This window comes from Shewanella sp. SM95, from assembly GCF_025653595.1.
In the GTDB taxonomy this organism is placed as follows: Bacteria; Pseudomonadota; Gammaproteobacteria; order Enterobacterales; family Shewanellaceae; genus Shewanella; species Shewanella oncorhynchi.
In genome coordinates, this window is record NZ_JAKKSE010000003.1 from 1 (window position 1) to 57,671 (window position 57,671).

At 45.9% G+C, this 57,671-nt stretch carries 46 protein-coding genes, 1 pseudogene and 1 riboswitch (1 of these 48 running past the window's edge); of the genes and pseudogenes, 17 read left to right on the forward strand and 30 right to left on the reverse strand.

What is annotated here, in order from left to right:
* Positions 1-176 (reverse strand): transposase (locus L5M29_RS05290; RefSeq protein WP_263148818.1); only part of this gene is annotated, 176 nt, incomplete at its 3' end.
* A 63-nt stretch (positions 177-239) separates the two neighbouring features.
* Here L5M29_RS05290 and L5M29_RS05295 point away from each other — a divergent pair.
* The 5 genes and pseudogenes from L5M29_RS05295 (at position 240) to L5M29_RS05315 (ending at position 4,806) form a co-directional block, all read left to right on the forward strand.
* Complete coding sequence (locus tag L5M29_RS05295) at positions 240-1,343, forward strand: DUF3369 domain-containing protein (protein WP_263166588.1); 1,104 nt, start codon at positions 240-242, stop codon at positions 1,341-1,343.
* Positions 1,340-2,710 (forward strand): GAF domain-containing sensor histidine kinase, encoded by a 1,371-nt coding sequence (locus L5M29_RS05300; RefSeq protein ID WP_263166591.1) that lies wholly within the window; start codon positions 1,340-1,342, stop codon positions 2,708-2,710. Before L5M29_RS05295 ends, L5M29_RS05300 begins: the two co-directional genes overlap by 4 nt.
* 216 nt (positions 2,711-2,926) lie before the next feature.
* Positions 2,927-3,094, forward strand: a pseudogene (locus L5M29_RS05305) (sugar phosphate nucleotidyltransferase); the annotation flags it as partial.
* Between the two features lie 44 nt (positions 3,095-3,138).
* A complete protein-coding gene (gene rfbC / locus L5M29_RS05310) occupies positions 3,139-3,678 on the forward strand; it encodes a dTDP-4-dehydrorhamnose 3,5-epimerase (protein ID WP_263166594.1) in 540 nt (179 codons plus the stop codon).
* A 33-nt stretch (positions 3,679-3,711) separates the two neighbouring features.
* On the forward strand, positions 3,712-4,806 hold the full coding sequence (locus L5M29_RS05315; protein WP_219250907.1) for an NADH:flavin oxidoreductase/NADH oxidase: 1,095 nt from the start codon (positions 3,712-3,714) through the stop codon (positions 4,804-4,806).
* Positions 4,807-4,914: 108 nt separating this feature from the next.
* On the opposite strand, the gene L5M29_RS05320 is transcribed toward L5M29_RS05315, so the two are convergent.
* The 6 genes from L5M29_RS05320 to panB form a co-directional block, all read right to left on the reverse strand.
* Positions 4,915-7,260, reverse strand: coding sequence for a YjbH domain-containing protein (locus L5M29_RS05320; protein WP_263166597.1), 2,346 nt, complete (start codon positions 7,258-7,260; stop codon positions 4,915-4,917).
* Complete coding sequence (locus tag L5M29_RS05325) at positions 7,260-8,045, reverse strand: capsule biosynthesis GfcC family protein (protein ID WP_263166600.1); 786 nt, start codon at positions 8,043-8,045, stop codon at positions 7,260-7,262. Before L5M29_RS05325 ends, L5M29_RS05320 begins: the two co-directional genes overlap by 1 nt.
* Before the next feature lie 10 nt (positions 8,046-8,055).
* Positions 8,056-8,766: a YjbF family lipoprotein gene (locus tag L5M29_RS05330; protein ID WP_263166603.1), complete on the reverse strand. Its 711-nt coding sequence runs from the start codon at positions 8,764-8,766 to the stop codon at positions 8,056-8,058.
* A gap of 146 nt (positions 8,767-8,912) precedes the next feature.
* On the reverse strand, positions 8,913-9,152 hold the full coding sequence (locus L5M29_RS05335) for a hypothetical protein (RefSeq protein WP_263166606.1): 240 nt from the start codon (positions 9,150-9,152) through the stop codon (positions 8,913-8,915).
* A gap of 194 nt (positions 9,153-9,346) precedes the next feature.
* Positions 9,347-10,471, reverse strand: coding sequence for a patatin-like phospholipase family protein (locus L5M29_RS05340; RefSeq protein WP_131523125.1), 1,125 nt, complete (start codon positions 10,469-10,471; stop codon positions 9,347-9,349).
* A gap of 136 nt (positions 10,472-10,607) precedes the next feature.
* Positions 10,608-11,450, reverse strand: a complete 843-nt coding sequence (gene panB / locus L5M29_RS05345) for a 3-methyl-2-oxobutanoate hydroxymethyltransferase (protein ID WP_219234005.1) — start codon at positions 11,448-11,450, stop codon at positions 10,608-10,610.
* Between the two features lie 185 nt (positions 11,451-11,635).
* On the opposite strand from panB, the gene L5M29_RS05350 reads away from it, so the two are divergent.
* On the forward strand, positions 11,636-12,550 hold the full coding sequence (locus L5M29_RS05350; RefSeq protein ID WP_411569034.1) for an AraC family transcriptional regulator: 915 nt from the start codon (positions 11,636-11,638) through the stop codon (positions 12,548-12,550).
* A 100-nt stretch (positions 12,551-12,650) separates the two neighbouring features.
* Here the strand turns inward: L5M29_RS05350 and L5M29_RS05355 are convergent, their stop codons facing one another.
* The 7 genes from L5M29_RS05355 to L5M29_RS05385 form a co-directional block, all read right to left on the reverse strand.
* On the reverse strand, positions 12,651-14,366 hold the full coding sequence (locus tag L5M29_RS05355; RefSeq protein WP_113940975.1) for a proline--tRNA ligase: 1,716 nt from the start codon (positions 14,364-14,366) through the stop codon (positions 12,651-12,653).
* A gap of 248 nt (positions 14,367-14,614) precedes the next feature.
* Positions 14,615-15,244 carry an acyltransferase gene (locus tag L5M29_RS05360; RefSeq protein WP_263166610.1) on the reverse strand — a complete coding sequence of 210 codons (630 nt, stop codon included), beginning with the start codon at positions 15,242-15,244 and terminating at the stop codon, positions 14,615-14,617.
* The gene (gene tsaA / locus L5M29_RS05365) at positions 15,245-15,979 is read right to left on the reverse strand and encodes a tRNA (N6-threonylcarbamoyladenosine(37)-N6)-methyltransferase TrmO (RefSeq protein ID WP_263166611.1); all 735 of its coding nucleotides are present in this window, start codon (positions 15,977-15,979) and stop codon (positions 15,245-15,247) included.
* Positions 15,980-16,171: 192 nt separating this feature from the next.
* Complete coding sequence (gene rcsF, locus L5M29_RS05370; RefSeq protein ID WP_105252035.1) at positions 16,172-16,552, reverse strand: Rcs stress response system protein RcsF; 381 nt, start codon at positions 16,550-16,552, stop codon at positions 16,172-16,174.
* A gap of 78 nt (positions 16,553-16,630) precedes the next feature.
* Positions 16,631-17,977: an amidohydrolase family protein gene (locus L5M29_RS05375; RefSeq protein WP_263166613.1), complete on the reverse strand. Its 1,347-nt coding sequence runs from the start codon at positions 17,975-17,977 to the stop codon at positions 16,631-16,633.
* Positions 17,977-21,066, reverse strand: a complete 3,090-nt coding sequence (locus L5M29_RS05380) for an amidohydrolase family protein (RefSeq protein WP_263166616.1) — start codon at positions 21,064-21,066, stop codon at positions 17,977-17,979. Before L5M29_RS05380 ends, L5M29_RS05375 begins: the two co-directional genes overlap by 1 nt.
* A 215-nt stretch (positions 21,067-21,281) precedes the next feature.
* Entirely contained in the window at positions 21,282-21,674 is a 393-nt protein-coding gene (locus tag L5M29_RS05385; RefSeq protein ID WP_028761125.1) for an H-NS family nucleoid-associated regulatory protein, read from the reverse strand.
* Positions 21,675-21,984: 310 nt separating this feature from the next.
* Between L5M29_RS05385 and L5M29_RS05390 the strand changes: the two genes are divergently transcribed.
* From L5M29_RS05390 to L5M29_RS05400, 3 genes are all read left to right on the forward strand, one after another.
* Entirely contained in the window at positions 21,985-22,734 is a 750-nt protein-coding gene (locus L5M29_RS05390; RefSeq protein ID WP_028761124.1) for an electron transfer flavoprotein subunit beta/FixA family protein, read from the forward strand.
* A complete protein-coding gene (locus L5M29_RS05395) occupies positions 22,735-23,661 on the forward strand; it encodes an electron transfer flavoprotein subunit alpha/FixB family protein (protein ID WP_028761123.1) in 927 nt (308 codons plus the stop codon).
* Between the two features lie 95 nt (positions 23,662-23,756).
* Positions 23,757-23,953: riboswitch (Lysine riboswitch) on the forward strand.
* Positions 23,954-24,032: 79 nt separating this feature from the next.
* Complete coding sequence (locus L5M29_RS05400) at positions 24,033-25,601, forward strand: Na+/H+ antiporter NhaC family protein (protein ID WP_113940981.1); 1,569 nt, start codon at positions 24,033-24,035, stop codon at positions 25,599-25,601.
* A 143-nt stretch (positions 25,602-25,744) separates the two neighbouring features.
* Here the strand turns inward: L5M29_RS05400 and L5M29_RS05405 are convergent, their stop codons facing one another.
* Both L5M29_RS05405 and L5M29_RS05410 read right to left on the reverse strand, forming a co-directional pair.
* Positions 25,745-27,895, reverse strand: a complete 2,151-nt coding sequence (locus L5M29_RS05405) for a M3 family metallopeptidase (RefSeq protein ID WP_263166619.1) — start codon at positions 27,893-27,895, stop codon at positions 25,745-25,747.
* Positions 27,896-28,099: 204 nt separating this feature from the next.
* The gene (locus tag L5M29_RS05410; protein ID WP_168824357.1) at positions 28,100-30,199 is read right to left on the reverse strand and encodes a multiheme c-type cytochrome; all 2,100 of its coding nucleotides are present in this window, start codon (positions 30,197-30,199) and stop codon (positions 28,100-28,102) included.
* A 542-nt stretch (positions 30,200-30,741) separates the two neighbouring features.
* Here L5M29_RS05410 and L5M29_RS05415 point away from each other — a divergent pair.
* Together L5M29_RS05415 and L5M29_RS05420 are read left to right on the forward strand one after the other, a co-directional pair.
* Positions 30,742-31,338, forward strand: a complete 597-nt coding sequence (locus tag L5M29_RS05415; protein WP_028761119.1) for a thymidine kinase — start codon at positions 30,742-30,744, stop codon at positions 31,336-31,338.
* Between the two features lie 369 nt (positions 31,339-31,707).
* Complete coding sequence (locus L5M29_RS05420) at positions 31,708-34,785, forward strand: transglycosylase domain-containing protein (RefSeq protein ID WP_105252041.1); 3,078 nt, start codon at positions 31,708-31,710, stop codon at positions 34,783-34,785.
* A gap of 151 nt (positions 34,786-34,936) precedes the next feature.
* On the opposite strand, the gene L5M29_RS05425 is transcribed toward L5M29_RS05420, so the two are convergent.
* The 13 genes from L5M29_RS05425 to L5M29_RS05485 form a co-directional block, all read right to left on the reverse strand.
* The gene (locus tag L5M29_RS05425) at positions 34,937-36,148 is read right to left on the reverse strand and encodes a PQQ-dependent sugar dehydrogenase (protein ID WP_263166622.1); all 1,212 of its coding nucleotides are present in this window, start codon (positions 36,146-36,148) and stop codon (positions 34,937-34,939) included.
* A 156-nt stretch (positions 36,149-36,304) separates the two neighbouring features.
* Positions 36,305-37,063, reverse strand: a complete 759-nt coding sequence (locus L5M29_RS05430) for a sulfite exporter TauE/SafE family protein (RefSeq protein WP_263166624.1) — start codon at positions 37,061-37,063, stop codon at positions 36,305-36,307.
* A 191-nt stretch (positions 37,064-37,254) separates the two neighbouring features.
* On the reverse strand, positions 37,255-37,572 hold the full coding sequence (locus L5M29_RS05435) for a cytoplasmic protein (protein WP_263166626.1): 318 nt from the start codon (positions 37,570-37,572) through the stop codon (positions 37,255-37,257).
* A gap of 38 nt (positions 37,573-37,610) precedes the next feature.
* Positions 37,611-38,213 (reverse strand): DJ-1/PfpI family protein, encoded by a 603-nt coding sequence (locus tag L5M29_RS05440; RefSeq protein ID WP_263166627.1) that lies wholly within the window; start codon positions 38,211-38,213, stop codon positions 37,611-37,613.
* 88 nt (positions 38,214-38,301) lie between these two features.
* Positions 38,302-38,703: a hypothetical protein gene (locus L5M29_RS05445; protein ID WP_263166629.1), complete on the reverse strand. Its 402-nt coding sequence runs from the start codon at positions 38,701-38,703 to the stop codon at positions 38,302-38,304.
* 332 nt (positions 38,704-39,035) lie between these two features.
* A complete protein-coding gene (locus tag L5M29_RS05450) occupies positions 39,036-39,692 on the reverse strand; it encodes a 3-oxoacid CoA-transferase subunit B (RefSeq protein WP_006082325.1) in 657 nt (218 codons plus the stop codon).
* Between the two features lie 128 nt (positions 39,693-39,820).
* The gene (locus L5M29_RS05455; RefSeq protein ID WP_263166631.1) at positions 39,821-40,525 is read right to left on the reverse strand and encodes a CoA transferase subunit A; all 705 of its coding nucleotides are present in this window, start codon (positions 40,523-40,525) and stop codon (positions 39,821-39,823) included.
* An 87-nt stretch (positions 40,526-40,612) separates the two neighbouring features.
* Positions 40,613-41,536: a hydroxymethylglutaryl-CoA lyase gene (locus L5M29_RS05460; protein WP_263166632.1), complete on the reverse strand. Its 924-nt coding sequence runs from the start codon at positions 41,534-41,536 to the stop codon at positions 40,613-40,615.
* Between the two features lies 1 nt (position 41,537).
* Entirely contained in the window at positions 41,538-43,580 is a 2,043-nt protein-coding gene (locus tag L5M29_RS05465) for an acetyl/propionyl/methylcrotonyl-CoA carboxylase subunit alpha (protein ID WP_263166633.1), read from the reverse strand.
* Complete coding sequence (locus L5M29_RS05470) at positions 43,580-44,449, reverse strand: enoyl-CoA hydratase-related protein (protein WP_198573823.1); 870 nt, start codon at positions 44,447-44,449, stop codon at positions 43,580-43,582. Before L5M29_RS05470 ends, L5M29_RS05465 begins: the two co-directional genes overlap by 1 nt.
* A 43-nt stretch (positions 44,450-44,492) precedes the next feature.
* Positions 44,493-46,100, reverse strand: a complete 1,608-nt coding sequence (locus tag L5M29_RS05475) for a carboxyl transferase domain-containing protein (protein WP_011847235.1) — start codon at positions 46,098-46,100, stop codon at positions 44,493-44,495.
* Positions 46,101-46,216: 116 nt separating this feature from the next.
* Positions 46,217-47,386 carry an isovaleryl-CoA dehydrogenase gene (locus L5M29_RS05480; RefSeq protein ID WP_012089637.1) on the reverse strand — a complete coding sequence of 390 codons (1,170 nt, stop codon included), beginning with the start codon at positions 47,384-47,386 and terminating at the stop codon, positions 46,217-46,219.
* 153 nt (positions 47,387-47,539) lie between these two features.
* Positions 47,540-47,947 (reverse strand): MerR family transcriptional regulator, encoded by a 408-nt coding sequence (locus tag L5M29_RS05485; RefSeq protein WP_006082318.1) that lies wholly within the window; start codon positions 47,945-47,947, stop codon positions 47,540-47,542.
* A gap of 291 nt (positions 47,948-48,238) precedes the next feature.
* On the opposite strand from L5M29_RS05485, the gene L5M29_RS05490 reads away from it, so the two are divergent.
* The 5 genes from L5M29_RS05490 (at position 48,239) to L5M29_RS05510 (ending at position 56,130) form a co-directional block, all read left to right on the forward strand.
* Positions 48,239-50,197 (forward strand): propionyl-CoA synthetase, encoded by a 1,959-nt coding sequence (locus L5M29_RS05490; protein ID WP_263166638.1) that lies wholly within the window; start codon positions 48,239-48,241, stop codon positions 50,195-50,197.
* 323 nt (positions 50,198-50,520) lie between these two features.
* Entirely contained in the window at positions 50,521-50,835 is a 315-nt protein-coding gene (gene sugE / locus L5M29_RS05495; RefSeq protein WP_028761104.1) for a quaternary ammonium compound efflux SMR transporter SugE, read from the forward strand.
* A 425-nt stretch (positions 50,836-51,260) separates the two neighbouring features.
* Positions 51,261-52,787 (forward strand): NADP-dependent phosphogluconate dehydrogenase, encoded by a 1,527-nt coding sequence (gene gndA / locus L5M29_RS05500; protein ID WP_212600846.1) that lies wholly within the window; start codon positions 51,261-51,263, stop codon positions 52,785-52,787.
* Between the two features lie 753 nt (positions 52,788-53,540).
* Positions 53,541-55,655, forward strand: coding sequence for a S8 family serine peptidase (locus tag L5M29_RS05505; RefSeq protein WP_263166640.1), 2,115 nt, complete (start codon positions 53,541-53,543; stop codon positions 55,653-55,655).
* 10 nt (positions 55,656-55,665) lie between these two features.
* Positions 55,666-56,130, forward strand: a complete 465-nt coding sequence (locus L5M29_RS05510; protein WP_006085523.1) for a hypothetical protein — start codon at positions 55,666-55,668, stop codon at positions 56,128-56,130.
* A 46-nt stretch (positions 56,131-56,176) separates the two neighbouring features.
* Here the strand turns inward: L5M29_RS05510 and L5M29_RS05515 are convergent, their stop codons facing one another.
* Positions 56,177-57,079, reverse strand: a complete 903-nt coding sequence (locus L5M29_RS05515) for a LysR family transcriptional regulator (RefSeq protein ID WP_126491613.1) — start codon at positions 57,077-57,079, stop codon at positions 56,177-56,179.
* A gap of 162 nt (positions 57,080-57,241) precedes the next feature.
* On the opposite strand from L5M29_RS05515, the gene L5M29_RS05520 reads away from it, so the two are divergent.
* Positions 57,242-57,671, forward strand: partial view of a DoxX family protein gene (locus L5M29_RS05520; protein ID WP_263166641.1) — the 5' portion only. The gene runs 53 nt beyond the window's last position; the window shows 430 of its 483 coding nt (coding positions 1-430); it begins with the start codon at positions 57,242-57,244; the stop codon falls past the right edge of the window.

Genomic DNA, 57,671 nt, shown 5'->3' on the forward strand with positions numbered 1-57,671 from the left:
TTTGGTGTGCCACCCTGGCGTTCTAGTTTTAACTGTCTCACCCATTTATCCATAGTGGACTTACCTACGTTCATCGCCTTTGCAGCTTCGATGATGCTATGGTTTTTATCGAGGACTAATTGGGCTGCTTCAAGTTTGAATTCAGCACTAAATGTTTTTCTGGTTGTCGATCTCATGTGTTCACCTAAAGTCATCTACGAGGTAATAATATCACCTCTATTTAGGTGGCCAAAATTAGTGTGCCACTACACTCCTATCGCGATATAAAAATTATCGAGCAAAGCCAAAAGGGGATGGAGAAAGTGATTGCTGCTTCCACCTCTGTACTTAAGAGCCATACATTGCATAACTTTGGTAGTGCAGTGCTCGAACAGACCTTGCAGCTGCTCAATCTTGAAAGCTCGGCTCTTTATCTCACGAGTTATCATCAAGACCTTTACCTCGATACTCAAATGAATCTGCTGGCCGCCACGGGAGATATGATCAGTTACTTTGAAGGTGGAAGCGTTGAGACTCTGCCAGGGGATGTGCGGGAACATATTATTGAAGCGATAGCGCTAAAAACCTCGCTGATCCGTGACAATATTTATGTTGGATTTTATGAGCTTAGTGGCCATGTCACCAGTATTCTCTATTTACAACACAACACTAAGTTAACGGATTTTCAAGTCAGCATTCTTGAGCTATTTGCGGCAAATGTGAGCTTAACCTTTGAGAACTTATCGGGCCGCGAAAATGTGCAGCAGACACAAAGGGAGCTAATTTTAATCATTGGAGATGCAATTGAGCAGCGCAGTAAGGAGACTGGAGCCCATGTGCGCCGCGTAGCGCGCATGACTGAAATGCTCGCGATTGCCATTGGTATGAAGGCAGACTTTATCGAAACTATTCGTTATGCGGCGCCTCTTCATGATGTAGGCAAAATCGGTATCCCTGAGAGTATTTTACATAAGCCCGGTAAACTCGATGCCGAGGAATGGGCGATTATGCAAACCCACGCTGAGAAGGGTTATAACCTGTTGGTTGGCTCAAATCGTATTATTGCCAAAATGGGCGCTAGAATTGCTTATACTCACCATGAACGTTGGGATGGGCAAGGTTATCCCCGTGGGCTATCGCAGGAAGACATTCCTATTGAAGGCCGCCTGATGGCGATTGTTGATGTGATTGATGCTTTGCTTTCCAAGCGAAGTTACAAAGAGGCTTGGTCTGTTGAGGCGGTGCGCGAGTACATCTTAGCGCAATCGGGTAAACAGTTTGATCCCGTCTTATGTGAAGCCAGCCTTGATTTGTTAGATGTGTTTGCCTCCCTACATATTCATATTCCGGACGAGCCGCTATGACCCGAATGCTTGATCGAATTTTATTTGATGTCAGTAAGTCTCAGGTTATTGATGAGGGGGATCTCATTCAAGCATCACAACTTATCGTGAGCTCAATTTGTAAGGGATTACAGATCTCTCGGGCGGGTATTTGGTTGTTGAGTCCGGATAATCAGAGCATCACTTGTTATTATTCACTCGACAATCAGCAGCCACAAGAAGTGTTAGTGCTCACTCGCGCGCAGTTTCCCCATTACTTTAGCTTGCTCGACAATGAGCGCACAATTGTCGCCAATAAGGCGCAAACGGATCCCGCCACTAAAGAATTTGTCGAAACCTATCTGAAACCGAATCAGATCAGCTCTTTGTTGGATAGTCCTATTCGTCACCACGGCAAAATGGTGGGGATTATTTGTTCTGAACATCAGGGCGAGGCGAGGGAATGGACTCGGGATGAGAAGGCCTTTGCCTCGGCACTGGCCGACCTTTTTGGTCGAGCCATGAGTGCTAAAGAGATCATTGAATATCAACAACAGCTCAAGCTCATTAATACCGATCTTGAGCATCAAGTTGAGCTGCGCACCGCAGAGCTTGAAACGGCATTATCGACTTTAAAATCAACCCAAAAGCACTTAATTGAAAATGAAAAAATGGCGGCCTTAGGCAGCTTAGTTGCTGGTGTTGCCCATGAAGTGAACACCCCCCTTGGCATAGCTGTCACATCCGTGACCCATTGTTTGGATGAGTTATCCCTATTGAAAGGACTCTTTGAGAAAAACGAGCTCGATGAGGATAAATTTGTCAGCTTTATCAATACTATGCAGGATGGTTTATGCTTAATTGAGCGTAATCTTTCCCGCGCTGCAGAACTGGTGCATAACTTCAAGCGTACTGCTGCAGATCAATCGATACTGGAACGCGAGCACTTTAATCTGAAGAATTACATTTTTCAAATATTTAGTTCATTAAAACCCTTGATGCGTAAGAAAAATATTACTTTAAAAGTTGAACTTGACGATAATATTTTTATTGATTCTTACCCCGGTGCGATTGCACAAATTTTCACTAACTTAGTCGCGAACAGTTTTCGCCATGCTTTTCCCGATGATTTTGTCGGTGATAAGCAAATTGTGATAGTAGTTGAAAAAATGGCTTCGCAGATCAAGATGATTTATGAAGATAATGGTGTAGGCATGTCCGATGAAGTGAAAGCCAAAGCATTCGAGCCCTTTTTTACCACCGCAAGGCAGAGTGGTGGAACAGGTTTGGGGATGTCGATTATTTATAATCTGATCACACAAAAATTGAATGGTAATGTGTCACTCTTCTCAGCGCCTAATCAGGGGTTACGTATTGAGATGCTGATCCCTGAAAGTAGTAAGGGTTGAGATAGGTTAGCGTCTTCTTATATATTTATTAAGTAAAAGACGAATTGAAATCTTACTGAGCCAACATGGTATTTAGCTTTTGCGGTTTAATATTCTGTTGCGTTGTTTTTCCTGCATTAACAGCCAACAGCCCTGTTATCCGTTCTTCCTGCTCGCGACATTTTGTATGCTACAATCTTGGCACTTCAACATGGCTTATCAATTCTAAATATTTCAATGAGAAAAGGCATTTTACTGGCGGGCGGTACTGGCTCGCGTCTTTATCCTATGACGCAGGTTGTCTGTAAGCAATTACTGCCCATTTATGATAAACCAATGATTTATTACCCTTTGGCCACTCTTATGCAAGCTGAGATTCGGGATATATTGATCCTTTTTATACCCTACTATTTCGCTGTTTCGTGCATGACTCTATAAGCAGGTATTGGATGAAATATAGCGAAACAGAATTAGCCGAAGTATTGGTGTTTGAACCCCAAGTATTTGGTGATGAGCGTGGTTTTTTTAAGGAAACGTTCAGGCAATCTTATTTTGATGCTTGTTTTACAGCAAGAGGACTTGAGCCTCCCGTATTTGTGCAGGAAAATCAGAGTCGTTCGCAACACAATGTACTACGTGGATTGCATTTTCAACAGCGTAAACCGCAGGGGAAATTAGTGCGGGTCTGTGCAGGGAGCATTTTTGATGTGGCCGTCGATATAAGGCCCGACTCGGCCACCTATGGGAAATGGGTTGGTCGAGTGCTATCGGCAGAGAATCATCTGCAAATGTGGATCCCACCGGGCTTTGCGCACGGTTTTTATGTTCTTAGTGATTATGCTGATGTTATTTATCAATGTACCCAATATTATGATCCTGAAGATGAAAGCGTTTTAGCTTGGAACTGTGCTGAGTTTGCCATTGATTGGCCATTAATTGCCGCACCGATTTTATCCACCAGAGATAGCATCGCCAGTACACCCTCATAAAGCCAATCACTGCTTGTATTAAAAGGAATGACAATGAGTTTATTATTTTCGCCTTTAACCTTAGGTCAACTCGAGTTAGCTAACCGCATTATCATCGCGCCTATGTGTCAGTATTCGGCAGAAAACGGCCAAGCAACCGATTGGCATACGATTCATTTAGGGAGCATGGCGTTATCGGGTGCGGGAATGCTCATTTTAGAGGCTACCGCTGTTCTGCCCAATGGCCGAATTTCCTATGCAGATTTAGGCCTATGGGATGACAAAACGGAGGCTGCTTTAGATAAAACCCTCAAATCTATTCGCAAGTATTCAAGTATGCCAATGGCGATACAACTCGCCCATGCGGGGCGTAAAGCATCAACTCGAAAACCTTGGGAAGGTGGCGGCACTATTGCACCCGATGAACATAATGGTTGGCAGACGATAGCGCCTTCCGCGCAGGCTTTCAACGAAGGCACAGCATTACCGAGTGCGATGACATTGGATGAAATTGATGAGCTTATATTGGCATTTGTCAGTTCGGCGCAACGTGCCGAACGATTAGGGCTTGATGCGATTGAACTCCATGCTGCTCACGGTTATTTACTTCATCAATTTTTATCCCCATTATCGAATCAACGCATTGACCAATATGGTGGCAGTTTAGAAAATCGTTTGAGCTTATTGTTGGCCGTGTTCGATGCAATTAAAGCAGTGATATCGCCTAAGATGGCACTCGGTGTGCGGATATCAGCGACTGATTGGGTTGATGGCGGTTGGGATTTAACCCAAAGCCTAGTATTGGCAAAAGCATTAGAGGCCCGAGGCTGTGATTTTATCCATGTCAGTACTGGTGGGTTAAGTCCATTACAACAAATTCCTGTTGCAGAACACTTTCAAGTGCCTTTTGCCGAAGCCATTAAAGCTGAGGTAAACACACCTGTGATTGCCGTGGGATTAATTACGGATGCCAATAAAGCAGAAACGATTCTGGCACACGGGCAGGCTGATGCTATTGCACTTGCTCGCACTATGCTCTATGACCCACATTGGCCTTGGCATGCGGCAGCAATATTAGGTGCAACTGTGAAAGCGCCGCCACAGTACTTACGTTCATCGCCACATGGGATTAAATCGCCAATAAAGTAGTGAGCTAATTTGGCAGTGCTGATTTTACTATTGTAAGTTAGTCCTAATGGCAGAAAACAAAACGGGCAAGAATTATCTTGCCCGTTTTGAGGTTTTACTGCGTACTAATTATTTAATGGGGTCAACACTGGGTCTGGTATACCAAGGCGCACGTGCATCAGTTACATCGAACAAGTTGTACTTACGGCCAAGCATTTGACCGCCGTCGCGGGTCAACGGCATCCATGATAGGAAAGCACGACTATGGGTAGACTTAACCGTCATTAGATCGAATGGGATCGAAATATAGAATCCTTTGGTAAAGCTACCTTCACCGTATTCCTCTGCTGACAAGTTAGTCTTAGTCGCAAATGCGCCGACGATAACACCACTATCAAACTGTTTTGAGAAATCGACAGTTATGCCTTTGTCCTCGGTGAGATATTGTCCAGCACTGACTCTGAGTAAGGTGTTAGGAAACCACTCAGGTTGGTAATAAGCCGTTGCATGTCCAGTCACTACGCCAGTCTGAACTCGATAGGCACGATTGGTGAGAGGGTCAAATTGATTTTCATCCTTAAAGAACCCAAACATGCTATCGGGATCTCGCTGCTTAGCATAGTTAACATCGAACCCAAAGGCCCATTGACTATTAAGTGGGCGATATAGAAACTCAGTACCAACACCGCCATACATCATCTCTAAATAGCCACCATAGGCTTGATAGGAAATATTATCGCTAAGATTGTCCATCCAAGTGAGTTGCAGGTTATTAACTCTCACTGGGTTATCGTGAACATATTGACGGATTAAGGTTCTTACGCGTTTTAAGTCGGTGCCGTCTGGTGGCACGTCATATAAAAACTTATCGTAGTTATCGTATAAATTAAGGTAGAGAGAACCGCCAAATTCGAAGTTATCGGTAAATCGATAGTTGGCACTACCTGTAACACCGATATTAAACATGTAAAAGCTTTCTGAACCACCGAAGGATTGCACCATAGTCGGTGAAATATCAAAGCCAAGCTTGTCTAACCAATTTTTGTCTGAGTGTGTGACTAGTTGGCCTTGAGGTAATGAAGGGACACTGATTTGACTTGCGTCTGTAATCTTCGCATTCAGATAGCCAAAACTCGCTACTTGCGCAAATTTTTCCGCATTAATACGAGTTTCGGTAATTGGCTGGCTATAGTGAGTTTCAATCAAGCGATACTCTTTGATTCGAGTTAGATCGCTACTGTTGGCGAGTATGGTTGCCGCCCTTTGATGGGCTTCATTTCTATCTCGAAACTTAGTTTGCTCACCAATGACAGTGATGCTGTCAGAGTCGAGGTAAATTTTAGGATTGTTATAGCCCGCAATGGATTGTAGATCCTGTGCTACTTTCGACCAGTTAATTGCTGTTTCTAACATGCCCTCTTGTGGCTGTATTAAATGAACGTCAGCGATTTCTTTTGTGGTATCTAAGGTGGCGCTGGCTATTGCAGGCGTTTGTTCAGAAGAATTAACACTATCTAATGGCGTATTGGTTGTTTGCACATGTGTTAACGGTGCCGCAGGAATTGGCTTATATTTCGCTGCAGCAGGATCGCGTTTAATCTGTGTTAACTCATTAAAATTCGTTTGTAGGCTAAAACCAAGCGTCCAAGTGTTTCCGCGCTCATAGCTTAAGTGCAGATCTCCCCAGTCTCCGAACCGATATAATAGGCCATAGTTAAATTTGCTGTCCTGTGGCATAGCAATACCGCCGCGAACAACTGGAAAGTCGGATTGGTAGTCGTTACCATCGTATTCGACTTTGACGCGTAGTGGGTCCCAAGGCGTTTGATATTCGACACCGCCGAAGAGGGCCGCACAACCTTTAAACCAACGTTGATAATCAACTGTGCCACCTTTACCACCATAGGACGTATCTCGATCGCAGTTATAGTTGAGATCTTTTTTATCCGATGTCAGGTTGCCGCTATTACCGATATATCCCCAGCCAATACCTAAGGTGAAATCTAACGGCCCAACTCGTTTAGTCGCCGCAATAAACTCAGCATCGAATAATCCGGTGCCACCAAAGTCGCGGACACCAATCGAGGTTTCTGGTAGCCAGTTGCTTTCTTCAAGTAGACGGACTTTAAAGTCTATGCCCTTATCCGTGTATTTTGTGTTTCCACTAAAACTGGGGTCGCTACTATAGAGTAAGTCTTGTACTTGGGTATAACGAACTGTGGTTTCAAACCAAGGGAAAAGTTGTACAGAGGCCGTAAAGTGTTGGTATTCGTCGTTATAGCTAGTGGCAAAATTAAACTCGCCTTCAGGTGCCATACGCCCCGTTGGCATCTGCATTAAACCAACACCGCCAAAATCTGATTGCGAGGCTAAGAGTGTGGGATAGCTAAATTCATCGGCAGTCGCATGTAATAGTGGCAAAAGTGCCAAAGATAGTGCGGATAGACGACCTAAAGAATGGAGAGAGTTTTTCATTACAGAGCCCGATTCCTGAGTAATTCAATCATGTTTTCATTCAAACTCGTGTCGTCACCAAAGCCGCTTGAAAACTCAACGTAAAGTGTTGCCCCAGGTGCAATATCCTGAGTCTGATGGTTCCAATAGGCGATAGGTTGTTTTATTGCCTGTCCATCGGGTTGAATTATCCATATAAAACTAGTTTCAGCATTATCGAGTATGCCTGCTTGCTTGAGGTAATCTTTGCTACTTAGTTGATTCTGCCATGTAAAACTCCCCGTTTGAGCCACTGCACCAAGTACCGTGACGGTTGTTGGACGAGGCGGTAAAACTAATAGAAAACGACCATTAATCAGCGCATTATACGAATCATTAATTCGAATAACATCAACATCCAGTGGTTGTATTACACGTTGTCCAAGTTTTAAGTTGCGAATGAATTGTGCAAGTTTAGCTAGCTTGGCGATGTAAGCACTGTCGTCTTTAGCTTCGCCCATTTTGGATAGCAGGGTTAAGACTTGCTGGCGTTTAGTCTCTAATACGGCGGTATTCTCAATATCGAGTAATGCTGCACCTAACCAATAAATAGGCACGACTTCATTTTGATTGGTCTTATTATATTTTGGAAGTTGGACTAATCCATCTTGCACTATTTGCTCAATACGCACTGCTGCAGGATAGTTCAGTTGAACCTGAGCATCTTGATTTATTGATGTGCTGATGAATAGCTGAGTTTCAGCCTGAACAGTTGTCGTTAATACCGAACTAAGTACAAGTGCCAATGGCGCTATGTAATATCTCATAATGGTTCCACTAGGATGCAAATGGCTTAAGTAAAGTGATATCAATAAAAGGTAGATTTGGTGCTATCTTCTGGCGACTTTTAATGACGTGTCCATTATCTGGCTTTAACCAAAATTCATTTTGATACTGGATATTCAGGCCTTCCACTGATACTAGCTCACTGTAATGCAGTGCTTGAGTTGGCGTATCGTTGATGAGTATCTCTTCCTCGGCAATAAAAGCAAACTGCGACTTAATCTTATATCCATAGTGGTATCCTGGCTGCCAATCAATAGTTCGAGTCCAAGTTTTAGGAGTACTGCTTAAATGCAAGCCCAAGAGAATAGGATCGGGTTCAGAGCTTTCTATTGCGGCTAAATTGCCAGTAAGTAGACTTTGAGTTTTTACTAAACGTCCGTTCACTGTCACTAACATAGCGTTATCCGCGGAGAGCCATTTTAGCTCAATTACTTCCGGTACGGGTCTGACTGGGGTGAGAGTTTGTTTCGGTTCCGCAAAGGCTAAAACAACAAATGCTTGGGGGGTGTCATCAATCTTGACATAAATGCTGGCATAGGGATTAGCTTTCACTTGCTCGGTTGTGAGCTTAACATCGCTATCTCCAACGAAAGCCAATTTCATCGTATCGTTGAGGGCGCTAATTCGTTGACTACAGCCAGAAATTCCCATTAATGCAATGGAGGCTGTGAGTAGTGATAGTAGTTTTTTATTTATACGCATCCGAGTTGCTTATTCTCAATAGTCATAAATATCAAATGTAGAGAGAGGTGAGTCTTATTTCAAGAAATGGAGCAATTCCTACTCTCTAGGAGAAACAAAAAAAACAACCGCCAGTAGGCGGTTGTTTGATAGCTATATCAGACTGATTAGTTGCCAGTACCAGTGGTAGTGTTAGTACCTGTACTCGTGATTGGGTTGCCATCAGAGCTGTTAGAGATTGCAACAGCACCGGCAATTGCAGCACCAGCAGCAACAGAACCAGCAACGATTAAACCAGTGCTGTTAGCTGCAGCGTTAGCGCCTGCTGCTTGGCCTTCAACTGCATTTGCAGCCATAGAGCTGAATGCCGTGATTGCAACGATAAGTGCTAGTGAAGTTTTTTTCATCGTGATTCCCTTTTTGAAAAAATGTGCATGATTTTTTGATAATCTAGTACAGCATAGTAAGCGATGCAAACAAAATTATCAATGTTAAATCCATCTTCTTGCTCATGCGAAAGTTTGAATTTCGGCACTAATATTCAAGCTATATCTATCCATTTGGCATGATTTTTAGTGAAGAAACTGATTAAGTCGTTAGCTTATTTTAAACAAAAGAAATCTTTAAGTTCATCGATTTGTTCCATGGCATCTTTATAGCCTAAGTCGATTAAAGCGCTGGTATACGTTTTTTCGAAGAGTAGGTAGGACACAATACTTGAGTCTGATTGCCTGTCTATACCGATGAAGCCGAGTAAGGTTTTAACGGCCCATGGCATGTCATCATAGAAGCGGGCAGCAATTTTGCTGAGATCTTCGCTAGGTTTGATGACTAGGGCTTTAATCGGATGCAAGGCGAGTTTGTTACGGCTTGACTCAGGAATCAGGCTTAAAGTGTTATTGATCCTTTCTAGTCTCTCAAGGTCGCTATTTAAGGTATCTGAAAAGATGGTATCGAGCAGATGACCCGCTATTGTCGCTGTTTTTGGGTGATATTCGAGTTCCATCGGAAAGTGCTTGTGTGGGCTCTCTAAGTTAATGACTAAGAGTTTTTCTGCGCCTAAATGAATAGGGCTTGAGAGCGGTGCTAGCTGATGGACTGAACCATCACCATAATAGGCTTGGTTGAGTTTAATGGATGGAAATACCATAGGGATTGCCGAACTGGCAAGTAGGTGCTCGGTATTGAGCATGATACGTTCCCCACTGCGACGGGCACGTGTCCAGTTTTCGATTTCTTTCGCGGCTTGAAAAAAGGTCACTGAGCGAGAGTTATTATAACAAGAGGCATCAACACTTAGCGCGGTCAGTGAGCCATTACGGATATTACGGTCGATACGTTTAAAGTCGATGAGCTCATTGAGTAAGCCTCTTAGCGGATCATTATCGAGCAGACTGCCTGCATCGGTATTGACCTTATCATCTTGCATGCCTTTGAGGGCCATTTTTGTTAGATGGCTGAGAACACCTGTGATCGATGCTCGGTAGACTTTTCGAGTTTCAAAATGACGCCAAACCCATTCGAGTTTTCTGACACCAAGGTGAAAGCAAGAGGCATGGGTAGCGATAGCGGTGCCATTGATGGCACCCGCAGAGGTTCCGCAAATAATTTTAAAGGGAATACCATGATTGCGTGGATAAAGCTGGACCAGTGCTTTTAGCACGCCGACTTGGTAGGCGGCCCTAGCGCCGCCACCGCCTAAGACTAATGCAGTTGATGTAGGCAATCTTCAGACTCAATTTATTGTTTTAATAGTTTTATTAAAGCAACGCCCCCCTATAAAAAGCAAGTCGGTAGACTCAATTAGTTGCAAATTTCGATTTATCGTTTATTCGATTGCTGGATCATTTAACTTTAGACAATTAATCCGCTGTAACTTTGGTCGTTTTGCTGAGGCCAAAGCAATGCTCCGATGTTGGAAACTCACCCGTTCTCACTTCTTGGGCATATTGGGCGCAGGCCTTAGTGATCAATGGTCCTAAGTCGATATAGCGTTTAGCAAATTTAGGCGTGTAGTCAGAAAATAAGCCTAAGATATCCTCAGTCACGAGCACTTGACCATCGCAGGCGGGTGAGGCGCCAATGCCTATGACTGGGATTGAGACTTCTGCCGTCACTGTGCGCGCCGCGAGCTCGGATGTGCCTTCAATCAGTATGCTAAAAGCGCCTGCTTGCTCAAAGTCTTTCGCTAAACTAACGAGGGCTTCGATGGCGGCAGCATCCCTTGCTTGGGTTTTAAATCCACCCAATTGATTCACGTGTTGCGGCATTAATCCTATGTGTGGCATTACAGGGATCCCTCGCTGGGTTAAAAAACGAGTGGTGTCGAGCATCTCTGCGCCACCCTCGAGTTTTACCGCCTGCGCGCCTGTGCGTATTAATACTTGGCTGGCATGTCTGAAGGCTTGCTGAGGCGATTCTTGATAACTCCCAAAGGGCATATCGATAATAACGCAGGCATGTGCTGCGCCGCGAGTGACAGCAAGACCATGATTAATCATCATTTCTAAGGTGACCCCGAGTGTAGAGTCTTGCCCATAAACCACCATGCCGACGGAGTCGCCGACGATAATCATATCCACATGGGGATCGATAATTTCTGCCATCGGCTTTTCATAGGCGGTTAGAGCAACTATGGGGGTTTTACCTTTCATTTTTTGTAATGTAACGGGCGTTACGCGATTTTTATCCATGTGGATACTCATGTCATCTCCAATTTATTCAGTCTGATATGACATGTTAGCGTTTGCAGCTTTGGCTTTAGCTCGATAGATTGACTTAATGTCTAGATAAAAAGACACTTATTTACAAAAGGTGCTTCTAAACAAAGAGGTTCTCTATACGGAAGAGGCTCGATAATACGAAAAGAAGCTTCGATATAAAAATCACCTTGGGCGATAACACCTTGAATCAAGTCACTGACACGCATTTATCCCAGCAGCATATTACTCAGCACACACAGGTTGCACCTTCACGTTTAGCCGCCGCAGGGCTAAGTGCCTCCATCATGTTGCTTAAGCGAACACTCAAGCCGTTTGAACATGTACAGCGCCATAGTCATTCTTGGGGACAGGTTATTTATGCCAGTCAAGGCGTGTTGAGTGTGATCACGCCTGCGGGGCGTTACATTGTGCCGCCTGAGCAAGCGGTGTGGGTGCCTCCCTTTGTCGATCATGAGGTTATCGCGCTAGGTCAGGTGCAATTGAGTAGTCTGTATTTGGATGAAACCCGGATAGGCGGGTTTCCACCTAACTGTACTTGTTTGAGTGTGAAGCCTGTTTTGCAGTTATTACTGCAAGAGGCTAATGCCTTAGTGAAGAGTGAGGCTGGGCTGATTAAGCCCGATGATAAGGATAGCGTCATGCGGCTCTTGCAAGTGATCCGTGACTTTATGGTGCTCGCCCCTAAGGTCGCCTTGGATTTACCTTATCCTAAGGATAAAAAATTACTGCGCATTACCGAGGCTTTGCTTGCCGATCCAAGCGAACAGCGCACTTTGGTGGATTGGCAGCGGGAGGTCGGTGCCTCTGCCCGCACGTTAGCGAGATTATTTAAACAGCAAACTGGGCTGAGTTATAGCCAATGGTTGCAAAGGCTTAGATTGCAGGTGGCGATTCAAATGCTCAGCCGAGGTGAATCTGTGCTCACTACAGCGTTATCCTTAGGTTATGCCTCGGGTTCAGCCTTTGGTTATATGTTTAGGCAGTTGATGGGCGTCGCTCCGAGTCAGTACCTGTTAGCGCAAAATACCTTGCCAAAAATACATCGGCAAACAGCCACATATAAAAAGTCGTGTCGCGAGTGAGCGACGACAGTCAATAAAAGTCCAATAAAAAACGCACTTAAGCTGGGCTTAAGTGCGTTTCGTTTTTGATCTTCAGCTTGTCTACATTTCGCGTTGAGGCTTAGCCTTTGACTGCGTTTTTCAGGAAGTCGAGCAGTTGATCGAATGGAATATCTTGTTTTTCACCGGTGCGGCGGTTTTTGTATTCAAATACGCCGGCATCGATATTGCGATCGCCAATCACCACAGTGTGTGGGATACCAATCAGTTCCATATCGGCGAACATCACGCCTGGACGCTCTTTACGGTCATCCAATAACACTTCGATACCCGCTTCGTTTAAGTCTTTGTATAACTGCTCGGCGATATCGGTGACGCGGTGCGACTTGTGCATGTTCATTGGCAGAATACCCACGCTAAATGGCGCAATCGCTTCTGGCCAAATGATGCCACGGTCATCGAAGTTTTGTTCGATGGCTGCTGCTACGATACGGCTCACGCCGACACCGTAACAACCCATCAGTAGCACCTGTGACTTGCCATTTTCGTCAAGTACAGTCGCGTTCATCGATTTAGAGTAGTTAGTGCCCAGTTGGAAAATATGGCCCACTTCGATACCGCGTGCCATAGCATAAGTGCCTGAACCATCAGGTGTTGGCTCGCCTTCGACTACGTTACGGATATCGGCAACTTGCGCTGTCGGCAGATCGCGTTCCCAGTTGATACCAAAATAGTGTTGGTCATCAACGTTAGCACCGGCGGCAAAATCGCTCATGACGCTAACGCTGTGATCGATAACGATAGGGATTTTAAGACCGATAGGGCCAAGTGAACCAGGACCTGCGCCAATGGCGTCACGGATCAGCGCTTCTGGCGCCATTTCCAATGGTGATGCGACTAAGTCTAACTTGTCGGCTTTGACTTCGTTGAGTTCATGGTCACCACGAACAATCAGTGCCACTAAAGGCGTCGCTTCTGTCGCACCCATTACGATCAAGGTTTTGACTGTTTTAGTGATATCCAAACCAAACTGCTCAACTAATTCCGCAATGGTCTTCGCATTTGGGGTATCGACTAAACGCAATGCTTCAGTGGCTGCGCCGCGGGGTTCAGTTGGCATAGGTGATTCAGCTTTCTCAATGTTAGCGGCATAATCGCTGCCCGTTGAGTAAGCAATTAAATCTTCACCGCTTTGTGCCAGAACATGGAACTCGTGTGACATGCTGCCTCCGATTGAACCCGTATCAGCTAAAACTGGGCGGAAAGCTAAGCCCATGCGCGATAGAATGTTGCTATAGGCTGTGTACATAGCCTCATAGGTTTCATTCATGGTATCGACGTCAAGGTGGAAAGAGTAGGCGTCTTTCATCAAGAATTCGCGTGAGCGCATCATGCCAAAACGTGGGCGAACTTCGTCACGGAATTTGGTTTGAATTTGGTAAAGGTTCAGCGGTAATTGCTTATATGAGCTGACTTCTTTACGAATGAGATCTGTGATCACTTCTTCGTGGGTTGGCCCCAATACGAAGTCGCGATTGTGACGATCTTTAAAGCGCAGCAGCTCGGGACCAAACTTTTCCCAACGACCTGTTTCTACCCACAAGTCTGCCGGTTGCACCATAGGCATTAGAATTTCAATTGCACCGGCTTTGTTCATTTCTTCACGAACTATGGCTTCGACTTTACGCAGTACACGTAAGCCCGTGGGGAGGTAGCTATAAAGGCCCGACGCATTACGACGGATCATGCCCGCACGTAACATTAATTGATGACTAATGACCTCTGCGTTGGCAGGAGTTTCTTTCTGTGTTGATAGCAGGTACTTGCTGACGCGCATTACCGATGTCCAAATTTGAGTTGAATGGTCGCCATTTTATCACCTGCTTTGGTGATGTCACCTAGGGATTTAGGTTAAATTCAACTAGCTGGGAGATAAATAGCATTTTTTGATGCTGGATAACGGATAACGGATAACGGATAACGGATAACGGATAACGGATAACGGATAACGGATAACGCAAGGAAGAGCGCTGCGCTGTTAGAGAGTGACTTCGTCACTGCTAGTATTAAGATAATCCTTACTGCTTACTTATCCCGTCTATCACCAATCACTTTGGCGGGGTTGCCAGCCACTATCGCCCAGTCGGGTACATCTTTCGTCACTATGCTGCCCATGCCGACCACGGCGTGATCGCCAATGGTCACACCATCGACTATGCCTGCCTGAGCGCCAATCCACACATCTTGGCCAATAACAATGCCTTTGGAGTTAGCAGCTTGTTGATAGATGGGGGTATCTGGCGCCATGCCATGGTTGAAGGCGTAAAGGGTGACATTATTGGCGATGCGGGTCTGGCTACCAATTTGAATACCCACTCTACCGCCATCGAAGGAGCAGCCATGATTAATCGCCACTTCGTCCCCTAGCGTGATAGGCCCATGCAAAAAACACTCGGCGGCGATCATGCAGCGATTACCCATGCGGATATCACGATTGGGTTCGGCAAATAACTGCGCCTCGGGGGCGATAAAGCATTGCTCGCCGATAGTTACCGTTTCGAGGGCGCAAAGTCTTGCTTGAATATCATCTTGCCAAGGTTTAGCCCAGATTAAATGTTTCTCTTTTAAGGAAAAATACAGCCACGGCATCCAAGAGAGCCGCTTTTTATGCTGGCTTTGATAATCAGGTTTTGATGTAGGCGTTGGCGCAGACATTTAGCCACATTTCCCCGGTTTGAGTTCCAGTACCAAGATGTATTCTTGGTCATTGTCATCGACTGCCATGTGCCAGAACACATCTAAATCATAGAGGGCGACTTGGTATAACTTAGGATCGTCCTTGGCTTTTTTGTAGGCGGGACGTGGATCTTGGCCGAGCACACCGCGGATAAGTACGGCTAAATCTGTGTAGGTTTCCTGCTCGGCGTAACGCTCAATCTGTGCCTTGGCATTATCGGAATACACCACTGAAATCAGTTTTGGGGCGTCTTGAGCAATGCCGCCGACTGCATCGGTAATAGAATCTGAGAAAGGAATGTATGGCTTAATATCAATTATCGGTGTGCCATCGAGCAGATCCATACCGGAAATTTCGAGGCATACTTTGCCCTTGCGCTGCACTACGCCGTGCAATTTCACTACAGACTGACCTATACCATTGGGGCGAAAAGTGGAGCGAGTGGCGAACACGCCGAGTTTTTCATTGCCGCCTAAACGCGGCGGCCGCACTGTGGTTTTCCAACCTTGGGCAAGATTCTCATGGAAACAAAACAACAACCAGAGATGGGAATATTGCTCTATGCCACGCACCGCATCGATATGATTCACATGGGGCTCTAGTTCGACATAGCCGCGCGCTTCAACAAGTCCGGGTTGTCTTGGAATGCCAAATTTTTGTTTATAGGGCGTGCGGCATGTTGCCACTGCGATAATTTGGTTGGTAAATGTCATGCAAAAAATTACCTAAAGGGTAAGTATAACAACCGCCTAAGCTCATTATTCTAAGCTCATCATTAAGGCCCATCTTTGTGTGCTAATAATGCAGCGTTGGTCATGAAGCGTTAGCCATTAAGCGGTTGATAGGGGCAATCTTAGAACACTATAGGATCACGCCGCGAGCAGTATGCTTAATATGCGTGAGGCTTACTCTGTTGTAGCCGTTTTTACTGCTTGACCAACGCATAATGCGCGGCTGATACAACCTTGGGCAGCTTCTTCAAATATGACACATTGCTTGATGATAATGCCGTTAGCTCCTTTATCTGCGGCATTGCGACGGGCTTCGGTTCTGGCATCGGCAAGTGATGCGGGCGCACCGTTGGTATCGGCCTGACAGGACTCACCTTCGACCAATCCTTTTAATTCATAATGACCTTTCGGCAAGGTATCACCTTCATAAAGGATGACATCGGATGCCTTGAAATAGTCATTAATCGCCTCACTGTCCAAATTACTGTTAAAACTGTAGTCGCTTGCACAGGCACTGAGCAGGAGCACTAATGCACTTGAGAGGATAATTTTCATGGTTTGACCTGAGGTTGAGGAGAAAACTGCGCAGCCTTGGTAGGCTGCGCCGATGCGATATTATTATCTGAGTAAATTCTACCGCTTAAGGTACTTTTGATAAAGCTGCTGATGGCGATTATTCAGATCTATCTGCCGTCCTTCAATCCAGATTGCCTCAATTTTATTGGTCATAGGGTCGAGAATGTCCCCCTCTGACAGCACGACACTGCCTTGGTATCCCACCGCTATCGCACCTAAATCATCGACACCTAGCAACTTTGCGGCATCTAAGGTGATGGACTTCAGTGCTTGTTCAGGCGTTAAACCATAAGCGGCGCTGTAACCTGCGGCGTAGGGGAGGTTACGGCTATTCCAGTCCGATGAGAACCCAAGGGCGAAGGGAATACCTGCATTGGCGAGTAAAGATGGGATCTTAAAGGGTAAATCGACTGGCTCATCTTTACGTTTAGGCAGACTCAAGGTATGAGGGTAAATGACTCCAGCCTTAACTTCCCTTAGGCTTGAGTCCAAACGCCATGCATCGTATCCGCCGACAATTACCAGTTTGAATTGATATTTTTTCGTCAAGGCGATCACTTGCTCAATTTGGCCAACACTGTCGGCATGGGCAAACAGTGTCGCTTTGCCTTGGTATAGCGGCAACATGGCCTGCCAGCGCAGGTTGTTGGTCGCGGACAGGGGATCTTCATCCTGGTTTTTGTCTTTACCGTTGGCCTTATCACTTAAGAAATAGCGATAGCCATCTTCAAAGGCGACATTGAGCTTGTCGATCGCCTGCTGATTTTTCTCGATGGCCTTGGCTTTCTCTTTTTCATCTTCTGGCATGCGTTTGATTTGCGGCCAATAGACATGGAACTGTCCAGCACTTGGTGTCAGCGCATCTTCAATCGTCCATGCATCGAGATCCACCAGTACCGATTGTCCAGCTAACCCATCACCGCTCGGGACGATTTGTGCATGGGTAATGCCGTTGTAACGTATGGTCGGGATGAGCTCCGAATCCGGATTGTAAGCTGTGGCCGTGCTGATCTGCGGATTGATATAACCCACCTCGGCGTTATCAACCGTTGGGCGGCTCATTTCAATTTCGACTAAGCCTAAACTGGTGTCTAGGGCGATTAAGCCCGGATACAAGTGTTTACCGCTGGCATCGATGATTTGAGTGTCACTGGTTTCTGCGGTTGCATTGTTGATTTGGCTGGTCAGTTGAGGCCCAACAGCAGTGATTTTGCCATTTTCAATTAAGACGTCTGTGTTGCTGAGCACGCCTTGAGTGACTGTGTGCACAGTGGCGTTTTTAATCAGTACGCTGCGGCTTTGTTTAAGCGTAGGTACGATATCATTGGCCATAACTGGGGCCTGCGTGATGCAAATTGCGCCGAGTAGCGCCACAAACAAAACGGTTTTAGATAAATGTTGCATTATTTGGCTCCCTCATGAGCGTGGCCCCATGCCTGATAGTGGGTATCGCAGTGCCACTGTGGCTCGTTGAGTGGCGTGACTTTTTCACCCGCTTTAGTTTGGTCATCACTGCTGAGAATTTTTTGGATAAGTGCGGCTCGCTCGTTCACCACAGCTTGCTGGGCAACTTGGTCTTGGTCGCGGTCAAAATAGCGTTTTCCTTCAACCCATGCCTGCGTCACTTTGGCGTAAATAGACAGAGGCTCTGCGTTCCAGAGTACGATATCGGCCATTTTGCCTGGGGTGAGTGAACCCACAAATTCATCGACTCTTAATTGTTTGGCTGGATTGATAGTGATCATGTTCCAAGCGTCTTCCTTCGACATATTGCAATACATCATAGACTTAGCCGCTTCTTGGTTGAGTCTGCGCTGCATTTCATAATCGTCTGAGTTAATGCTGGTGATCACCCCCTTGTTTTGCATCAGACACGCGTTTTGCGGAATCGCATCATACACCTCAAACTTATAGGCCCACCAATCGGCAAAGGTCGATGCGCCAGCACCATGGGCAGCCAGTTCACTCGCCACTTTGTAACCTTCGAGCACATGGGTAAAGGTTTGTACTTTAAAGTGATAGGCCTCGGCTAAGCGGATAAACATCAGGATTTCTGACTGCACATAGGAATGAATATGTACGTCGCGTTGCTGGTTTAATACTTCGGCCACTGCTTGCAGACGGTAACTTGGGCGCGGAGCGACAGTTTTCTTTTTATCGCTGGAGCGCAGATTATCATAGGTTTTTAACGCCTTTTCATAGGCGATAGCAGCGTCGAAGGTTTCTTCAAATAACGCTTTTACTCCCATGCGAGTCTGGGGGAAGCGCTGAACAAATTTCTCGCCCCAATTACTCTGTTTGACGTTTTCACCTAAAGCAAATTTGATACTGGCGGGCGCGTTAACAAATTTGAGTTGTTCAGCTGGCTCCCCCCATTTCATTTTGATCAGTTGTGATTGGCCACCGATAGGGTTGGCGCTACCGTGGAGTAATTGCGCGCTGGTGACGCCGCCCGCTAAGGCACGATAGATTGAAATATCGTCGGGATTAATAATATCGCCAATGCGTACTTCAGAGGTTACTGCGTCTGTTCCTTCGTTAGTACCGCCATTAATGGCGATATGCGAGTGTTCATCGACTATGCCGGCGGTGAGGTGTTTACCCGTTGCATCGAGGACTTGATAACCTGATGGCGTACTTAATTGTTGGCCAATTTTTTCGATGCGGCCATTGGCCATCAAGAGATCAGCATGTTCGAGAATGCCTTGTTTATCCGATGTCCACAGGGTGGCATTTTTGATGTGTAGCTTCTCAACATTAGGGGCTTTGCTCAGTCCGTAAGCGACGTTAGGGAAGGTGAGGTGACTCAGTAGGCTCGTGTTGGCTTCATTCTTGGGAGCATGATTGCTTGTTTGGTCTGCTTTTTTGAGCTTTGCAGTTTGAGTTAAAGCGACACCGGCAACATTTGTAGTGCGACTTTTTGCATCGACCATACGACCTTGAATGCCGTCATCGGCCATCCACAGCGTAAAGCGACTAAGGCCGTTAATGCCTGCGGCGCTCAAATTGGCAGTAAAGCTCAATCTCCCGTTATCATCTAACTTAAGTTGAGTGAGTGAGATACTTTGTTCGCCACTGCTTAAATTGCCTTGGATGTTGGGTTTATCACTTTTACTTTCATCATGTAGTGATAAATCTAGCGTGAGGTTATTGAGGCTTAATTGGTAATCTCCCAGTAATCGTGCTTGGGGAAGTGAGCGCAGACTTTGCTCCTGACCTTGCAACCAAACACTGTAGATCTGGCCATCTTTAAAGATATTGCCTTTAGTGATAACAAAGTCAGCCATATAACCGGACGCGAGTTTACCGGTAAAGTCGGCGGTGCCTGTCATCTCTGCGGCTTGGGTGGTGAGTGCTGCGAGAGCGTTTTCTTCACTTAAACCTTGGGCAATGGCTTGGCGTAGGCGCGGCCAGAAGGCATCTGTCTTAATCCCAAACTGCGTTAACGCAAAGGGGATACCCGCGTTAGCTACCGCTGCAGGGTTGGTTGGTGCACGTTCCCACTGTCTTAAATCCGCCAGTGATACTTCACGATCAGCGTCATCTGTGCCGACATCGGGCGCCTGCGGATAGTTTAAAGGTAAGATCAACGGATAGTTCAGCGCCTTTAACTCATTGATGCGTGAGTATTCTTGACCATTACCAAGTAGGTTGGCTGGCAGTTTATGTTCTTTAAGTAAATGGGCTGCACGTAATTGGTCGTTGAGATTTTTGGTTTCAAAGATAATTTGCTTATCGGCTAAATTATCTAAACGCTCAAAGGCGATATTAAATTCGACTTGATTGTTTATTGCGCCATTGGCAGGTTTGTTTTTATTTTGGTTATACCAATTTGCATCGGCAAAGGTTTGCCTAATAAGTGCAATGCTGCCCATTAATGATGAGGGATAATCTTGTTCAGACGAACCTTTATCAAATGCCATAAAAGGTTGACTGCGGGCGCGATAAATCACTTCATTAGCCGTTTTGTCTGCTAATGAAAGGCTGACACCCGTCCCACGGAAGATACCGTCGAGTTTGCTACTTTGCACACTGGTGAAACCATTATTAATCCACTCTTTTGCGCGTTCTTTATTGGGGTAAACGTAATTAAACCATTCTTTTTCAGAATGAATTGCACCATTTCCCGCATTACCACCGATACGTTTTATATCATAGACGGGGCGAGTGAGCTTAAGTTTGGGATATTCGAACTCAATCCCATAATCGGTAAAAGGATCGATAAATCCGGGATAAATTGTATAACCACTCAAATCGATTCTAAATGCGCCAGCGGGAATGTCGTTGTGCTCAATAATGGCTTTAATTCGATTATTTTCAATTAATAAAGTGGCATCGCTTAAACGCTTTCCCGGTGCAATAATTAATTCAGCATGGGTAAATGCAGTGAGTTTACTGGATGTTGTTCCAGTATTGAGCTGGGCAAATGTTGTTTGTGATACTAAGCTAGCGATTATGCTGCAGCATATCATTATCTTATTGTTTATCTGCATTATTTTATTCAATCGAGTGAGGGTGAACAAAGAGTAACTGAAAGCAGATGTAAATACTAAGGCTGAATTGTAACGTAATTTGAGTGGGAGTGAGGTGCGGAATTAACGGCTGTCGTTTAAGTTTGAAATGATTGATGGATATAAAAAAGCTCGCAACTAATGCGAGCTCTTATGCAAACTGGTGTTGGCAATTAGCGCCATCACACTTGGTTGGATTAGATTAAGAAATCTTCCATAGAACGACCTTTGTTGATCTCGTTCTTAAATACGGTAGGCATACGGCCTTGGCCAGTCCATTGAACCATTTCACCGTCAACTTCAATTTGGTATTTGGCTGGACGAGGAGCGCGTTTCTTCGCAGCAGCTTTAACAGCTACGCCACCTAAGTCATCAATTGATAAACCAACGGCTTCCATTTGTTGACGGATTTCTTCAATCTTAGCATTACGAGCTGCCATGGCTTGTTCTTCTTCCTCAGCCATAGACTCGCGTTCTACTAAAATTTTATCTAATTTGTCGGCTAAATCACGTAACTCTTCAACGCTAAGTTCTTTTACTGCAGCTTTAAAACGACGGCCGTGAGTTAATATCTCTAAAAATTCGCTCATATCTATTTTCGTCCCACTCTATTTTTAATACAGGATAATGGTGAACAACACCTAAATGATAGAAACTAATATAGCTCGAATCAAATAAAATTATGCGTTTTAAGGAAATTAAATATTATTTATTTTTTGAACTTTTCTTATTCCCTCAAATAAGTGTCCAAAAAAGTGGCCGTTGCAGCGGATTAAAAAATACAAACAGGCGTTTGACTTCGGTTGACGTTAACGTTAACAGGACGTAAAGTTGCTCTATCCTGCATTGGTATTAACCAATGTTTTGTCCATGTACATGAAAGTGTAGGAAGGAAACCCTATGAAAGTATTGGTGCCCGTTAAGCGCGTTGTTGATGCCAATGTGAAGGTCAGGGTCAAAGCTGACAATACAAGTGTTGACACTGCAAACCTAAAAATGGCGTTGAACCCTTTTTGTGAAATCGCAGTAGAAGAAGCGGTTCGTTTAAAAGAAGCGGGTAGCGCTACTGAAGTGGTTGTTGTCAGTATTGGTAATAAAGCCGTGCAAGAACAACTGCGTACCGCGCTTGCATTAGGCGCAGATCGTGCAATTCATATCGATACTGAAGAAGAGCTCGTGCCAGTGTCTATCGCCAAATTGCTCAAAGCGGTACAAGACAAAGAACAAGCAGAGCTGGTGATTTTTGGTAAGCAATCCATCGATGGTGATAATAACCAAACTGGCCAAATGTTTGCCGCGTTAATGGATATGCCACAGGCGACCTTTGCTTCAGAAATCAAATTAGAAGCGAATACATTACAAGTCACCCGTGAAATTGACGGCGGCATGCAAACTCTTAAACTGCCTTTACCTGCTGTTGTGACCGCCGATTTACGTTTGAACGAACCCCGTTACGCTTCATTGCCTAACATAATGAAAGCTAAGCGTAAGCCATTAGAAGTATTTACTGTGGCAGACTTAGGCGTGACGTTAAAGAGTCACCAAACGATTGTGAAGGTCACTCCGCCAGCTGAACGTAAAGCGGGCATCATGGTAGCGTCGGTAGCTGAGCTAGTTGAAAAGTTAAAAAATGAAGCGAAGGTGATCTAAATGGCCATTTTAGTATTAGCTGAACATGATAATGCTGCACTGAAACTCGATACGGCAAAAATTGTTACCGCCGCCCGTGCCATAGGCGATGAAGTACATGTCTTAGTTGCGGGTCACCAATGTGGCGCGGTTGTCCAAGCGGCACAGGCACTACAAGGCGTTAGCCAAGTACTCGTTGCCGATGCCAGCGTGTATGAAGCGCATTTAGCAGAAAATTTTGCCAAATTGCTGGTGGACTTAGCGCCAAACTATGGTCACATTCTGGCCTCGGCTTCAAGTTTAGGTAAGGACACGCTTCCGCGCGTTGCGGCATTATTAGATGTCGCGCAAATCTCAGAAGTTATTACCGTTGTCAATGCGGACACCTTTGTGCGCCCTGTGTATGCGGGTAATGCCTTAGCGACAGTGCAAAGCCATGATGCCATTAAAGTGATGACAGTGCGCGCCAGTGCGTTTGACGCTGCGCCAGAAGGTAACAGTGCAGCTGTGACGACACTCGATAAAGTGTTTGAAGCGAGAACTCAGTTTGTTTCTCAATCGCTGACAGTTTCTGCCCGTCCAGAGTTAGGCAATGCTGGCATTATCGTATCTGGCGGCCGAGGCATGGGCAGTGGTGAAAACTTCGGCATGTTGGAGCAACTTGCTGACAAGCTAGGTGCAGCAGTTGGCGCATCACGCGCTGCAGTTGACGCAGGTTTTGTGCCTAACGATTTACAAGTGGGTCAAACCGGTAAAATCGTTGCGCCAAACTTGTATATTGCCGTCGGTATTTCTGGCGCGATTCAGCATTTAGCCGGCATGAAAGACGCTAAAGTCATCGTTGCAATCAACAAAGATCCTGAAGCGCCGATTTTTCAAGTTGCCGATTATGGACTCGTTGCTGATCTGTTTGAGGCGGTTCCTGAGCTGATTACAAGTCTCAGTTGATTTTATCTGTGATCTAGGTCACATTAAGTGGCTTTGCGGTAGCATCTGCTAAGCCGCTTATGTTTTTATGTGCCTCACGCCCGTGCAAGGGCGTTCTTAGAAGTAGAGGCGCGCCAAATATTAGTAGTGATCAGTAGGGTGATTCCGTTGATCGATTGCGAAAGGATTTGGTGCCGAAGTGGTTCGATTTATCACGATCAACTGCTGGGGTTGTACCTAATAGGTGCAGCACTGCCATAGTATTTTCCGATATGGATATTGGGAATAGTTACTATGGAGCGCTACTGATAGGACAGGTGACCTTGGGTATCTATTGCCTTTTCCCACCAGTTCAGTCGCCCTCCATTCGTATTTAACGAAGATAATAATCAATGACTGTTATGAATTATGCCGATTCGGCACTTTCCTTGTTGCCGCCTGCGGTGGCTATCGTGTTGGCGATATTGACTCGCCGTGTACTGTTTTCTTTGGGGTTAGGTATTTTAATTGGTGCTTTATTGCTCAATCAATTTTCACCTTTAGCAACGGGTGAGTTTGTATTTAATGGCGTTAAAGGGCTTTTTTGGACTGATAAAGGTCTAAATTCGTGGAACTTATATATTCTCGGTTTCTTAATTGTACTGGGAATGATTACAGCGTTAATTACCGTAAGTGGCAGCGCGCGGGCTTTTGCCGATTGGGCTCGTTTACATATACGTAATAAACGTGACGCTAAACTATTGACCATGTTTTTAGGTTGCGTAGTTTTTATTGATGATTATTTCAATAGTTTAGTTGTTGGTTCGGTCGCTCGACCTGTTACCGATCGTTATTATGTTTCCCGCGCGAAGTTAGCTTATTTATTAGATTCTACTGCCGCGCCTGTGTGCGTTATTTCTCCAGTTTCGAGCTGGGGCGCTTATATTATCGCACTCATTGGCGGGATATTAACTGCCCATGGTTTTGCTGATACGGGTCATTTGAGTATTTTTATTCAAATGATCCCAATGAACTTTTACGCAATCTTCTCCTTGTTATTATTACTTTTTGTTGTCTTTATGGGATTAGATGTTGGGCCAATGCGTGAGCATGAGCTCAATGCCCAACGTGGTAATTTATACGATGAGTCTAAAGGATTACCGCCTGGGGCGAACGCGGATTTACCTGAAGCCGAAACCGGTAAGATTTTAGGTCTGTTCCTGCCGATTACCGTGTTGGTATTTGCAACCCTCTATTTTATGATTAACAGTGGCGCTCAAGTACTCGCGGCGGAAGGGATTGAATTTAATATTATTTCTGCTTTTGAGAAAACCGATGTCAGTTCATCACTTTTCTTTGGTGCATTAATTGGTCTAGCGGTTTCGCTGATATTGAATTTAGTGCAAGGCGTTGAGAAATTGATGATAGTCAAAGGTATAGTGCAGGGCGCTCGCTCTATGCTGCCGGCGATTTACATCCTGTTATTTGCTTGGACAATCGCAGGGGTGATTGGTCAACTCGAAACCGGTAAGTTTATGGCGAGTTTAGCAACAGGAAATATTCCGTTCGCGTTTTTACCCGCCTTAATGTTTGTGCTAGCAGGTATTACTGCGTTCTCAACCGGTACTAGCTGGGGGACGTTCGGGATCATGTTGCCGATTGCTGCTGATATGGCGATGGGAAGCCACACTGGCATGATGTTGCCTATGCTTGCCTCTGTGCTGGCGGGGGCTGTATTTGGCGATCACTGCTCGCCAATTTCCGACACGACTATCTTGTCGTCTACGGGTGCTAGTTGCCACCACATCGACCATGTGGTGACTCAACTACCTTATGCACTCATTGCGGCGTTTATTAGCTTAGTGGGTTATGTGGCACTTGGATTTACCGAGTCTGTTGTCGCGGGTTTAGTGGCTTGTAGTGTGGCATTTGTGATCAGTATTATCGTACTTAAAATCAAATCGAAAGGCGCAATTAGCTAGACGTTAATTGAAACCTTTCACTGCAAACGTTCACGACAAATAAGTCAAAATAAATCAGCCAGCATTATGCTGGCTGATTTTTTGGTTAAGGCTGAGTTTGTCTTTATCTTTAGCCTATCGCATTAAGGCTACCAACTCTTAGCTTAGCGTGCTTGATCTAGACCGCGGCGTTTAAGTAAGCCTTCCGTGGTTGGCTCTTGTCCGCGGAAGTTTTTGTAGGCGTCCATTGGCGCTATGCTATTACCCACTTCACGGATCGTTTTGCGGTACTTCATGCCGATTTCACGATTGAGCCCGCCTTGGGTTTGTACATAGGCAAACGCATCCGCCGCTAAAATCTCACTCCACATATAAGCGTAATAACTTGCCGAGTAACCGCCGGGGAAGGCGTGGGCAAAATAGGTCGACTTATAACGCGGAGGTACGGCACTGATGTTTAAGCCGTGCTTTTTCAGGGCATTGGCTTCAAAGGTTGGTACATCTTGCAGCGGCGTCTCTGGGCTTAATGAATGCCATTCCATGTCTACTAATGCGGCGGCCATGTATTCCAGAGTGTCAAAGCCTTGGTTGAAGCTGCCAGATTTCAGCAGTTTTTGCAGCAGTTCATCGGGAATGGGTTTGCCCGTTTCATAGTGTTTCGCGTAGTTCGCTAACACTTTTGGATGGGCGGCCCAATCTTCTTCAAACGTCGATGGAAATTCGACAAAGTCGCGTGAAACCGAGGTACCCGCCAGACTTGGATAAGTCACTTTAGAGAACATGCCGTGGGTGCCGTGACCCATTTCATGGAACATAGTGGTGACTTCGTTATAGCTGACGAATGTGGGTTGACCTTCGGGCGCTTTCTTTATGTTCATCACGTTGACGACCACAGGTTTAGTGCCTTCGAGGAAGGATTGACCGACGAACGAACTCATCCAAGCGCCACCACGTTTACCTTCACGGGCAAAATAGTCGGCGTAGAAAATGGCCATGCTTGAGCCATCGGCATCAAACATTTCGTAGGCTTTTACATCGGGATGGTAAACCGGTAAATCTGGGCGTGGTTTTAAGGTGACGCCATAGAGTTCTTTGAGTGTGTAGAATACGCCGTCTTCGAGCACGCGGTTAAATTCGAAGTATGGGCGAATGCTATTGGCATCGAGAGCGTATTTTTCTTGGCGGACTTTTTCTGCGTAAAACTCCCAGTCCCACGGTGCCAGTTCAAATTTCCCACCGGTTTTAGTGATCATGGCTTGAATGTCGGCCGCTTCTTTCTCTGTGTTAGCAACTACCGCAGGCACCATTGAACCAAACATGCTGTAAACCGCTTCGGGTGTTTTGGCCATTTGCGGTGCTAATCGATAACTTGCCCAGTTTTCATAGCCTAATAGTGTTGCGCGCTCGGCTCTGAGTTTCGCTAAACGAGATACGAGTGACGCAGTTTCGTTTTCACCAGTTAAGCCACGGTTCGCTGAGGCTTCCCAAATACGCTGGCGTAGCTCACGGTTTTCCAGTGATGCCAACACAGGTTGGCGAGTGGTGTTGGTGATGTTAATCAGATACTTGCCATCGTGACCTGCCGCTTTGGCATCGTTCGCGGCTGAAGCTATTTCACCGTCGGTTAATCCAGCAAGTTCACTTTTTGAATCCACCACAACGGCGATTTCTTTGGTTAAGCGTAATAAACGCTGAGAGAACTCATTCGTTAGTGTTGATTGTTCTTCATTTAACGCGCGGATTTTAACTTTTTGTTCATCGGTAAGTTTAGCGCCAGCCATGATAAAGCGTTGGTGATACACCTCAACCAAACGCACGGCTTCTGGGGTTAACCCTAAGTTGGTGCGGTCGTTATAGATGGCTTCGATACGGGCAAATAGCGCTGGGTTTAAGTTGATATTATCTGAGTGGGCCGCCATTTTTGGCGCCATTTCGCCTTGGATTTTACGCAGTTCTGGATTGCTATTCGACCCTGCTAAATTATAAAACACGCTTGATGCACGGTTGAGTAGGGCGCCGCTTTTCTCCATAGCCACAATCGTATTATCGAAGGTTGCTGCTGCCGGATTATTGGCTATTGCGAGAATTTCTTGGTACTGCTCTGCCATGCCTTGCTCTAGGGCTGGCGCGAAGTGCTCATTCTTGATGAGGCTAAAATCAGGGGCTTGATACTGCAGGTTACTGGCTTGGAACAGCGGGTTTTGGGTTTGTACCGAGATAACGTTAGGTGCTTTAGTTTCTGTGCTGCTGCAACCTGCCATGAATCCGGCGGTGAGAGTGGCGCCGATGGCGATGGCAATAAAACTTTTACGCATAATTGAGTGACTTCCTTTGAATTGTTGTTTTTTTAGGACTGTAACGTTAGTAACTTAAATAGGACTGAAAATGGCTTGTTATCGGGTAATGTCTAAGTAAAAAAGGAGCCTCGCATTAGCGAGACTCCTTTGGCTATTTCCTTGCAGGGAAAATAGGTACCGCTTTTTACTTACTTCTTAATCACGCGATGATGAGATGATTAATTAGCGAGTAAACTTGTGGTATTTATCAATACCAGAACTTCTACCTGTGTCATGACATACTGCACAGGATTCAGAGGTCGGTTGTTTAAACCAGTCAGCAACCTTTGGTATGCTGATTTCACCACCGTTGCTTGCCATATGCGCCTTAGCTGAATCGCTAGTGTGGCAGGCATAACAGTTAGCGGTGACTGGGCTTGTCATTTTGCTACCTGGCTCAGCGATGTATTGATTTGGCACTTTGCTTAAATCAATCGCTTTTTCATGACAGGCAACGCAGCTAGTAGAGGCTTCAATCGCGCCTGCACCGTTAGCGGTTTGCGCTTGAGTTCCATCAGCTTTAACTTCACCGACTTTAGCGCCATTACCCCAGTGCCAGCTGTGCACCATAGGACCAAAACCTGCGCCTAAGGCTGCTGAAGTACGTTCCATGCCGTTGTCATGGCAGGCGATACAAGCTTTACCACCTTCATCGAAGGCACCATTTTTGTGGAACGCAGTGGCATCGTTGTGACAAGTAGTACAGCTGTTAGTACTCGCTATCTCACGACGTTCGAAGCCAGAGACCTTTTGAGTGGTGACAGGGTTAACGACATCTGAGTAAGCCGTAAAGGATATGCCCATAGAACCATCATAACCTGTCGCTCTTAGGCTGCCATTACTTTGGTAGCGTTGCTTGCCATCATATTCCATCCAACCAGCGGTACTGAATGTCACGCGGGCAGAATAAACATAGTTAGCATTCACTGCGCTGATATCTGTCAGTAAATGACAGATATTTTTAGTGCCGTCAGTGTTGTAACCATAGTAGTAGTTAGTACGGTTACCTGGGCGACCCACTAAGCTGCCATTTTCATAGGAATGTAAATAAGCGCCCGCATAAACTACGGGTTTCTTAGCGTCATATACTAGCGGGCTAGAATAGTTAAAGTTGTCTTTAATGCTAAAGACGTTACCATCGGTGTCTTTCACTGTCAGTGTTGTACACCAGCCTGGGGCGGTTACTGCTGCCGCAGCACCTGTCGGCGCATAGTGGTCTGTCTTGGTAGAAATATCATCTACTTTAACAGGTGTTGATAGACTTAATTTATACTTAGCGCGAATCGCTTGGCGTTCGGTTATACCCGCTTTGCTTTCGTGCATAATGCGCAGATCCGCACCATTACTTGGGATAATAGCCCCTGGTACGCCACCACTGTCATGGCAATCAATACAACCTGGTCCAGCTACGTTGATGTTTTTAGGTGCTTCAACGTGACAAGATGTACAGTTTTGTACTGAAAAGTCTTTAGTAAAATCTTGGTGATTGATATGACCAATTTTAGATAGGGTGTTTGTCGCATAGCCACCCGTAGAGAAACCTTCAGCATTGACAACTGCGCGGCTAACTGAGCCGTGGCACACTAAACAGCCTTCCACGAAGGTGACTTCGCTGTCCATGCCGGTAGCGACATAGCTTGCATGACGACGAGGGCTTGTTGAGTAGTCGATATGGCAAGAGTAACAACTATCAGTTGTGGTTGAATGGGTGCCTTCAGGTTTGTTAACGACCAGAGGTTTGGAGGTCGCAATACCATTATTACCACCGACACGTAACCAAACGATACCTTCAGTGCTTGGATTAACCCCTTTCATTGGTACTTTAAATTGGTAATGACCATCAGCTAAAGCGGTCAATTCAGCGCCGACGGTTGCTTGAGTTGCTTCACCGCCAATATGGACGTTATCTGCAACACCATTTTTATCAGCTTCGGTGCGGTTAGTGATGAAGCCTTTATCTGTTAGTGCCGCCACTTTGGCTTGAGCATTTAACAGTCCGTTGATTAGGTTATTGTTTTCATCTGTAATTTCAAATTCGTAAGTGATACTGCCTTCGCCAAAGCTATAGTTGATCACTTTGACGTTAGTCATAGTAGAACTGGTGACAGGGGGCGGTGTTCCAGGCTCACCGGGTGTTCCAGGTTCACCAGGTGTTCCAGGGATACCGGGCGTTCCTGGTGCTCCATCCACACCATCTTTACCATCATCGCCGCAGCCAACAAGGGCGCCAGTTAGTGCTAAGGCAACTAAATATGCCAGTTTTCTAGAGGTGAAAATTCTCATCATAATCTCCATTTGATCCAATATGCGAATAAAGGACGGAGTGGAGCACTAAAGTTTGCAGGGTAGATTAGTGCTTTGACCGTTGGTCTCAATTTGCAAGCTATCGAATACTTTTCTTTTTTTAATTGAGCACGTTTTGTCTCGAATGAAATATTACTGTTAACGCTATGTTTATTTTTTGAGCGAAAGCCCATTTATACCTATTACTTTGGAGGTAGATCACACTTTTTAAATTTAACTTTTACTAATTTTTCCTTATGAAACAACATTTAAGTTTCAGTTAAGCTTTCATTAACAATTGAACGGCATCGGGACGTTTTTTTATGTTTTTTGCAGGGAAGAGTATTAAATGAAGTGGACTAGAAATATTTCAGGAGGCGATTGGGGATTAAAATGATTGATAAGTTGGTGTCATTGCAGAATTTCATGATAAAAGCTTAGCGGCTGCTAGTGTTCTGATGTGAAGCGCAATGTTAGACTAGCGCTCAATTTGGCTCTGGTAGCAGACGCGTAAGCGCTAACGTTTTTAAAGGGTATAAGTCTTGGCTCAATTGTATTTTTATTATTCGGCAATGAACGCGGGTAAATCCACTTCCCTATTACAGTCATCCTATAACTACCGTGAACGCGGTATGAATACTTTGGTCATGACAGCCTCCATAGACGACAGATATGGCAAAGGTAAAGTGGCCTCACGTATTGGCATTGAAACCGAAGCACAGGTATTTAGTAGCCAAGATGATTTGACTCAAATGATTAGCGATGTGCATCAAGCCACGCCATTAAGCTGTGTGCTAGTGGATGAGTGTCAGTTTTTGAGTAAAGAACAGGTTAAGCAGCTGACGCATGTGGTCGATAATATTGATATTCCTGTACTCTGCTATGGCCTAAGAACGGACTTTCAAGGCGAACTTTTTAGCGGCAGTCATTATTTATTAGCTTGGGCCGATAAATTAGTTGAGTTGAAGACTATTTGTCATTGTGGGCGTAAGGCTAACATGGTGGTGCGTCTTGATGGTGAAGGCAAGGTGATGCGCGAGGGTGAGCAAGTGGCGATTGGCGGTAATGAAAGTTACGAGTCTGTCTGTCGCAAACATTTTCGTGAATTTATCTGGGATGCGCATGAATATGTGGGATGAGGCTTCGTTAATCGCGTGTGATTATTGAGCGACTCATTCTTTTTGTGCGACTTAAATTAGCTCGTTTTGTTTTTAAGTCATACTGTCAGTTGCCTTAATCGCTGAAAATACCTTGATATCAACAAATTAATATTTGGCAAAATGTACTATCAGCTTAACATTAGTATTGATTAGTGGCGGTTGTGGGTCACAGGCACCCTTCTTTACAGTGAAGTTAGGTTTGATAAAGTGTGGAACATAATGGGTACTAAGACTAATTAATAGAGCCGGATAATGGCTAGATGAGTTTGATATCTTGCTTTACTGAGTGGCAACGGATTTGCTGAGTTGCATGAAAGATGAATATTTTAGTGTTTTTTTGGAGCTGTTTTGCCTAATTCCACATCAGAGATGAAGTTCGAAAATTATCGTCCTCGTCCACCACAACCTGAGCCTAAAGCTAAGGTTAAGCCGCCGCGTAAAGCCAGATCAAAGGGCAGGGTCTGGTTCTTATTTTTTATTCTGATTTGCTGCGCTGCATTGCTGATTGGACTTGAGGTTAAAACTTCGTTTTATCAAGCAAAATTCATCAATCAATATGCTAAGACGCTCACCTATGAATTAGAAAGCTCACCGAGCCAAGCGGTTATTTATCCTAGTTATGGTCCTTTCGATGAGCGCCATGGCTACAGTAAGTTACCTCAGTATATTGATAGGTTATTGCAACGGAATTTTCAGGTCACGCAACAAGTGGCGTTTTCGCCAGCGTTGCAGGAATACGCTCAACTTGGATTTTTTCCGCCTTACCACGAAAAGGCGCAATCTGGGTTGACGCTGCTCGATTGCCGCAATACCGATTTATACGAATTTGCCTATCCTAAACGGGTTTATCAGGACGACGATAAGATCCCCAATGAAATCGTTAATACTTTGCTGTTTATTGAAAACCGCGAGTTATGGACGACGGAAGAGAAACTCAATCCTGTGATCGACTGGCCACGTTTTGTGGTGGCAGGCATGAGCCAAATTGCTGAAATGGTTGGTATGAATGTCTCTACCGCGGGTGGCAGTACACTCGCGACTCAGATTGAGAAATTCCGCCATTCTTCCCAAGGTTTAACCTTGAGTATTAAAGATAAGTTACTGCAAATTGGCTCGGCCAGTGTGCGCGTGTACCAACAAGGTGAAAACACTGAACCTGCTCGTAAGCGCATCGTTCAAGATTATCTGAATACCGTGCCATTATCTTCGGCGCCAAATCATGGCGAAGTTCATGGTATTGGTGATGGATTGTGGGCGTGGTTTGGTACCGATTTTGATACTGCAAACAAGTTGTTAGCATCGCCGCAGATCAAAGGTAATGCCACCAAGCGCGGACAAGTATTCCGACAAGTGGTTGCCTTGATGATCGCCCAACGTCGTCCGTCCTACTATCTATTGCAAGGTCATGAAGATCTTGAAAACTTAGTCGATAGCCATATCCGTTTACTCGGCCAGTATTATTTGATTGATCGTGGCCTACGTGATGCTGCACTCGCGCAGAAATTGCAGTTTAAGGTCGCTAAGCCGCAACGTAATACCCAATCTGGCGCAGATAAGGGCGTGAACACAGTTCGCATTCGCACCGCAGGCATGTTAAATGTGGGGCTGTATGATTTAGACAGGCTCGATTTGACGGTCAATAGTAGCTTACACAGTGACTTACAGCAGAAAGTCAGTCACTACTTACGCAGTCTGGCGCAAGTGCCTACCGCGGAGAAAGTGGGTCTGCTTGGCGAACGGTTACTCGACCCAAGCCAACTGCAAAACGTACTGTATAGCTTTACGCTTTATGAGCGCACTGAGACCGCCAACCGAGTTAGAGTGCAGACGGATAGTACCGATCAGCCTTTTGATATTAACGAGGGCAGTAAGTTGGAATTGGGCTCAACCGCTAAATTGCGGGTGATGGCGACCTACTTAGAAATCATTGCCGAGATCCACGACAAGTATTCCAAGAAACATGGGATTGAATTGGAATCCATCATTATCGAACCTAGGGATCATTTAACCCGTTGGGCGATTGATTACTTGATTTTAAATCCCGACAGACGTTTAGACCGCATGTTAGATGCGGCGTTACAGCGAGAATATTCGGCCTCAACCAGTGAACAGTTTTTTACCGGTGGTGGGTTGCATGTGTTTAATAACTTTAAAAAAACAGAAGATTTAAAAACGCCAACACTTTACCAAGCCCTGCAGGATTCGGTTAATTTGCCGTTTGTGCGCCTCATGCGCGATATCGTGAATTACAGCAGTAGTATGCAAAACGAGGGTAATATGGCCCAGTTGCTGCGTAATGATAAAGATCCGCGCCGTGACGAATATCTGCGGGTATTTGCTGATAGAGAAGGTAATACCTTCGTTACTAAGTTTTATCGTAAGTACAAAAAAGTGGCTGCGAATGAGCGTTTCGACATGTTTTTTGACGGTTTGTCCCAGTCGGAGCAGCAGTTGACGGCGGCGTATCGCTATTTACTGCCCGATGAACCTATGGCGGCATTTAAGGCTTTCTTGAAGCAAAGATTGCCGCAGGTGAGCTATACCGATGGTCGTATTAAGAGCTTATATAACAAGTACGGTCCGGATAAATATAATTTGCCAGATCAAGGCTATATCGCACGGGTGCATCCCTTGGAATTGTGGGTGCTGGATTACCTTAATCATAATCCTGATGCCAACTTGAACGATGTTAAGCAGGCGAGTGAAGCACAACGTCAAGAGGTTTACCGTTGGTTGTTTAGGACGCGGCATAAAAACGCCCGTGATGTACGAGTGCAAGTGATGCTTGAAGTTGAAGCCTTCCTCGACATACATCAACGTTGGGCGCGTTTAGGTTATCCCTTTGATTCTATGGTGCCATCCTTAGGCTCAGCACTGGGTAGCTCGGGTGACCGACCCGCAGCCTTAGCCGAGCTGATGGGCATTATTCAAAACGACGGCTATCGTTTGCCCACAGTGCGTATCAATCAGCTGCATTTCGCCGCAGATACGCCCTATGAAGTGAGATTACAGAATCAGAATACCCAAGGTGAGCGGGTAATGCGCCATGAAGTAGCACAAGCCTTAAAAGCAGCGCTGGCGAACGTAGTGCAAAACGGCACCGCACGTCGTTTAAAAGGCATTTTTACCGATGAAAAAGGTGGCATGTTAGCCATAGGCGGGAAAACCGGCACCGGTGATAACCGTATTGTGACTCAGATGCAGCAAGGTAAAAAAGTGGCGACTACGGCGATGAACCGCACCGCGACCTTCGTGTTTTATCTAGGTGACAAATACTTCGGTACTTTGACCGCCTTCGTGCCAGGCAGTAAATCCGATGATTTTAGTTTTACTTCGGCGCTGCCATTGCAGGTGATGAAGGGCATGATGCCTATTTTAGCTCCCTATGTACAAACCGAGCAGGGCATGTGTGTGGTGAACGAATAAAGGCATGAATTAAGTGCCACGCCAACGACAAAGAGTGTTCCTGATGAACACTCTTTGTCGTTTTAAGGCTTAAATTCTCTATCGATTGAGTTTATTGCTGTGGTTAACATGGTTTAGTTAAAGCACTGTGATAAAAGTGCAGCGATTAAGATTACTGCGGTGATAACTGGTAAATTTTTGATTTAGCTTCATCGGTTACGAGATAAATCAGTCCATCTGGCCCTTGCACGACTGAGCGCAATCTTTGCCCTAATTCAGTTTTCAGTAGCCGCTCTTCTTTAATAATCTTGTCGCCATCAAGTACTAAACGCACTAGTGTTTTTTCCTTTAGGCTGGCGAGTAATAGATTATTTTGCCACTGTGGAAATTTATCACCTGTGTAAAACATAAAGCCCGCCGTGGCAATCGAGGGAACCCATTTGTAGACGGGTTGCTCCATTCCCACCTTATGGGTGCCTTCGCCGATTTTGCCGCCACCATAATTCTCACCATAGGTAATCACTGGCCAGCCATAGTTTTTAGCCGCTTGGTCGATATTGAGTTCATCGCCGCCCTGGGGGCCGTGCTCGCCCGTCCACAATACTTTGCCGATGGGATTAATCGCCGCGCCCTGCATATTGCGATGACCAATAGACCAGATCTCGGGTAAGGCGCCAGCCGTATTGACGAAGGGGTTATCCTGAGGCACTGAGCCATCGGCATGAATACGCACGACTTTGCCTAAATGATTGTCCAATGTTTGGGCGCTATCTTTTTCGCTATAGCGATCACCGAGTGTGATAAACAGTGTGCCATCAGGCGCCCACACTAAACGAGATCCAAAATGGTGGCCGCTGTTGACTTTAGGTTGTTGACTAAAAACGCGGGTGAGATTTTCAAGCTTGTTACCATTGAGCGTGGCAAAACTGACCGCTGTGCTATTGAGCTCACTTGCATCACCTTCAGCGGGTTCTGAATAACTGAAATAGATTTTTTTGCTGCTGGTAAAATCTGGCGCAAGCACGACATCAAGTAAACCACCTTGACCTTTGGCATACATAGGCGGTAAACCCGTTAAGGGTTCACCCACTTTGCCTACGGTGCTGACAATGCGCATTCTGCCAGCTCGTTCAGTCACGAGCATACTGCCGTCGGGTAAGAATGCCATACCCCAGACATTCTCTAACCCTTGGGCTATGGTTTTTACCTGAATATTACCCGTTTCCGTTTTGACGCTAATGGTCGCTGCGCTAGCGGTTTCGGTGTAAATAGCCGGTGAGCATGCAATAAGACACAGGGCAAGATTTAAGGTGCTTAGCTTCAAGGTCTTTGGTATTAATTTACTCAGTCTCAAGGTCCTCAGTTTCAAGGTCATCAGTTTCATCGCTATCCTTAATCACACTGTTCTCCTATAGGATGGATCAGAGTAACAAGTCAGTCACATAAGGGCAATTTATCGGTGAGACCTTGTATCGAAAACTCGCCTGTCCAGCTTTTATGAGTTTAAGCTTCACAAATCAAAAGCCTAACGTATGAAAAACTAGCGCATGAAAAAGCCTAAGGCCATCGCTAAACCGACGATTACAATAAAGCCGCGTAGCAAGGGCTGTGAAATGCGGTAGGCCAGCGCCGCCCCCACATAACCACCGACAATCGCCATAACGGCAAGCAGCAACAGATATTGCCCATCAATAACATTGCCCGCGGCATAAATCACCACTGCAATCGTGGTAAGCAGGGCAGAAATCAGATTTTTAAGCCCGTTCATCCCATGTAGGTTGGTTTGCCCCATTAGACCAAAACTCGCCAGCAGAATAATGCCTAAGCCACCATTAAAATAACCGCCATAGATACACACAGCCGACAGCATTATCAGTGCCGTTATCGGACTTAACATTGGCGTAGAGGTGTTTTCGCCTTGCTCAGCGATTCTTCGTTTGAGCAACCAAGGGCCAACAATAAAGGCTGCGGTGGCCAGTAGAATCAGCCAAGGGATCAGCTTTGCGAAGACTTGCTCGCTGGTGGTCAGCAAAATACCCGCGCCAATACTGCCGCCAATTAAAGCAATTAAGATCAGATTTTTAAGGCTAAGACTCGCCGGATATTCGATATCCTTTCTAAAACGCCATGCGCTGGCGATATAACCAGGCAGCAGCGCGGCTGTCCCCGTGGCATTCGCCGCAATCGGTGGAACCCCGACAAACACTAACGCTAATAGGGTAATAAAACTGCCTCCACCGGCAACTGCATTGAGCATGCCGCCTAAAAAGCCCGCGAGTGCAATAATAAGCCAGTCCATAGATACCGCTCCTTTGGACAATGAGAGAGTTAAACAGAGCGCTAAAAATGTGTCTGTTATTATGAGTCAATCTAAGCACTCACCCTAACATGATGATTTCGATATTGAAAGTCGCGTAATGATTCGTTACATATCGCCATTCGTGAAGGTGAAAATATAGGATGAGTGAGCAGGCTTTTATTTGCTTAGTGCTAGGGGACTTGGTCCCAAATGCCAGACATAAAAATAACCGCTGCTATGGCTGCACTTTGCTCGGTAAAAACATCTTCTCCCCAGCAGTTTTGTCCACGTTCTTGGTAATAAACATGAAAGGTACTGAGCATAGGTGTTCGAATGCAATACCAACCATCGAAGGTATTCTTAGCAAAATTGACCCAATACTGCGCATCAGCAGCTTGGATTTGCTGAATGAGTAATTCATTTTGCGATAGCAAAGCCACAAGCTCATTCTGGGTGGTTATTTGATGCTCGGCTTTTATAGCCTCGAGAAGATTTTTAAGTTTTATCATGGGATTCTTTTCATTCATCGAGAGTATCTACATCACTTTTAACGAATGGCCGCGGAGATGGAGGATTGGATTAATGCTTCAAAAATATCTGTTTGCCCAGCAGGAATAAGCTGCCTGTGAATTTCGCGGCGTTTCGCACTGTCGAATAAGCGCTCCGCAATCCAGCCGGTTAAATAGAGTGAGGACAAGCAGCCACCCGCAGTGGCAATATTGCCATTAATCACGAGGGCGCAGTCTTCTACATCGACGCCCATGGCAACTAGGGCAGGTTTTGCATCGGGGTGAGTCGTTGCCGAGAGATTGTCGAGTAGCCCTAATTTGGCAAAGAAGAATGACCCCGCGCAGATACTGCCAAGCAACTGTCGTGTGGGATCTAATTTAAGGGCGGACATAAACTCAGTATCAGCAAGTGCCGCAGGTACGCCTTTGTAACCACTGCTGAATAATACTACGTCGGCATCAGCGACTTCGGCCACATGACCATCGGTTGCAACCGTCATCCCTAAACTCGATCTGTGGCTAGGCTTTGTCCCGAGTACTTTCACATTCCAGTCTGTTTTTGTCCTGCCGAGGATGTCACGCATGAGGAAAAAATCGATATCGGTAAATTCATCAAATATCACAATTGAAATCTGGTACATAAGCTTTCCTTTGGCTTTGTGCTGATAGTTGTTTTAGATACGCTTCTTGAATGGTGCAATTTATACCATTATTTGGCGATTTTTAGGGTTAAGGCTTTTTCGATTTTGCGGGTAAGTGATGCCAATTAACTACGTATCGATATAGGGCTAAACACTGCGGAATGGTCAGCATTAGGATGATCACATAGCCGATGTTTGAGCTTATGTCTGGTGGATTTGTCGTATTACTGGCCCAATTGATGCCTACATACATCAAGCTCCATACGCAGAATATGGGGAAGAATCGTTGCCACACTTTTTGTGAGAAAAACCGTAATTTATAGACTTGGCCTTGAAGGCCAATCAATCCCTGCAACATCACCAGCCAATTGATAAAATCGTACCAAGCGACAGTGGACATCATAGCCGCGCGGTAATTCATGATTAATTGCAGTACACAAAACCAGAAATAGATCCTCCATGCCCGCATACCGCTCTCCGTGTTACCCATACCTTAAACTTTTATCGCTACGAACGGTTTGCGAACGACAAATAAGGTATTCGTTCTGCATCCTTATCACGAACTGCAATGAGCCATAGCCTACAATTTGCCGCGTATTATCGCTTTATTAAGAGGTAGTTTGCTGAAATATAGCGGGTTAATCAGGTAATTCATACTAATGAATGAGTGGTGCAATTGACTAGGATTAACTCTCAAGTCGCAGCGCTAGCTAATTGCTAGATAAACAAAAAGCCCAGAATTATCTTCTGGGCTTTTAAGGTATAAAACTTAGTGCATCAAACTGGAGCATTGATGTTAAGAAGCAAACTTAAACTCTGTGCTTAAAACACCATTTCGGGTACATGCTCAGGTACGATTAATTTGCCAGCAGTTTTGCTGACGATTTCTTCTACGCTGACACCTGGGGCGCGCTCTAGTAGATGGAAAGCGCCATCTTTGATTTCGATAAAGGCTAAATCTGTGACGACGCGTTTAATGCAGCCGTAACCAGTCAGCGGCAATTCGCATACGGGCAGTAGCTTAGAATTACCGTATTTATCGGCGTGCATCATAGTCACAATAATGTTTTCAGCGCCCGCGACTAAATCCATCGCACCGCCCATGCCTTTGATGAGTTTGCCGGGGATCATCCATGAGGCGATAGAGCCATTCACATCGACCTCAAAGGCGCCGAGCACGGTTAAGTCCACATGGCCGCCACGGATCATGGCAAAGCTTTCCGCCGAGGAGAAAAACGACGCGCCTTTGACTGCGGTAACGGTTTGTTTGCCCGCGTTGATTAAATCGGGATCTATGGTGTCTTCGGTAGGGAATTCGCCCATGCCGAGTAGGCCATTTTCCGATTGCAGCATGACTTCCATGCCGCTGGGAATATAGTTAGCGACCAGTGTTGGAATGCCGATGCCGAGGTTGACGTAGTAGCCATCTTTTAATTCTTTGGCGACGCGCTGAGCCAGTTGTTCTCTTGATAATGCCATGATATCTATCCTTTCTATTTGGCTTTGACGCTTTGGTCTTCACTCTTAGGCTTTTACCTTTAGTTTTTACTTTAGGGAGCTAAGTGCCAATTGCGTTAACTGTGTTTCAAGGTTTTTGCCTGCGCCTTTTATTTCGCGACTTTTACCGTGCGTTGCTCGATACGTTTCTCGAACGTGCCTTGAATAACGCGGTCAACATAGATGCCCGGCGTGTGGATATGATCTGGGTCTAGCTCGCCCGGCTCAACAATAAACTCGGCTTCTACTACAGTGATTTTGCCCGCGGTCGCCATCATAGGGTTAAAGTTGGCGGCGGTTTTACGGAACACCAAATTACCCATGGTATCGGCTTTCCATGCACGCACTAAGGCAAAATCTGCGGCCAGCGACTCTTCTAACACGTAATGGCGACCTTTGATTTCGCGGGTTTCTTTACCATCAGCGACTGGCGTGCCGTAGCCTGTAGCGGTGAAAAATGCCGGAATACCTGCGCCACCTGCGCGGATCTTTTCCGCCAGCGTGCCTTGGGGCGTTAAAATCACGTTCAGTTCGCCAGAGAGCATTTGTTGCTCGAAAGTGGCGTTCTCGCCCACGTAAGAGGCGATCATAGTGGCGATTTGGCGATGTTTTAACAGTAAGCCAAGGCCGAAATCGTCAACGCCAGCGTTGTTTGATATCGCCGTTAAGCCGTTAACGCCCATCTTAACCATTTGATTGATTAAGCCTTCTGGAATGCCGCACAGGCCAAAGCCGCCGACCATAATGGTCATGTCGTTTGATAAGCCGTTTAACGCTTCTTCATAGCTGCTGACGACTTTATTGAGTCCTGCCATTGTGATGTCCTTTTATGTTGTATAAAACGCGCGGGAAATAACGCGCGTTTTTAATAACGGTTGTTGGTGTCGTTAATTATTGTTGTTCTATTTTGCTAACAGGGCTGTGGCCACTTTCGAACCGTTTTTACGATTCAACTGCGTGCTGATCGCTTGCCCTGCTAACGCGAGTTTTGGTAAATCGATACCCGTTTCGAATCCCATGCCGTGCAGCATATACACTAAGTCTTCGGTGGCAAGATTGCCCGATGCGCCTTTGGCATAGGGGCAACCACCAAGACCCGCAACCGAGGAGTCAAACACCCGCACACCTAAGTCTAAACAGGCCAAAATGTTGGCTAATGCTTGGCCATAGGTGTCGTGAAAGTGTAGCGCCAGTTTTTCGACTGGGACGCGCTCAGCCACTGTTTGCAGCATTCTACGGGCTTTTTGCGGCGTGCCTACACCGATAGTGTCGCCGAGCGATATTTCGTAGCAGCCCATTTTGTAAAGGATTTCAGACACACGGGCCACTTCACTGACCGCTATCTCACCTTCATAGGGGCAGCCGAGCACACAGGACACATAGCCGCGCACCGGAATATTGTGCGCTTTTGCTAATTCCATCAAAGGGATAAAGCGTTCAATCGACTCTTCTATCGAGCAGTTGATATTGCGCTGACTAAAGCTTTGTGAGGCGGCGCCAAATATTGCCACCTCACTCGCTTTTGCATCCAGTGCCAGTTCAAAGCCTTTGACGTTGGGTGTGAGCGCGCTATACACCACGCCGCTTTGACGCTGTATTTGCTTGAGCACATCGGCAGAATCGGCCATTTGTGGCACCCATTTAGGTGACACAAAGCTGCCTGCTTCGATACGCTTAAGCCCCGCACCTGCCAGCGATTCAATCAAGGCGATTTTAGCTACCGTCGGCACAGCGACTTCGTTTTGCAGGCCGTCGCGCGCGCCCATCTCGAAGATGCTGACTCTGTCTTTGGCGTTCGCGGCTTGGCTTAGATTGACTAAAGACATCTTAGGCTTCCTTGGTCGCGGTTGGCTCGTTTGTCTCTAACGGCTCAACGTTAAGCAAGGTTGCACCATCGGTGACCAGCTCGCCCGCTTTAAAGTAGAACTCAGTGACTATGCCATCAAAGGGGGCTTCGATGGTGTATTCCATCTTCATGGCTTCCATCACTAGCAAACCTTGGCCCGATTTCACTTGTGTGCCGACATCGACTAAATGGGTCACTACCGTACCGTTCATCGGTGCTTTTAACTTGTCAGCATTGCTGGCTTGTTCTTCGACCACGAGTGTTTGCACTGCTTTAAAGTGGTAACTGCCAGAGGATAAAAATAGCGTAAAGTCATCACCTTGGGCACTAACGGGCACTTTACTCTTATGGCCGTTGATTTCGGCGAGCAGTAAATCTTGTTTCAGCTCGCCATTTAGCAACCAATCTTGTCCGTGCAGCGGTAGCTGATACATGCCGCCTAAATCGAGCATCACTAACTGCTGCAATTCATGGGCATCATCGAGCAGGGCAATATTGTGCTGGCTGCAGCTGTTGAGTCTAAAGCCGCTGACTTGACCCCAAGGCGAGTAAGGATCGGCGCTGTTGATCGCTTGTGCTTTGGCGGCTTCTTTACGGGCAAGCACTTGATACAGCGCGGCAAAGGCAAGGGCAGTGTCAGCTTCGCTTGAAGCTGTGCCAATTAAGGTGTCGCCATAACGGCCAATAAAGTCAGTGCTAAAGTCGGCATTGGCAAACGCTGGGTGTTCGGCAATGTTCGCTAAAAACTCAATGTTGTGCTTAAGACCGCTGATTTGATACGACTCTAACGCATGCACTAAACGTTGCAGGGCGCGTGGGCGCGATTCATCCCAGACGATAAGCTTGGCAATCATAGGATCGTAGAAGTTACTGATCACATCGTTTTCACGAATGCCCGAATCGATACGCACGTATTTGCTTTGCTCGGGTTCGCGCAAAAAGTTGAGCTTACCGCTGGCGGGTAAAAACTCATTCTGTGGATCTTCGGCATAAATACGCACTTCAAAGGAGTGGCCGTGAATACGTACTTCATCTTGCTTAAGGGGCAGTGGCTGACCACTGGCGACCATCAATTGCCATTTCACTAAATCTTGGCCTGTGACCATCTCAGTCACTGGATGCTCAACCTGCAGACGGGTGTTCATCTCCATAAAATAGAAGCTATTGTCTGTATCTAGCAGAAACTCTACAGTCCCCGCGCCAACATAATCGATGGCTTTGGCTGCCGCGACGGCTGCTTCACCCATTTGGGCGCGCAGTGCATCGCTTAACCCTGGCGCTGGCGCTTCTTCGACCACTTTTTGGTGGCGACGTTGAATCGAACAATCGCGATCCGATAAATAAATCGCGTTGCCAAAGGTGTCGGCAAACACTTGCACTTCGACGTGGCGCGGCTGGCGTAAATAACGCTCCATCAATAACTTATCGTTACCAAAAGAAGAGGCCGCTTCACGGCGCGCCGAGTTAACGGCTTCCATGATTTCGCCTTCATTCTCGACGATACGCATGCCTTTACCGCCGCCGCCATAAGCCGCTTTAATCAGCATAGGGAAGCCGATTTTCAGTGCCTCCGCTTTTAAGGTCGCATCGGTTTGGTCATCGCCGTGGTAACCGGGCACTAAGGGCACGTTTGCCGCTGTCATAATAGATTTAGCGGCGCTTTTACTGCCCATGGCATCGATAGCATCGCTACCTGGGCCAACAAAGACGATGCCTGCGGCTTCACATTTACGGGCAAAGTCGGCGTTTTCAGATAAGAAACCGTACCCAGGGTGAATGGCTTGGGCGCCGGCTTTTTTGGCGATATCGATAATCAAATCGCCCTTTAAATAGGAGTCTGCCGGCGCACTGCCGCCTAGATAGAAAGATTCGTCGGCCATGGCGACATGGCGCGCTTCTTTATCGGCATCGGAATATAAGGCAACGGTGCGAACGCCCATGGCATGGGCCGTTTTGATGATGCGACAGGCGATTTCACCGCGGTTAGCAATTAATAGTTTAGTAAACATGTGCTTGGTCAACATCAAAGGGCTCCTTGGGTATCACTTGGCTTTTGCATGGGCTTGGAGGGCGTTGAGTGTGCTTGTTGCCAGTTAGGCTGACGTTTCTCAAAAAAGGCGTTTAAGCCTTCTTGGCCCTCGGTCGATACCCGAATGCGGGCGATACGCTCGCTAGTGTAATCAATGGTTTTTTGGTCTATCACGCCGTCTTCAAGATGCGACAGCAGTGTTTTTACCCATGCCATGCCTTGCGGGCTGTTGGCTAGCAACGCGTCAATCATCGGCTTTGCGGCGGCGTCTAAGTCATCGCTGATCTCATGAATGACGTTAAGCTTTAATGCGGTTTCTGCACTAAAACGCTCGGCGGTCAGCATGTAGCGGCGCGATGCACGGTTACCCATAGCGCGGGCAACGTAAGGGCTAATTACCGCAGGAATTAATCCGAGTTTTACTTCGCTTAAGCAAAAGCTGGCGCGCGTCGTGGCGATAGCGATATCGCAGGCGCAAATCAGCCCCAGTGCGCCGCCAAAGGCTGCGCCTTGCACTAATGCAATGGTGGGTTTTGGAAAGGTATCTAAATCCTGCATCAGTTTTGCTAAGGCTTTGGCATCATTTAGATTTTGCTCAAAGTCCATTTTGGCTTGTTTGCGCATCCAATTGAGATCGGCGCCGGCGCTGAAGTTTTTGCCATTTGCTTTGAGTACCAGCACTTGGCATTGCTTGTGCTCAGCAAAATAGCTAAGGACGCTAATCATCTCGCTAATCATCACTTCATCGAAGGCGTTGTGTACTTCTGCTCGGTCAAGAATAAGCTCGGCAACGCCGTTATTGAGTGAGTAACTCACGTGCTGCAAGTTGCTTAATTCCTGTGGCGTTATTGGTAAATTTGTCATAACTGTTTCCCTATCTTATTGATTTGCTGTGTATACGTATGGTTTACATACGGAACACACCAAAGCGGGTGTCTTCGATAGGAGCATTTAATGCCGCCGATAGGGCAAGGCCGACCACATCGCGGGTTTGCGCTGGGTCAATAATGCCGTCATCCCATAAACGGGCGCTGGCATGATACGGATGACCTTCTTTGTCGTACTGGGCGACAATTGGCGCTTTAAAGGCTTTTTCATCCTCTAACGACCATTCTTCGCCTTTACGGGCTAAACCGTCGCGGCGCACTGTGGCGAGAACGCCTGCGGCTTGCTCGCCGCCCATCACAGATATACGGGCGTTAGGCCACATCCACATCATGGTCGGTTCGAACGCGCGGCCACACATGCCGTAGTTACCCGCGCCGTAGCTGCCGCCAATAATCACAGTGAATTTAGGTACATTGGCGCAAGAAACCGCAGTCACCATCTTAGCGCCGTGTTTGGCTATGCCTTCGTGTTCGTACTTTTTACCCACCATAAAGCCAGTGATGTTTTGCAGGAACAGCAGCGGAATTTTGCGTTGGCAGCATAGCTCAATAAAGTGCGCGCCTTTTTGCGCCGACTCAGAGAACAGAATGCCGTTGTTAGCGACAATGCCGACTGGGTAGCCGTGAATACGGGCAAAACCGCATACTAAGGTCGCCCCATAGTTGGCTTTAAACTCATCAAAATCAGAATCATCGACGATACGGGCGATCACTTCCTTGACATCAAAGGGCTTTTTCAAATCAGTGCCGACAATGCCGTACAGTTCGCTAATGTCGAACTTCGGCGGTTTGACAGGACTTAAGAGTGATTTGATTTCTTTTTGATGATTCAGGCGTGATACCGCGCGGCGTGCAAGCTCTAACGCATGCTCATCGTTTTGGGCTAAATGATCCGCCACACCGGAAATTTTAGTGTGCACTTCGGCGCCGCCGAGTTCTTCGGCGCTGACTTCTTCACCTGTGGCCGCTTTCACTAATGGCGGACCGGCTAAGAAGATAGTGCCTTGATCTTTTACGATAATCGATTCATCCGCCATGGCCGGCACATAGGCGCCGCCTGCGGTACATAAGCCCATCACCACTGCAATTTGGGGAATGCCCTTAGCGGACATTTGCGCTTGATTGTAAAAGATGCGGCCGAAATGGTCGCGGTCGGGGAAGACTTCATCTTGGCGGGGCAGGTTAGCGCCGCCCGAGTCGACTAAATAAATACAAGGCAAGTGACAACGGCTGGCAATATCTTGGGCGCGAAGGTGTTTTTTGACGGTAATCGGGTAGTAAGTGCCGCCTTTAACTGTGGCGTCGTTGGCGATGATCATGCATTCCACGCCACTCACTCGGCCGATACCGGCAATAATGCCCGCTGCGGGCACTTCTTCGTCGTAGACTTCAAACGCGGCAAATTGCGACAGTTCTAAAAAGGGTGAACCTGCATCGAGCAGCTTTTCAACCCGTTGACGTGGGAGTAATTTACCGCGGGATAAATGACGCTCCAGCGCAACAGGGCCGCCGCCGAGTTCGATTTTATTGAGTTTAGTTTTAAGATCGGCCACTAGGGCGGCCATATCGTCGGATTTTGCTTTAAATTCATCGCTACGGGCGTTGATACGACTGCTTATTTGCGTCACTTTGATTGTCCTTATAAAGCGGAAACTCGGTATCACCTTGCTCGAATGGGCGGCACAAACTGTAAATTACAGTGCAGTGCTACCCATTCACTTGTGAGAGATTATTGGAACTCGCGTTATTTCGACTCATTGAACAGTTCGCGGCCAATCAGCATGCGGCGAATTTCAGAGGTGCCCGCGCCGATTTCATACAGCTTGGCATCACGCAGTAAACGGCCGGTGGCGTATTCGTTCACATAACCATTACCGCCGAGCAGTTGGATTGCATCCAGTGCCATTTTAGTGGCGAGTTCTGCGCTATAAAGAATCGCACCTGCGGCGTCTTTACGGGTGGTTTCACCGCGATCGCAGGATTTTGCTACGGCATACACGTAGGATTTGGCGGCATTCATGCCGGTGTACATGTCGGCTAACTTGCCCTGTACCAATTGGAATTCACCAATCGATTTACCAAATTGCTCACGCTCGTGGATGTAAGGTACAACGATATCCATACAAGCGTTCATGATCCCTAGCGGGCCGCCAGATAGCACGACGCGCTCGTAATCTAAGCCGCTCATTAGCACTTTTACGCCGTTGTTGAGGCCACCTAAAATGTTTTCTTCTGGCACTTCCACATCTTCAAACACCAGTTCGCAGGTGTTAGAGCCGCGCATGCCGAGTTTGTCGAGTTTTTGTGCTTGGCTAAAACCTTTCGAATCACGCTCAACGATAAAGGCGGTAATACCGTGTGCGCCTTTGGTTAAGTCGGTTTTCGCGTAAATGACATAGGTGTGTGCATCTGGACCGTTAGTGATCCACATTTTGTTGCCGTTTAAGATGAATCGGTCGCCTTCTTTACGGGCATGCAGCTTCATCGAAACCACGTCAGAACCCGCGTTTGGCTCACTCATGGCCAGCGCGCCAATATGCTCACCGCTCACCAGTTTGGGCAGGTACTTGGCTTTTTGCGCTGCATTACCGTTACGGTTGATTTGATTGACACACAGGTTTGAGTGGGCGCCATAACTTAGGCCGATAGAAGCGGATGCACGGGAGATTTCTTCCATTGCGACGACGTGGGCTAGGTAGCCCATGTTTGCGCCGCCGAACTCTTCGGGTACCGTTACTCCGAGCAGTCCCATTCCTCCAAGCACAGGCCAAAGTTCATTGGGAAAGGCATTGTCGTGATCCACTTTCGCGGCAATTGGGGCGATTTCATTCGCGGCAAAATCCTGCACTGCATCGCGCAGCATATCGACGTCTTCGCCTAGGCCAAAATTCAGACTTGTGTAGAGAGAGTTCATTGCTTGTGTCCTTTCAGATGTTCTAATTTCAGATTGTTATAGTTTTTATGATTTTTAGGTGCTTGAGTCTTTTAAATCTTGTATTTAAATCTTGTATTTAAATCCGTAGTCGTTATCGCCATCAAATTGATTTGATTTTGTGTCAACGGGGATTTAGGCTTTTGCCGTTTTGTTATCTTCTAAGGCTAAACGGCACTGCTGCTCGGCGGAATTGAGTTCCATTAATACGACTTTGATGTCGTCCATTTGCTGTTGTAGTGCGGACTTCTTTTCTTCCACTAGCGCAAGCATGGTATTGAGCTGTGAGGTGCTGCTCTTGTCGGCATCGTATAATTCGAACAAACGACGGGTTTCTGCCAAAGAAAAGCCCAAGCGTTTACCGCGAAGAATGAGCTTGAGACGCACCCTGTCTTTGAGGCTATAAATACGGGTTTGGCCGCGGCGTTTAGGTTTAAGCAAACCTTGGTCTTCGTAAAAACGAATACTACGAGTAGTGATATCAAACTCTTTTGAGAGATCACTGATCGAGTAAGTCGTTTGTGGTGTGTTCGTTGCGCTCATTCATGCACCCTAAATAATCAGTTTTAAGCAAGATATATGAAGTTTACGTAAAGGTAAAGATTTTGGCTTTTATTCTGTTGGCAAAAAAGTGTCAATCCCAATTGCCATAAGCCTGTGCAGCGAGATTAAAACGTATGCTTTAAATTAGTGTTCTCACATAAAACCACAAATATCTTCTGGTTATAGGCTAACGTCTAATAGTGGGCTTTAAACCTCCTTGCTAATAATAGAAGCAGGAAGGGGTAGTTATTGCGGCTGACGATGTGAGTCGCAGTCCTGATTGGAGGACATATGTTGACCGAACAGCAAAATGCATCTGTAGCGCAAGCCACAAATCAAAAACAGAACCAACAAAAACATCAAGCGTTGCACCAAGCATCCTTGCTTAATAAAGCCGATTTCTGGGGAGAAGCGGCGAAGACGCTCGATTGGATTAAGCCGGCGCAAACGGTGCTCGATGAATCGCAGGCGCCGTTTTATCACTGGTTCGCCGATGGTGAGATGAACACTTGTTATAACGCCGTTGACCGCCATGTGTTGGCTGGACGCGGTGACCAAGTGGCTATCCAGTATGTGAGTCCTGTTACTGATACTGAATACGGCATTAGCTACGGGGAGTTACAGGCTCAAGTGAGCCGACTCGCGGGCTTTATGCAATCTATTGGTATAGTGAAGGGCGACCGTGTGGTGATTTATATGCCTATGGTGCCTGAAACCGCCTTCGCTATGCTGGCCTGTGCTCGCATCGGTGCGATTCATTCGGTGGTTTTTGGTGGCTTTGCCGCCAATGAACTCGCGACTCGGATCAATGATGCTAAACCCAAATTGGTCTTGTCTGCATCTTGCGGCATTGAGCCCTCGGGCGTCATTCCTTATAAGCCTTTACTAGACAAAGCCTTGGCTCAGTCTGTGCATCAGGTTGATCACTGCCTAATTTTGAATCGTAGCCAGTATCAGGCCGATTTACTTGAGGGCCGTGACTTAGATTGGCAAGCCGCATTAGCAACTGCACCTAAGGCCGACTGTGTCGCGCTTAAGGCTACCGATCCCTTGTATGTGCTTTATACCTCAGGCACCACGGGTCAGCCTAAAGGTGTGGTACGCGATAATGGTGGCCATGCCGTGGCTCTGGCTTGGTCGATGCAGCATATTTACGATATTCAAGCGGGTGATGTGTTTTGGGCTGCGTCCGATGTGGGTTGGGTTGTGGGTCATTCTTACATTGTGTACGGACCGCTGCTGGTGGGCGCTACAACCTTAATGTATGAAGGCAAACCTGTTGGTACGCCAGATCCCGGCGCATTTTGGCGCACGATTGCCAAATATAAGGTTAAAAGCTTCTTCACCGCGCCGACGGCTATTCGCGCAATCAAGCGTGAAGATCCTGATGGTGAATATCTACAAGGTGTTGATTTAAAATGTCTTAAAAATGTGTTTTTGGCTGGGGAACGTTGCGATCCCGATACCTTAGTTTGGGCACACACTAAGCTCGCTAAACCTGTTATTGATCACTGGTGGCAAACCGAAACGGGCTGGCCTGTCGCAGCAAACTTGATGGGTACAGCGCCGGTTACCATTAAACCAGGTTCGCCAGCTTTACCTGTGCCGGGTTATGCGGTTGAAGTGCTGGACGAATTGGGTGAGCAAGTTGCACCCAATACCTCAGGGAATGTGGTGATTAAATTGCCTCTACCGCCGGGAACCTTAACGACACTGTGGCAAAATGATCAACGCTATCAAGATAGTTACTTGTCTATGTATCCGGGGTACTACTTAACTGGCGATGCGGGTTATACAGATGAAGACGGCTATCTCTACATTATGAGTCGTATTGATGACATCATAAACGTAGCGGGGCACAGGCTATCGACGGGACGCTTCGAAGAAGTGTTATGTCAACACCCTGATGTGGCCGAAGCCGCGGTAATTGGGGTAGATGATGCGCTTAAGGGCCAAGTTCCCCTCGGATTAGTGGTACTCAAGAAAGGTGTGACGATCAGTGATGAAGAGCTGCATAAACAGTTAATAACCCTGGTACGCCAAGAAATTGGTCCCGTCGCCTCTTTTAGGTTAGTGAGTGCGATTCAAAAATTACCTAAAACGCGCTCGGGTAAAATTTTACGCGGTACTATGCGAAAAATTGCCGATAATCAGCAATATACTGCGCCAGCGACCATAGAAGATCCACAAACCTTAGAGTTAGTGCGTACCGCGCTCACTCGCATGGGTTATGCCGATGCCTTAGTGTAAGAAATAGAGCGTAAAGGCTTTTATAGAAAGAGTGTAAAGGTTTTATAGAGAGTTGAAATATCAAGGCGATAGTAAACTGACCAAGCTTGCTATCGCCTTTTTGCGCATGGCATTTCTTATTTCGGCAAAATCAAAGATTGAAATTTTCACCTCAAATTTGCTAGTCTTGCATTCTCATTACGTACAACTATCACGCACAGCTATCACGTACTGTTATCACGTACAGCTATATCACCTACAGTTTTACTGTAATCAAATGGCTTAGGGACGACCCTAAATACGCCTAATCTGACATGGGGACGACCCCTTTATGGGAGTTCACTATGAGTTGGTTCTTATTAGTTCTTGCGGGTTTATTTGAAATTGGTTGGGCTATAGGGCTTAAATATACCGACGGTTTTACGCGTTTGTGGCCAAGTATCTTTACAGTAGCGTCGATGGCAGTGAGTGTGTTGCTACTAGGACTCGCGGTTAAGCAGCTACCTATCGGTACGGCTTACGGCGTGTGGGTCGGCATTGGTGCTATGGGTACGGCGATTGCGGGAATTATCCTCTTAGGAGAAGGCGTTAGCTTACTTAAAATTGCCAGTTTGATATTGATATTACTGGGTGTTTTAGGGCTTAAACTTGCCCATTAATTGACGGTTCTACTAGGGCGTGTTGACGTTTCGAGATTAAATTTTGTTCGCTCTGGCAAGCTCGTGATCACGAAACGAGGAGTGACGTGTAGTTATTCTACTCAAATGACGAGTGACAAAGAGCAAGAGCTTGCCAGACGAACCCTTCGGGCAGCGTTTGGCTGGCGTTTCTGCTGCGTTATCGCCCGTTTATGTAGAATAACTACACTGCACGGGCTTTGCCTTGCATAAAGCCAGCCAACTCGCTGCAAAAACAACCCTGAAACGTCAACACACCCTAGATAAAATGAGACCTAAACGATTGGTACTTTCGGCACAATCGAAATTGCCAATCGTATGTCTCTGGTAATTAAGTTACAAAGATCGGTATAATTACCCCTCAAAATTGGTTAGCTCTAACCTCTGTGACCCGTGGGAATAATATAATGCAAAACCACAGCAATCTTAATGATATCGGCGTAATTGGCCTTGGTGTTATGGGTAAAAACCTTGCGCTAAACATCGCAGATAACCAATATCACGTCAGCGCGTTTGACCTCGATCCTGTTAAAGTTAATGGTGTAATACAGCAAGAAAAACAGGAACGTGCTGGACTCGAGTCTCGCATTCTTGGCTGTGCTAATCTTACCGAAATGTTAGCCAGTCTCACAAAACCCCGTATTTTTGTGCTTTCTGTTCCCGCGGGTGCACCCGTCGATGGTGTCTGTAGTGCTTTGATTTCTGCCGGAATTGAGTCCGATGATATTGTGATCGATACTGGTAACAGCCTATGGACTGACACTGTTGAGCGTGAAGCGCGCTACAAAGGGCAGTTTGTATTTTTCAGCTCTGCAGTTTCGGGCGGCGAAGTCGGTGCGCGTTTTGGACCCTCACTTATGCCTAGCGGTGATATCGATGCATGGCACCATGTTGCGCCGATTTGGAAAGCGATTGCCGCTAAGGTTGATGCGAGTACAGGTTTACCCATAGAGCGCTTTGAGCCGGGTAATCCCGTGACAGAAGGCGAGCCATGCACGACTTATATTGGTCCTGCGGGTTCTGGCCATTATGTGAAGATGGTGCATAACGGTATTGAATACGCTGACATGCAGTTGATTTGCGAAGCGTATCAAATGCTGCATGACGGTTTAGGCATGAGCGCTGCAGAAGTGGGCGATGTGTTTGAACGCTGGAACAAAGGCAGTTTAAACAGCTATTTGATGGGGATCAGTGCCGAAGTCTTAAAACAAGCCGATCCATTAACGGGTAAACCGCTGGTGGAAATGATCTTAGATAAAGCGGGCCAAAAAGGCACGGGTTTGTGGACGGCCGTGAGCAGTTTACAAATTGGCTGTCCGGCGCCGACGATTGCTGAAGCTGTGTATGCGCGCGCCGTAAGTACCCAAAAATCCTTACGTCTACAACTCAGCCAGAAATTGGCTGGGCCAAATGCACCTGTTATCGATGACGCACAAAAAGCACTGTTGATTGAAGCCCTTGAAAGCGCGTTATATTGCGCGAAAGTGTGTTGTTACGCCCAAGGCTTCCAGTTGATGGCGATGACGGCTCATGAACAAAAATGGCAGTTAGACTTTGCTGAAATTGCAAAAATTTGGCGTGCGGGTTGTATTATTCGCGCGACTTTCTTGCAATCAATCACTCAAGCCTATGAAGACAAATCTGATCTTAGCAATCTGTTGATGGCGGACAGTTTTGCGTCTGCCTTGTCTGAAAAGCAAGGCCTATGGCGTACCGCAGTCGCGACTGCGGTGATGCAAGGCATTCCAGCACCTTGTATTAGCTCGGCTCTTGCGTATTACGACAGTTACCGCTGCGAAACATTACCGGCAAACTTGCTCCAAGGTCAGCGTGATTTTTTCGGTTCCCATACATTTGAGCGTATCGATACCCCAGCCGGCGAGAAATATCACTTAGATTGGAGCGCCAAAGAGCGCACCTTAGCTAAGGTTTAATGTTCGTGAAAACTCGTATATAGTATTTTATAAAGACCCTCAATATTGAGGGTTTTTTATGCTTGCACGAAATGACAATTAACTCATTAGCGCCAAAGATAATAGTTTATTTCCGCAATAGCCTATTACTTTTCGAGATTAACCTTATGCCTTGGGTTATAAAGTTAAATATGAGTCAGTAAGATCAAGTTGATGGATTCTAGTCTTCTGAGTATGGTTAGTGATTCTTATATGTATTCTCTCTTTTCAACCCGCCATAAGAATAGTTTTTTAATAATATTGCTGTTCGGCATTTAGACTAAGTATGTTTTTTCATACTTGCTTTAGCGTATTTATTTCTCACATTAATAGGTATTTCATGCTGTAAAATATGCATCTTTCGTAAAGATGTAACAATTTATTTTAAATTTTAAACATTCTACCAAATAGCTTTTATTTACTTAAATATTTATTGGTTTGACTTATTTTTTTGATTTTGTAGGTATTTACCTCATTTGCAAATGAGAGGTTAAGGCTGTTGCTATTTTTGTGCATGGATGCTTAGCTCACATTAAATCTACTTTTCTGTTTATTGTTGTTTTCATTTTGATTACTTGTGTGTTAAAAGATGTATCACCATCAAATGCTAATATTGGTTTTTTGGTGGTTAAATAATAACTAAAATAACAGTATTTAATGCGGATAAAAGGCGAGTGAATTCTAGCTATCCAATATTAAATTATAAGATGTAATGACAAGAAGGAATGTCTATCCATGCGTATGTCCATTGTTGCATTAAGCATCACAGCCGCCTTATTGGCAGGTTGTGGAAGTGACAAAAAGGCTCCAGAGCCAGTCGCTAAGATCAACACAGCACCAACAACTGCCGATATGATCATTGATGTGTCGCAGTCTCTATTATTTACTGGCAAATTAGATGCGACAGATGCCGAAGGCGGTTTGACTTACTCTTTAGTTGATCCAACTGATTTAAAACTAGGTACTTTGACTTTAGTTAATAAAAGTACCGGTGAATTTACTTATGCTTCCAATGCCAGTGAAGGCACTGATGTTGTCAGATTTAAAGTATCTGACGGTCAGTATCAAGCAGAGGGCACATTAACAATTCATATCAAAAATGGCGATCCCTTATATGCTTATCAATGGCATTTGAAAAACACAGGCCAGAATTCTTTTGCATTGAATCGTGGTATCGCTGGCGAAGACATGAATGTTAGTGAAGCAATTTCAAAGCAAGTTATGGGTCAAGGCATCACAGTTGCCGTTGTGGATGATGGCTTGGAAATTTCTCATCCCGATCTGGTCAATAATACTGTCAAGGGAGGATCGTATAATCTGATCACAGGTTCAGTTGATCCTACACCTTTTTCTGGTGAATCTGGTCACGGCACTGCAGTGGGCGGGATTATCGCAGCAGAAGGTTGGAACGGTATTGGTGGTCGTGGTGTCGCCCCAAAGGCACAACTAATTGGTTTTAACTTCTTAGATTCCGATCCGACAGGTAAAGTGACAAATGTTCAAACATTTGAAAATTTTACTAAATCACATGGCGCTAGTGCTTACAGCGACAGTGCGCGTGTTTTTAACCAAAGCTATGGTTACAGTGTTCCTTTCCCACACGGTTTTGATGAGGATGAGTCTGAGGTATATCGCGATGTGGCCACTCAGAGCTTTGATGGAAAAGGGAGTATTTTCGTTAAATCTGCAGGTAATGGTTATGACTATTACCGTTTCAGTACCTTTTGGCTTCCAGGTGATTATTTTTCTGCTACAGCCGAAAACCCTGCTAACCATGGATTACCTTTCCATAATTCAAACATGTCCAGTGATAATGCAAACGTCTACAACTTAGTCGTTAGTGCAATCAATGCTAAAGGCGTGTTATCGAGCTATTCATCTGTAGGTTCTAACATTTTTGTTACTGCACCTGGTGGTGAATACGGTGAAGATAACCCAGCAATAGTGACAACAGATCGTGTAGGTTGTGAGAATGGCTCTGCGATTGCAGAAGATCGCCCAAGTACGCCGTTCCATGGTGGATTACATCCTTTAAACTCAAATTGTGATTACACTTCAACGATGAACGGTACCTCATCAGCGGCACCAAATACTTCAGGTGCAGTCGCTGTGATCATGAGTGCAAATCCTGATTTGACTTGGCGTGATGTACGTCATGTTCTAGCCAAAACATCAACTAAAGTGAATGCTGATATTGCGACTAAAACCGTTACTATTGGTGAGGGTGAAGGTGCTCCAGAATATGCTGCTATTCCGGGATGGCAACAAAATGCTGCGGGTTATTCATTCCATAATTTTTATGGTTTCGGCCGAGTTAACGTAAGCGAAGCGGTAAAATTGGCTAAATCCTATGCTGAGGATTTAGGTGAATATGTGGTAACTGAATGGCAAGCGAGCCAAGAATTGGCAAAAGCTATTCCTGACGCGGACGTCAATGGTGTTAGTGATACTCAGATGGTAGCGGATGATTTAATCATTGAAGCTGTACAAATCGAGTTAACGGCAGATCACTTACGTCTACCGGATCTTGCTGTTGAGCTAATATCTCCAGCAGGAACGAAAAGTGTATTAATGACACCTTATAATGGTATGGTATATCAAGGTGTTATGGATAAAACAGATCCTGAAGATCTCATTACAGGCTTTGATGCAACGCCTATGCTGTCTAATGCTTTCTATGGTGAATCAGCTAAGGGAGAATGGACTATCAAGCTTATTGATGTGAATAGTGGTAGCTATAAATTTATCAAATATGATCAAGGTTATATCTCTATTCCTAATGAAGCTGATGGAAAACTAAAAGGTTGGTCAATTCGTTTCCATGGCCATGCTGCCAAGTCTGCATCTTAAGGAGTATTAAATGAAAGCGTTGAATTTATCATTAGTTGCAGTTGCTCTTACGTTATCTGCACAAGTTATGGCACATGACAAAGTTGATTTGGTTGAACCTCAAGGTGAAACACAAGGCGTCACAGTCAGTCGTGCTGAATTTTTGGGTACTGACAACCAATATTTTGTCAAAACTGATGCTGGCGTGAAGCAAGCTAAACAGTTAACGAAAGGACAGAAAGTAGTGACTCAGTCTGGTAAGCCATTTGCAGAAATGACAGGCAAATTGGTTGTTAAGCTTAAACCTGGCGTTTCAGCTGAGGATTTTGCAAAAGTTCATGGCCTGAAAGTGGATTGGCAAAACAAGAGTAATTTACTCTTGTTAGCCGCTGAAGATGGCACTGATCTCATCAACCTAGTGAACGCGATTAAAGCGTCCCCTGAAGTTGAACGAGCTAAGTTAGACCGCGCCATTGCCAAGCAAGAAGTACAGTAATTTTTGTTTGATTTAAAAGGGCCTATTGGCCCTTTTTACTTTGGTGTTATGTTTTAAATTCATCTACAGAAAAAGCGATCAGCTTTTGCCAGAGTGCTTGGGCGACGGGGCCTAAAGGTGAGTGGGGTTTTCGCATCACATAGTAATCGAGTTGAATGTTGTTTTGCCTTTCACGCAGATCCAGTGCAATCAACGCGCCCTGTTTGAGTGAATCTACAATCATATAGTGCGGCAGCTTGCCCCAGCCCATACCACTTTGAATAAGCATTTTCTTGGTATAAAAATCATTAACATACCAACGTCGTTGCCCCGCCTGTACCCCAAACTCAATATTCGCAGTGCCTGAGCCCGTATCTTGGATCACGATTTGGTATTCATTAACGAGCTCTCGTGCGTAGGTCAGTGTTGGATGACGCTCAAGCATGCGCGGTGCGGCGACATCGAGCAGACTACCGGAAAATAAATAGGCTAATTCTAAATGACTCGAGCGTATGGGCTCAATTCCGCCTGCGGAGATGATGATTTCGGCTTTATCTTGATTCAGCGCTTCGAGTGCACCAGTTAAAAACTCTTGTTTGAGAATAATTTGGGTATAGGGAAACTCATTTTGAGTCAGCTCTAAAATCGGCAAAATTCGAGCGAGATTAAAGGAGGCTTCAAAAGCTAAGGTGATGCTTGCTTCGTTACCTTTGGCTAAATGCTTCGCTACTTGCTTCATTTCTTGCGCTTCATTCAGTACCCGCAGGGTATGTTGCAGCAGTTTTCGACCTTGCTCAGTGATGGCTAGTCGATAACCTTCGCGATTAAACAGGATAAGATCGAGTTGAGATTCTAACTGTTTGATACTTTGACTAATGGCGGGTTGGGTTTTATGCAGCTTGTCACTGGCAGCTTTGAGTGAGCCCGCCTCAGCTACGGTTTTAAACATCAGCAGTTGGTCTAAGGTCACAAGGATTGCTCACAAGTCATAAATTATTAGTTTATGAGATATTAGATTTTATTCCATATTTATTTATCTTTTATCGGCTCATAATCGATTCCATTCTCGCTCGTCGTCTGCGAATTTATGCCCAAGACTGACGGCAATATTAAGATCAATGGGGTGTGTGCGATGCGATTTTCAAACTTATGTGATACCAAGGGGTCAAGTATCAATGGCTTAGTTGTAGAGATTGATACACAGAAGTTATTCCTTTGTGCCAATACACTCAATCGCGCCGCTGCAACCGTCACATTGGCGATGAGCATAGTGTTTTTCATCTCGGGATTTGCCAAGTTATTTGGCGTGTCTATGTTCCATGTTCCGTTCACATTAATGAATCTTCCCACTGGTTTTGGTTATTTTATTGGTTTGATGGAAGTGATTGGCGCCCTTGGGTTGTGTCTACGTGACTACCGAGTGCTATCGGCGAGCGGTTTACTGGCGATTATGATGGGGGCGATTTATTTCCACTTTAACTATGAAGCGCCGATTAATGCATTGCTGGCATTGAGTTTATCGGCAGGACTCTTTCTGATTATTAAACTGGATGAAATTGTTG

Excerpts from the sequence above, each read along its gene's own strand:
- L5M29_RS05490 (WP_263166638.1), top strand. The coding sequence starts at position 48,239 with ATGTTGACCGAACAGCAAAATGCATCTGTAGCGCAAGCCACAAATCAA.
- L5M29_RS05470 (WP_198573823.1), bottom strand. The coding sequence starts at position 44,449 with ATGACAAATTTACCAATAACGCCACAGGAATTAAGCAACTTGCAGCAC.
- L5M29_RS05325 (WP_263166600.1), bottom strand. The coding sequence starts at position 8,045 with ATGAGATATTACATAGCGCCATTGGCACTTGTACTTAGTTCGGTATTA.
- sugE (WP_028761104.1), top strand. The coding sequence starts at position 50,521 with ATGAGTTGGTTCTTATTAGTTCTTGCGGGTTTATTTGAAATTGGTTGG.
- L5M29_RS05430 (WP_263166624.1), bottom strand. The coding sequence starts at position 37,063 with ATGGACTGGCTTATTATTGCACTCGCGGGCTTTTTAGGCGGCATGCTC.
- L5M29_RS05435 (WP_263166626.1), bottom strand. The coding sequence starts at position 37,572 with ATGATAAAACTTAAAAATCTTCTCGAGGCTATAAAAGCCGAGCATCAA.
- L5M29_RS05395 (WP_028761123.1), top strand. The coding sequence starts at position 22,735 with ATGGCCATTTTAGTATTAGCTGAACATGATAATGCTGCACTGAAACTC.
- L5M29_RS05380 (WP_263166616.1), bottom strand. The coding sequence starts at position 21,066 with ATGCAGATAAACAATAAGATAATGATATGCTGCAGCATAATCGCTAGC.
- L5M29_RS05300 (WP_263166591.1), top strand. The coding sequence starts at position 1,340 with ATGACCCGAATGCTTGATCGAATTTTATTTGATGTCAGTAAGTCTCAG.
- L5M29_RS05315 (WP_219250907.1), top strand. The coding sequence starts at position 3,712 with ATGAGTTTATTATTTTCGCCTTTAACCTTAGGTCAACTCGAGTTAGCT.
- L5M29_RS05400 (WP_113940981.1), top strand. The coding sequence starts at position 24,033 with ATGACTGTTATGAATTATGCCGATTCGGCACTTTCCTTGTTGCCGCCT.
- L5M29_RS05445 (WP_263166629.1), bottom strand. The coding sequence starts at position 38,703 with ATGGGTAACACGGAGAGCGGTATGCGGGCATGGAGGATCTATTTCTGG.
- L5M29_RS05450 (WP_006082325.1), bottom strand. The coding sequence starts at position 39,692 with ATGGCATTATCAAGAGAACAACTGGCTCAGCGCGTCGCCAAAGAATTA.
- L5M29_RS05410 (WP_168824357.1), bottom strand. The coding sequence starts at position 30,199 with ATGAGAATTTTCACCTCTAGAAAACTGGCATATTTAGTTGCCTTAGCA.
- L5M29_RS05320 (WP_263166597.1), bottom strand. The coding sequence starts at position 7,260 with ATGAAAAACTCTCTCCATTCTTTAGGTCGTCTATCCGCACTATCTTTG.
- rfbC (WP_263166594.1), top strand. The coding sequence starts at position 3,139 with ATGAAATATAGCGAAACAGAATTAGCCGAAGTATTGGTGTTTGAACCC.
- L5M29_RS05480 (WP_012089637.1), bottom strand. The coding sequence starts at position 47,386 with ATGAACTCTCTCTACACAAGTCTGAATTTTGGCCTAGGCGAAGACGTC.
- L5M29_RS05465 (WP_263166633.1), bottom strand. The coding sequence starts at position 43,580 with ATGTTGACCAAGCACATGTTTACTAAACTATTAATTGCTAACCGCGGT.
- L5M29_RS05440 (WP_263166627.1), bottom strand. The coding sequence starts at position 38,213 with ATGTACCAGATTTCAATTGTGATATTTGATGAATTTACCGATATCGAT.
- L5M29_RS05330 (WP_263166603.1), bottom strand. The coding sequence starts at position 8,766 with ATGCGTATAAATAAAAAACTACTATCACTACTCACAGCCTCCATTGCA.
- L5M29_RS05335 (WP_263166606.1), bottom strand. The coding sequence starts at position 9,152 with ATGAAAAAAACTTCACTAGCACTTATCGTTGCAATCACGGCATTCAGC.
- L5M29_RS05425 (WP_263166622.1), bottom strand. The coding sequence starts at position 36,148 with ATGAAACTGATGACCTTGAAACTGAGGACCTTGAGACTGAGTAAATTA.
- L5M29_RS05485 (WP_006082318.1), bottom strand. The coding sequence starts at position 47,947 with ATGAGCGCAACGAACACACCACAAACGACTTACTCGATCAGTGATCTC.
- L5M29_RS05455 (WP_263166631.1), bottom strand. The coding sequence starts at position 40,525 with ATGGCAGGACTCAATAAAGTCGTCAGCAGCTATGAAGAAGCGTTAAAC.
- gndA (WP_212600846.1), top strand. The coding sequence starts at position 51,261 with ATGCAAAACCACAGCAATCTTAATGATATCGGCGTAATTGGCCTTGGT.
- L5M29_RS05385 (WP_028761125.1), bottom strand. The coding sequence starts at position 21,674 with ATGAGCGAATTTTTAGAGATATTAACTCACGGCCGTCGTTTTAAAGCT.
- L5M29_RS05355 (WP_113940975.1), bottom strand. The coding sequence starts at position 14,366 with ATGCGCGTCAGCAAGTACCTGCTATCAACACAGAAAGAAACTCCTGCC.
- L5M29_RS05405 (WP_263166619.1), bottom strand. The coding sequence starts at position 27,895 with ATGCGTAAAAGTTTTATTGCCATCGCCATCGGCGCCACTCTCACCGCC.
- L5M29_RS05510 (WP_006085523.1), top strand. The coding sequence starts at position 55,666 with ATGAAAGCGTTGAATTTATCATTAGTTGCAGTTGCTCTTACGTTATCT.
- L5M29_RS05505 (WP_263166640.1), top strand. The coding sequence starts at position 53,541 with ATGCGTATGTCCATTGTTGCATTAAGCATCACAGCCGCCTTATTGGCA.
- L5M29_RS05390 (WP_028761124.1), top strand. The coding sequence starts at position 21,985 with ATGAAAGTATTGGTGCCCGTTAAGCGCGTTGTTGATGCCAATGTGAAG.
- L5M29_RS05460 (WP_263166632.1), bottom strand. The coding sequence starts at position 41,536 with ATGTCTTTAGTCAATCTAAGCCAAGCCGCGAACGCCAAAGACAGAGTC.
- panB (WP_219234005.1), bottom strand. The coding sequence starts at position 11,450 with ATGAGTATCCACATGGATAAAAATCGCGTAACGCCCGTTACATTACAA.
- L5M29_RS05375 (WP_263166613.1), bottom strand. The coding sequence starts at position 17,977 with ATGCAACATTTATCTAAAACCGTTTTGTTTGTGGCGCTACTCGGCGCA.
- tsaA (WP_263166611.1), bottom strand. The coding sequence starts at position 15,979 with ATGACATTTACCAACCAAATTATCGCAGTGGCAACATGCCGCACGCCC.
- rcsF (WP_105252035.1), bottom strand. The coding sequence starts at position 16,552 with ATGAAAATTATCCTCTCAAGTGCATTAGTGCTCCTGCTCAGTGCCTGT.
- L5M29_RS05360 (WP_263166610.1), bottom strand. The coding sequence starts at position 15,244 with ATGTCTGCGCCAACGCCTACATCAAAACCTGATTATCAAAGCCAGCAT.